Below are 55,257 nucleotides of genomic sequence, written 5' to 3'. Positions count from 1 at the left end.
GAAAGCGTAGACGAGCGGATGACCGGCCTACAGACCAACCTAATTATTAGGTAGCTACCAATATTAATGGAATTCCATCTTTTCTGCACGGCTTTGCTGAAAGCCAAGCCGGACCTCAACCGCGGAAACAAAAAAAGGGCGACCGAAGTCGCCCAAATTGCCTTGCGTGCCCTGTGAGCTGGAAGGATCAGCTCTGCTTGCGCTTGTGCGCATCCTTCCAGATGAAGTAACCAACGCCCCCACAAAAGGCGATCATCAGAAGTACGGTGCCGACTCCGGCGAGAACCACTGTATCGACGAACATGGCTGCCTCCTGTTGTGCCTGTCTGTCTGGGATGGCTTCACGTTAGCAGCGCCGGGGGCGGGAAAATTGACCTGGATCAATCGCGGCGGAGCAGCCGGGATCGATGCGCCGGGAATACTGACGCAGGTCAAGAAAACGGGAGGGTACGACGGCAGCGGACGCGGCCAAGCGGCCGCCAGGGGCGGAACTCAGGAGGGAGAATCAGCGCTTCTTCGGTTTGTTCTTCGACTTCTTCTTGGCCTTGCCCAGCGGCAGCACCTGCTCGAACGCCTGGCGCATCTCGTTGAGGCGCTTGTCGTTGAGGTCGTGGATACGCTTGTCGCGCTCGGCGGCGAAATCGACCAGCTTGTCGTCATTGCTCATAGCGGAAACCGGATCAGGCGAAAGGTCAGGTTCAGGCGCGGCGCACAGGCTTGGCGCGTCTTCGCCACTTGATGTTGCCAATGATGCTGGGTCGGCCCGCGCATGACCAGTAGCGAGGCGTGCTGCAGCGTCAGCGAATGCTCGATGCGCGTGCTGCCAACGCGGCGCAGGTCGAAGCGCCGGCTGCCGCCCAGGTTCAGCGAGGCGATCAGCGGGTTGCGCCCCAGCTCGGGTTCGGCATCGCTGTGCCAGCCCATGGAGTCCTGGCCGTCGCGGTAATAGTTGAGCAATACGGCATTGAGCGGTTGACCGACCTCTTTCGCGACCCGTTGACGAATCTCGTCGAGCAGCGGCGTCCAAGGCAACGGCTCATGCAGCTTGCCGGAGTAGCGATAGCGCGCCTCCGGCTCGCCATACCAAGCAGTCAGACGCGGCGTGCGGTGATAACGGCCATGGATGAACAGCTCCGGCTGCTGCCAGGGCGTCTGCTCGACCAGGGCTTGCAGCCAGCTGTCGGCAAGTGCGGCGTCGACCCAGCCGGGTAGATAGTCCAGCTCGGCATCGGCAAGTGCGGGCAAGGGGTCGGCGAACAGCATCGTGAGGTCTATGAAGAAGAGGATGAAATCAGTGTCTCAGACTTCCACATCCACCCAAAGTCCCTTTCGTGGCAGATCGCCCAGCGCCTGTTCCACCTCTTCCGGCTCGGCTTCGGCCAGCTGCTCGGGGGTGTAGCCACGGCGCTGCCGCCGACGCTGTTCATCGCGCAGCAGCTCTTCGGTTTCCTGCGGATGGCGCTTGTCCAGGCTCAGCGCACTTTCCTTGGCGCTGCCCTCGGCCGGGGTCACCGGAGGAATCTCGGGCTTGGGCTTGATCACGTCCTGCGAGGCAGTGACCGGCACCAGGCTGTGGGGGATAGGCGGTAGCACGTTTCAGCACCTCCTTTGGTCGGGTTGTCGGCCCCGTCATCCGCGACTTTAACAGCCTGTTAGCCGGTGCTCGCTACACTTTCGACTAAGCCGAACGGCAATAGTGCCACGACCGCTTTGGCCGCGGCGCCGCATCCGTTACCATAGCCGGCTTTTTCACGCGGGAGACAGGCATGGCGCAGTATCAACCGGGGCAACGCTGGATCAGTGACAGCGAAGCGGAATTGGGTCTGGGAACCATCCTCGCCGAGGACGGCCGCCTGCTCACCGTGCTCTACCCGGCCACCGGCGAAACCCGCCAGTACGCCACGCGCAATGCCCCGCTGACCCGTGTGCGCTTCGCCCCGGGTGACGAAATCACCCACTTCGAGGGCTGGAAGCTCACCGTGCAGGAGGTCGAAGACGTCGACGGCCTGCTGGTCTACCACGGCCTCGATGCCCAGCATAAACCGGTGACCATGCCGGAAACCCAGCTGTCGAACTTCATCCAATTCCGCCTGGCCAGCGACCGCCTGTTCGCCGGCCAGATCGACCCGCTGGCCTGGTTCGCCCTGCGTTATCACAGCCTCGAGCATAACAGCCGCCTGCTGCAGTCGTCCCTCTGGGGCCTGGGTGGTGCGCGCGCCCAGCCGATCGCCCACCAGCTGCACATCGCCCGCGAAGTGGCCGACCGCATCGCACCGCGCGTGCTGCTGGCCGACGAAGTAGGTCTGGGCAAGACCATCGAAGCCGGCCTGGTGATCCATCGCCAGCTGCTCTCCGGCCGCGCCAGCCGCGTGCTGATCCTGGTGCCGGAAAACCTGCAGCACCAGTGGCTGGTGGAAATGCGCCGGCGTTTCAACCTCGACGTCGCCCTGTTCGACGCCGAGCGTTTCATGGAAAGCGACGCCAGCAACCCCTTTGAGGATTGCCAGCTGGCGCTGGTCGCCCTGGAGTGGCTGAAGGACGACGAAAAGGCGCAGGACGCGCTGTTCGCAGCCGGCTGGGACCTGCTGGTGGTCGACGAAGCCCACCACCTGGTCTGGCACCCGGAGCAGGCCAGCCCCGAATACTCGCTGGTCGAACAACTGGCCGAGGTCATCCCCGGCGTGCTGCTGCTCACCGCCACCCCGGAACAGCTCGGCCAGGACAGCCACTTCGCCCGTCTGCGCCTGCTCGATCCCAATCGCTTCCATGATCTGCAAGCCTTCCGCGCCGAAAGCAGCCAGTACCGCCCGGTGGCCGAAGCGGTGCAGGAACTGCTCGACCAGGGCAAGCTCAGCGCCCAGGCACGCGATGCCATTGGCGGCTTCCTTGGCGATGAAGGCCGTGAGCTGCTCGACGCCGTCGACAGCGGCGATGACGACGCCCGCGCCCGCCTGGTGCGCGAACTGCTGGATCGTCACGGCACCGGCCGCCTGCTGTTCCGCAACACCCGCGCCGCCGTGCAGGGCTTCCCCGAGCGCGAGCTGCACCCCTACCCGCTGCCGAGCCCGGACGAATACCTCGAGCTGCCGGTCGGCGAGCACGCCGAGCTGTACCCGGAAGTCAGCTACCAGGCACAGGAAGAGATCGACGACGAGCAACGCTGGTGGCGCATCGACCCGCGCGTCGAGTGGCTGATCGACACCCTGAAGATGCTCAAGAAATTCAAGGTGCTGGTGATCTGCGCCCATGCCGAGACCGCGCTGGATCTGGAAGACGCCCTGCGCGTGCGTTCCGGCATCCCCGCCACGGTGTTCCATGAAGGCATGAGCATCCTCGAGCGCGACCGCGCGGCGGCCTATTTCGCCGATGAGGAATTCGGCGCCCAGGTGCTGATCTGCTCGGAAATCGGCTCCGAAGGCCGCAACTTCCAGTTCGCCCATCACCTGGTGCTGTTCGACCTGCCGGCCCACCCGGACCTGCTCGAGCAGCGTATCGGCCGTCTCGACCGCATCGGCCAGAAGCACCGCATCCAGCTGCACGTGCCGTACTTGGAGAACAGCCCGCAAGAGCGCCTGTTCCAGTGGTACCACCAGGCGCTGAACGCCTTCCTCGCCACCTGCCCCACCGGCAACGCCCTGCAGCACCAGTTCGGCCCGCGCCTGCTGCCGCTGCTGGAAAGCGGCGACGACGGCCAGTGGCAGCAACTGGTGGACGAAGCCACCGCCGAGCGCATTCGCCTGGAAGGCGAACTGCACAGCGGCCGCGACCGCCTGCTGGAGCTGAATTCCGGCGGCGCCGGCGAAGGTGAAGCGCTGGTCGAGGCGATCCTCGAGCAGGACGACCAGTTCACCCTGCCGATCTACATGGAAGAGCTGTTCAACGCCTTCGGCATCGACAGCGAAGACCACTCCGACAACGCCCTGATCCTGCGCCCCAGCGAGAAGATGCTCGATGCCAGCTTCCCTCTGGGCGACGACGAAGCGGTGACCGTCACCTACGACCGCGAGCAGGCTCTGGCCCGCGAGGACATGCAGTTCGTCACCTGGGAACACCCCATGGTGCAGGGCGGCATGGACCTGGTGCTGTCCGGCTCGATGGGCAACACCGCGGTGGCGCTGATCAAGAACAAGGCGCTCAAACCCGGTACCGTGCTGCTGGAGCTGCTTTACGTCAGCGAAGTGGTCGGCCCGCGCAAGCTGCAGCTGGGACGCTTTCTGCCTCCAGCCGCGCTGCGCTGCCTGCTCGACGCCAATGGCAACGACCTGGCGCCGAAGGTCGGTTTCGAGACCCTCAACGACCAGCTCGAAAGCGTGCCACGGGCCAGCGCCAACAAGTTCGTCCAGGCCCAGCGCGATGTGCTGGCCAAGCAGATCAATGACGCCGAAGCCAAGGTCATGCCGCGCCATGTCGAGCGCGTGGCCGAGGCCAAGCGTCGCCTGATCGCCGAACTGGACGAAGAACTGGCCCGTCTGATCGCCCTGCGCGCGGTCAACCCGAGCGTACGCGACAGCGAGATCGAGGCCCTGCGCGAGCAGCGCGAACAAAGCCTGGCGATGTTCGACAAGGCCGCCCTGCGCCTGGAAGCGATTCGCGTATTGGTCGCGGGCTAACCGTACGTAGGGTGCGCCGTGCGCACCGAAGAATTTCGGTGCACACGACCGCAGCGCCTATCACTCGTATGTGGTGCGCACAGCGCACCCTACGGGTCACCTAACTCCTCCAGCCTGCTCTGCAGAAACTGCCGATCCGGCCCCTGTTGCGCCAGCGCCAGGGCCTGGCGGTAGGCAGCGATCGCCTGCTCGCGGCGGCCCAACCGGCGCAGCAGATCGGCCCGCGCCGCATGGGCCAGGTGGTAACCCTGCAGTTCGCCCGCGGCCAGTAGACGGTCGATCTCCAACAGCCCCGCCTGCTCACCGTCACGCATGGCCAGTGCCACGGCGCGGTTGAGCTCGATCACCGGCGAGGGGTTCAGGCGCAGCAACTCGTCATACAGGCCGACGATCTGCGCCCAATCGGTTTCTTCCAGACTGGCCGCCTCGGCATGCACCGCGGCAATCGCCGCCTGCAGGCTGTAGGGGCCGAAACGCCGCGAGTGCAGCGCCTGCAACACAAGCGCCTCGCCTTCGGCGATCAATTCGCGATTCCACAAACTGCGATCCTGGGCTTCCAGCAGAATCACCTCACCATCGACGCCGCTGCGCGCAGCGCGTCGCGACTCGTGCAGCAGCATCAACGCCAGCAGCCCCTGCACTTCCGGCTCGGGCAGCAACTCCAGCAGCAAGCGGCCCAGGCGTATGGCCTCGTCGGACAGCTGGCTGCGGGTCAGCGAATCACCCGAGCTGGCGAAGTAGCCTTCGTTGAACACCAGATAAACCACCCGCAGCACCGCCTCCAGCCGCTCGGGTAGCTCGCTACGCCCCGGTACCTCGTAAGGGATGCGCGCGTCGCGAATCTTCGCCTTGGCCCGCACGATGCGCTGGGCCAGGGTCGCAGGGCTGGAGAGGAAAGCGCGGGCGATCTCCTCGGTGGTCAGGTCGCACACCTCGCGCAGGGTCAAAGCCACCTGGGCATCACTGGCCAGCGCCGGGTGACAGCAGGTGAAGAGCAGGCGCAGGCGGTCGTCCTCGAGCAGTTCGCCCCCTTCGGCGTCACCCTCGTCGGGCAACTCGGCCTGTTCATCCAGCGGCTGGAAGCGGCGCTGCCGACGCAGGTTGTCGATGGCCTTGAAGCGCCCGGCAGAGACCAGCCAGGCGCGCGGGTTGTCCGGCACACCGCCTTGCGGCCATTGCTCGACCGCACTGCGAAACGCCTCGTGCAGCGCCTCCTCGGCCAGGTCGAAATCGCCCAGCAGACGGATCAGGGTGGCGAGCACGCGGCGCGACTCCTCGCGGTAAAGGCGCTCGATCAGTTCGGTGACAGGTGGCGATATCGACATGCGCTTCTCCTGAACGAACGCATACGGTGCCCAATACCGCCGGCGGCGTCGAGTGGCGGCACGATCCGCCCCTCGATTTGGCGCCCGTCGCATTGGCAGCCGTTCGGTCGCTGGGCATAGTCGCGCCATTCCAAGAACGAAGGGAGTCTTGCTATGCGTTGGTTGCTGCTCGGCCTGGCGGGGGCTGCGGTATTTCTCTACGGTCGGATTACCGGCGATGCCCAGCTCAGCCTGTTGACCAAGGGCATCCCGGTGATCGCCCTGCTGCTCTGGCTGCGCCAGGCGCCGGCCGGCACCTACCGCCGCTGGATCGCCGTTGGTCTTGTATTCTCCCTGGCCGGCGACATCCTGCTGGACTGGCCCGGCGATCTGTTCGTGTGCGGCCTCGGCGCCTTTCTGCTCGGCCATCTGGCCTACCTGCGCGCCTACGTCTCCGACAGCCGGCAACCGGCCCTGCCCGCTCTGCTGCTGGCGCTGATCGCCGGTGGCGCGATGTTCGCCGTGCTGGCCAGCAGCGGCCTGGGCGAGCTGCTGATCCCGGTGGCCTGCTATGCCACGGCGATCAGCCTGATGCTGTGGCGCGCGCTGGCCCGCATCGGCCACCCGGGTCTGCAGCCGCGCTCCACCTGGCTGGCCGCCGGCGGTGCGGCGCTCTTCGTGCTGTCCGACAGCCTGATCGGCATCGACCGCTTCGTCGCCAGCTTCGACGCCGCGCCTTACGCCATCATCCTCACCTACTGGCTCGGCCAGTGGGGCATCACCGCTTCGGCCTTCCAACGCACCAAGGCCTAGCAGGCCGTTAATGCCCTGCAGCGAGCAGTCGGGAAAGCCCTGACTGTTCGCCCGCACTTGGCTAAAATGCCGGCCTTTTCCGCTACCCGTTGCGACTGCCGTGAGCCAAGAACCCGATCGCCTATTTGCCCAGCCACTGGCCGAGGTGCCCGACTTCGTCTTCAACGAGGATGTGGTGCGGGTGTTTCCCGACATGATCAAGCGTTCGGTGCCCGGCTATCCGACCATTGTCGAGAACATCGGCGTGCTCGCCGGCCAGTTCGCCCAGCCGCACACCACCCTGTATGACCTCGGCGCCTCGCTCGGTGCGGTGACCCAGGCGCTGCGCCGCCATGTGCGCATCGATGGCTGCAAGGTCATCGCCGTGGACAACTCCCCGGCCATGGTCGCGCGTTTTAGCGAATACCTGCATGCCCAGGACGCCATGTTCCAGGAGCTGCTGCCGGTGGAGGTGATCGAGGCCGATATTCTCGCCCTCGACCTGCAGCCCACCTCATTGGTCACGCTCAACTTCACCCTGCAGTTCATCCCGCCGGAGCGGCGCCTGGAGCTGCTCACGCGCATTCGCCAGGCACTGTTGCCCGGTGGCGCGCTGATCCTTTCGGAGAAGCTGCGCTTCGAGGACGCCGCCGAGCATGAGCTGCTCACCGAGCTGCATGTCGCCTTCAAACGCGCCAATGGCTACAGCGAACTGGAAATCGCGCAGAAGCGCAGCGCCATCGAGAAGGTCATGCTGCCCGACAGCCTCGAGCAGCATCGCGAACGCCTGCTGGCTGCCGGCTTCAGCAAGGTAGTGCCCTGGTTCCAGTGCCTGAACTTCGCCTCGCTGGTGGCCCTGCCATGATGCGCGATCTGGATCTCGACGCCCTGCAGGCACAACTGGCCGGCAGCCCGCTGCAGGAATGGACAGCCGACCTGCCGGGCCAACTCGATGCCAAGCTGGCCATCGGTCACGGCGACCTGGCGCGCTGGTATGGCGCGGTGCAGGCCCTGCCGGACCTGGCGGTGAGCGAGGTGGAACTGGTTCAACGCTTCGCCTTTGGCGGCGCCTGCGACGAGGCCAGCCGCGCGCAATTGAAGGCTGCTCTGCAGGGCTTGATTCCCTGGCGCAAGGGGCCGTTCGAACTGTTCGGCGTGCACATCGACACCGAATGGCGCTCGGACTGGAAATGGCAGCGCGTCGCCCCGCACCTGGACCTGGCCGGCAAGCGCATCCTCGATGTCGGTTGCGGCAACGGTTACTACATGTGGCGCATGCTCGGTGCGGGTGCGGGCAGCGTGGTCGGCATCGACCCCAACTGGCTGTTCCTCTGCCAGTTCCTGGCGATGAAGCGCTACCTGCCGGAGCAACCGGTGTGGCACCTGCCGCTGGCCTTCGAGGAACTGCCGGCCAAGCTGCAGGGCTTCGACACGGTGTTCTCTCTGGGCGTGCTCTACCACCGTCGCTCGCCCATCGACCACTTGCTCGATCTGAAGGACGCGCTGGTCAAGGGCGGTGAACTGATACTCGAAACCCTGGTGGTCGAAGGCGATGCCGAACAGGTGCTGGTGCCTGAAGACCGCTACGCGCAGATGCGCAACGTCTGGTTCCTGCCCTCGGTGCCGGCGCTGGAACGCTGGCTGCGCCGCGCCGGTTTCGAGGACGTGCGTTGCGTGGATGTCAGCACCACCTCGGTGGACGAACAACGCGCCACCGAGTGGATGCGCTTCCAGTCGCTGCCGGAGTTTCTCGACCCGGCCGATCACAGCCGCACCGTCGAAGGCCTGCCGGCACCGACCCGCGCCGTGCTGATTGCACGCAAGCCGTAGCGCACTACCTGCACCAATGAATGGGCGTTACCGCCCGCGCAACCAGTAAGCCCGCCGCTGTGCAATGAGCCGCAGCGGCTCACCAGCACCCTGCTCCACCACACCGCGGGCGCTGCCCAGGCGAATCCGTCCCTCGATGTCCTGCGCCAGCAGGCGGCGCATGCGCCGACGCCAGAACCAGGCGCCGATCCAGTCGACTATGGCGTTCTGCAGATCCAGCGGCCACATGGCCGGCATATAGAACTCGGGCATGGGCGGATGCGACTCGTTGCAATTGCTCGAACCTTTCATGACCTTTCCTCCGTTTCGCAGCCGGCTTTTTGCCGGGCTTGCGATCAGGATGAAACGCACCTATCGTTCAAACAAACGACAAATACCAAAGTCAAGGTTAAGTAATTTTTAACAATCATGAACGCCACCACTCCGACTGCTCTGCCGCTTCTGGAAAGCGATGTGCTGCGCACCTTCGTCGCCATCGCCGACAGCGGCAGCTTTACACGCACCGCCGCACAGGTATTTCGCAGCACGGCGGCGGTGAGCCTGCAGATCAAGCGCCTGGAGGAAACTCTCGGCCAGCGCCTGTTTATCCGTGAGGCACGACAGGTTCGCCTGACCGCTGAAGGCGAGGTGCTGCTGGGCTATGCCAGGCGCCTGCTCAAGCTCAACGAGGAGGCGGTGGCACGCTTTCTCACCCCGACGCTGACTGGCCGCGTGCGCTTCGGCACGCCGAACGATATCGGCGACCGCGTGCTACCGGGCGTGCTGACCCTGTTCGCCCGCAGCCATCCGGCGGTGGAGGTCGAGGTGAACGTGGGGCGCAGCGTGGATCTGGTGGCCAAGCTGGATGCCGGCGAGCTGGATCTGACCCTGATCAACGCCGGCAATGACGGCCTGGATGATGCCCGCGGCGAAGTGATCTATTCCGAGGAGCTGGTCTGGGCCGGGCGTGATGGAGGCCTGGCCATACAGCGCTCGCCCCTGCCGCTGGCACTGGCCAACCCCGGCTGCGCCTGGCGCAGGACTGCGCTCGATGCACTGGATCGCCAGGGGGTGGCCTACCGCATTGCCTACTCCTGCGAGCAGTGCGCTGGCCAGGAAGCGGCAATGACCGCCGACCTGGCCATCGCCCCCTTCCCGCGCAGCCTGGTCAAGCCGCCACTGCGCCGACTCGGCGCAGAACAGGGGCTGCCGCCGCTGGGCGAATATCACATCAAGCTGATACGCGGTCATCAGCGTAACGAGGCTGTCGAGGCCCTCGCTACGCAGATGATCCAAGCCTTTGCGCAAGGCTAGGTAGGGTGCGCCATGCGCACCGGGAATACCGCGGAGCCTGGCCGGTGCGCACGGCGCACCCTACAAGAAGCCATCCGACCGGTCGTTGATCGGCGGCATAAGGTTAGCCGCGGTAGGCTGCCGCGACGATCAACGCCTTCATCTCGGCCACTGCCTGCTTGAAGCCGACGAACAGCGCATGGGCGACGATGGCATGGCCGATGTTCAGCTCGTTGATGCCGGGAATCGCCGCCACGGCTTCGGCGTTGTGGTAATGCAGGCCGTGGCCGGCATTGACGATCAGCCCGTGGTTCAGGCCGCAGATGACGCCATCGCGAATACGCGACAGTTCCTGCGCGGCCTCTTCCGCCGTATGGGCATCGGCATAACGGCCGGTGTGCAGCTCGATGGCCGGCGCGCCGACGCGCATGGCGGCCTCGATCTGCCGCTCCTCGGCGTCGATGAACAGCGACACCTCGCAACCGGCCAGCGTCAGACGCTCCACCGCCGCGGCAATGCGGGCTTCCTGACCGGCGACGTCCAGGCCACCTTCGGTAGTCAGCTCCTGACGGGTCTCCGGTACCAGGCAGACATGGGCCGGGCGAATCTGCTCGGCGAAACCGAGCATGAAGTCGGTAACGCCCATCTCGAAGTTCATCCGCGTCTGCAACACATCGGCCAGCACGCGCACGTCGCGATCCTGGATGTGTCGGCGATCTTCGCGCAGGTGCACGGTGATGCCATCGGCACCTGCTTCTTCGGCGTCCAGCGCGGCCTTGACCGGGTCCGGGTAGCGCGTGCCACGAGCCTGGCGCAGGGTGGCGACGTGGTCGATGTTCACGCCGAGCAGAATACGATTGGCCTCAGTCACGCTTGGACTCCTTGAGCGTCATGAATAGTTCGCGGCTGACCAGTGGCCTGCCGCCGAGATGGGGTGCCAGCGCCTGGCGCATCAGGCGCTTGGCGGCAGCCAGCGCGCCCGGCGTCTGCCAGTCGGCTTCGGCCATGGCCAGCAGCTCGCGGCCCTGAAACACGCCAGGCTGCAGTTGTATCACCGGCACCAGGCCGATGTCCTGCTGCCAGCGGTACAGCGCCGCAGGGTCGATGGGCTGGTCATGCTGATCGCGATCCAGGGCGAAACCATAGCCCAGCTCGTCCAGCAGGCGCCATTCGAATGCACGCAGCAGCGGTTCCAGCGCACGACCGGCAGCCAGAGCCTGCAGCGTCAGACCGTAGTGTTCGAGCATCACAGGGTGCGGATCTTCGGCCGGCAGCAGGCGGATCAGCAGTTCGTTGAGATAGAGCCCGGAAAACAGCGCCTCGCCGCTCAGCAACAGCGGAATGCCGGCGCTTTCCAGACGCCCCACCGTCTTCAGCTCGCCCCGCCCGCGCAGCTCCAGCTCCAGTGGGGCGAATGGCCGGGCAATGCTGCCGACCTTGCCGCGCGCGGCGCGCAGTACCGCACGCACGCGGCCCTGGGCGGTGAAGAAATCCACCAGGGCGCTGCTTTCCTTGTACGGGCGGCTGTGCAGAACGTAGGCGGCAGAAGTCATGTCAGTAACCGCCAGAATGCGCCACGCGCAACACCGAGGATGCGCACGGCGCCGCGATCAATCCAGGTAACCCAGCGAACGCAGGGCGCGTTCGTCGTCGGACCAGCCGCCCTTGACCTTGACCCAGAGGTTGAGCATCACCTTGGAGTCGAACATGGTCTCCATGTCCTTGCGCGCGTCCTGGCCGATGCGTTTGATACGCTCGCCCTTGTCGCCGATGATGATCTTCTTCTGCCCGTCACGCTCCACCAGGATCAGACCGTGGATATGCAGGATCGGGCCGTCCTGCTTGAACTCCTCGATCTCCACGGTGATCTGGTAGGGCAGCTCGGCGCCGAGCTGGCGCATGATCTTCTCGCGGATCAGCTCGGCAGCCAGGAAACGGCTGGAGCGGTCGGTGATCTGGTCTTCGGGATAGAAATGCTCGGATTCCGGTAGGCGCTCGCCCACCAGTTTCTCCAGCGTATCGAGGTTCTGCCCCTGCAACGCGGAGATCGGCACGATTTCGGCCTGCGGCAGTTGCTCGGCCAGCCAGTTCAGGTGCGGCAGCAATTCGCTCTTGTCTTCCAGGCGGTCGGCCTTGTTCACCGCCAGCAGGATCGGGCATTTGACGTGCTGCACCTTCTCCAGCACCAGCTGATCCTCGTCGGTCCAACGTGTGCGGTCGACCACGAACACCACCACGTCGACGTCCTTCAGTGCGCTGGAGGCGCTGCGGTTCATGTAGCGGTTGAGCGCCTTGTCGTTGTGCTTGTGCAGACCGGGGGTGTCGACGTAGACGGCCTGGATCTCGCCCTCGGTCTTGATGCCGAGCATGTTGTGCCGGGTGGTCTGCGGCTTGCGCGAGGTGATCGCCAGCTTCTGCCCGAGAATATGGTTGAGCAGCGTCGATTTGCCCACGTTGGGGCGGCCGACGATGGCGACATAGCCGCAGCGGCTCACAGGTGCATCAGTCATTGCCGTTCTCCACCCCGAGGGCGATCAGCGCCGCAGCCGCGGCGACCTGCTCGGCGATACGCCGGCTGCCGCCCTGGCCCAGGGTCTTTTCATTGAGCAGGGCCACCTGGCACTCGACCATGAAGGTACGGCAGTGCGGCTCGCCCTGAATGTCCACCACCTCGTAACGGGGCAGTTCGCAGGCGCGCGACTGCAGGAACTCCTGCAGGCGCGTCTTCGGATCCTTGTTGGTGTCGATCAGTGTCAGGCCATCGAGCTCGCCACTGAGCCAGTCCAGCACGCGCTCTCGCGCTGCGTCCATGCCGGCATCCAGATAGATGGCGCCGATCAGCGCCTCGAGCGCATCGGCGAGAATCGATTCGCGGCGAAAACCGCCACTCTTCAGCTCGCCGGAGCCCAGGCGCAGGTATTCGCCCAGCTCGAAACCGCGCGCCAGCACGGCCAGGGTCTCGCCCTTGACCAGGCGGGCACGCAGGCGCGACAGCTGACCTTCGCGGGCCTGCGGAAAGCGCTCGAACAGCGCCTCGCCGGCAACGAAGTTGAGGATGGCATCACCGAGAAATTCCAGACGCTCGTTATTGCGACCGGCGAAACTGCGATGGGTCAGGGCCAGGATCATCAGATCCTGGTCCTTGAAGCTATAGCCGAGCTTACGCTCGAGGCGGGACAGATTGGGACTCACGGCATCCGTACACGAAATTCTTTGTCGAAATTCACCACCAGATCGAGGTTCTCGATCAGCGGCTCGCGTTTTTCATATTTGAGGTGGACGAGGAACTCGTTGTTTTCCACCTTCACCTGCATGGCCTCGCGCATGTTCAGGTCACGAATGTTGTTGACCTGCATGCCTTTGCTGACGTGGTTGTAGAACTCACCCACGGTACGCACGTTCGATGCCTTGTCGGTTTCCACCGAGGTAATGATCTTTTCCAGCGACATGTAGTCGAGATAGTGCGGCATCACCTTGAATGCCGTGCTGGCGAAGAACGCCACCACGGCCAGAACCACCAGCCAGCCCAGAATGGAAAGCCCTTGCTGCGAGCGCGCGAAATTCATGTATATCCCCAATAGACGGTCTTGTTGGAAAGCCTGACGGCCAGACTATTTATAGCCTGCGGCGCTGCCGAAAGCAGCGCGCCAGTGCTCAATGAATCAGGCCGACACGCGAGAAGTTGGGCAGATTGCTGGTCTTGGGTTCCGGCCAGCTCATCCAGATGGCGAACGCCTTGCCGACGATATGGTCGTCCGGAACCATGCCCCACAGCTCCTGAGGGATATGACGGTCGCGCCAGTAGCGGCTGTCGTTGGAGTTGTCGCGGTTGTCACCCATCATGAAGTAGTGCCCTTGCGGGACCACCCACTCACCACCGGGCTCACGACGCATACGGGTCATTTCCTTGCGGATGGTGTGCTCGACCTGGCCAAGACGCTCCTGATAGAGCATCGCACTGCCCAGGCTGCCGGTTTCTTCGCCGACCAGCTTTTCGGCTACCGGCTCGCCATTGATCAGCAGGCGCTTGCCCTGGGTGTACTGGATGCGATCACCCGGCAGGCCCACCACCCGCTTGATGTAGTTGATGGTGGGATCGCTGGGGTAGCGGAACACCATCACATCGCCGCGCTGCGGGTTGTCCACCTCGATCACTTTGGTGTCCAGTACCGGCAGGCGAATGCCATAGGCGAACTTGTTGACCAAAATGAAATCGCCCACTTCCAGGGTCGGTTTCATCGAGCCCGACGGGATCTGGAACGGCTCGACCAGAAACGAGCGCAGCACCAGAACGATGGCCAGCACCGGGAAGAATGACTTGCCGTACTCGACCAGCAAGGGCTCCTTGCTCAGGCGCTCCAGCACCCTGTCATCGGGATCGTCGACCCGCCCCTGATACGCCGCGATGGCCGCACGACGGCGCGGAGCCAGCAGAATCAGATCCACCAGAGCCAGAAAGCCGCAAACGGCGACTGCGATAACCAACAGGAGCGGGAAATTGATCGACATAGAGCCTTAGCTATCCAACCTGAGCACAGCGAGGAAGGCTTCCTGTGGGATTTCCACGTTACCGACCTGCTTCATGCGTTTCTTACCGGCCTTCTGCTTCTCCAGCAGCTTCTTCTTACGGCTCACGTCGCCACCGTAGCACTTGGCCAGTACGTTCTTTCTGAGCGCCTTGACAGTGGTCCGCGCGATGATCTGGCCGCCAATGGCTGCCTGGATCGCCACGTCGAACATCTGCCGAGGGATCAGTTCCTTCATCTTCTCGGTCAACGCACGGCCCTTATAGGCCGCGTTGTCGCGATGCACGATCAATGCCAGGGCATCGACCTTGTCACCGTTGATCAGCACGTCCAGCTTGACCAGGTTGGCAGACTGGTAGCGGTCGAAATGATAGTCCAGCGACGCATAACCACGGCTGGTCGACTTCAGACGGTCGAAGAAGTCCAGCACCACCTCGTTCATCGGCAGGTCGTAGCGAACCTGTACCTGAGACCCGAGGAACTGCATGTCGCGCTGCACGCCGCGCTTCTCGATGCACAGGGTGATGACGTTACCCAGGTGCTCCTGCGGCACAAGAATGGTCGCGGTAACGATCGGCTCACGGAAATCGGCGACGGACGAAACGTCCGGCAGCTTGGACGGGTTATCGACGGTGATGGTTTCACCTGTCTTGAGCTCGAGCTCGTAGATCACGCTCGGCGCGGTGGTGATCAGGTCCAGATCGTACTCGCGTTCCAGGCGCTCCTGGATGATCTCCATGTGCAGCATGCCGAGGAAACCGCAACGGAAACCGAAGCCCAGGGCATCGGAGCTTTCCGGTATGTACTGCAGCGACGAGTCGTTGAGGGTCAGCTTCTGCAGCGCATCGCGGAAGTCCTCGAAATCGTCTGAGCTGACCGGGAACAGACCGGCGTAGACCTGCGGCTGGATCTTCTTGAAGCCCGGCAGCACTTCGACCTCGGGGGTCGAGGACAGAGTCAGGGTGTCGCCCACCGGCGCACCGTGAATGTCCTTGATGCTGGCGATGATGAAGCCCACTTCACCGGCCTTGAGGTCAGCGGTGGCGGTATGTTTCGGGGTGAAGACACCGACGCTGTCGACCAAATGCACCTTGCCGGTGGACTTGACCAGGATCTTGTCGCCTTTCTTGACGCGACCCTGGCGCACGCGCACCAGCGAGACCACGCCCAGGTAGTTGTCGAACCAGGAGTCGATGATCAGCGCCTGCAACGGCGCTTCGATATCACCGGTCGGTGCGGGAATGGTCTGCACCAGGCGCTCGAGCACCTCGTCCACGCCCATGCCGCTCTTGGCGCTGCAGGCCACGGCGTCGGTGGCGTCGATGCCGATGATCTTCTCGATCTCGTCCTTGACGCGGTCCGGATCGGCCTGCGGCAGGTCCATCTTGTTCAGCACCGGCATGACCTCGAGGCCCTGCTCGATGGCGGTGTAGCAGTTGGCGACCGACTGCGCCTCGACGCCCTGACCGGCATCGACCACCAGCAGCGCGCCCTCGCAGGCCGCCAGCGAACGCGAGACTTCGTAGGTGAAGTCGACGTGGCCGGGTGTATCGATGAAGTTCAGCTGATAGGTCTTGCCGTCCTTCGCCTTGTAGTGAAGGGTGACGCTGTGGGCCTTGATGGTGATGCCGCGCTCACGCTCCAGGTCCATGGAGTCCAGGACCTGAGCCTCCATTTCGCGCGCGGCAAGGCCGCCGCACATCTGGATGAAACGGTCAGCCAGGGTGGACTTGCCGTGGTCAATGTGGGCAATGATGGAAAAATTGCGGATATGACTCAGGTCACTCACAGATCAACACTCGAAGAGGCCACGGGCCATATGCCCGCCGAAAATAGCCGCGGAGTGTACCCGATCAAGCGCCTCCACGTCACGTCTGGCGCACCGGCCGCACACATGACAAGGGCGCCCGAAAGCGCCCTTGTCTGACCTGCGCCGCGATTTACTCGGCCAGTTTGAAGGTAATGAAGCTGGCGCGCCCCTGACGCAGCACGCGCATCGACACCGAACGGTTCTTCGGCAGCTCCTGCGCCACCTTGGCGAAGGTGGCCGTCGAATCGATGGCCTGGTTGTTCAGGTGGGTGATCACATCGCCCGGTCGCAGACCGATCATGGCCGCCGGACCGCTGAGCACTTCCTTGACCACCACGCCACCGCGCAGGTCCAGGCCCTTCTTCTGCTCGGCGGTCAGCTCGACCACCGTCACACCCAGGCGGTTGCTGCTGCGCTCGCCCCCCTTGGTCGAACCGGCAGCAGCCAGTTCCTGACCTTCTTCCGGCAAGGTGCCGATGGTCACCTTGAGCTTCTTGCGCGAACCGTCACGCACCACGTCCATCTCGGCCTTCTCGCCCGGCTTGAGGCCACCGACCAGATGCGGCAGATCCGCCGACATGACGATCGGCTTACCGTTGAGGCTGAGAATCACGTCACCGACCTGCAGACCGCCCTTGTCCGCCGGACCATCTTCCAGCACCTGCGCCACCAGGGCACCAGCCGGGCGATCCAGGCCGAAGGACTCGGCCAGATCCTTGTTCACTTCCTGGATCACCACGCCGAGCCAGCCGCGAGTGACCTTGCCGTCGGCCTTGAGCTGTTCGGAAACCTGCAGGGCCACTTCCATCGGGATGGCGAAGGACAAGCCCATGAAGCCGCCCGAGCGGGTGAAGATCTGCGAGTTGATGCCGACCACCTCGCCCTTGAGGTTGAACAGCGGCCCGCCGGAGTTGCCGGGGTTGATCGCCACATCGGTCTGGATGAAGGGCACGTAGCTGTCACTCGGCAGGTTGCGCCCCTTGGCGCTGACGATACCGGCGGTCACCGAATGATCGAAACCGAAAGGCGAGCCGATGGCCAGTACCCATTCGCCGACCTTGAGTTCGTCGGACTTGCCCAGGCGCACGGTGGGCAGCCCCTTGCCCTCGACCTTGAGCAGTGCCACGTCGCTGCGCGGATCGGCGCCGATCAGCTTGGCCTCCAGCTCGCTGCGGTCAGACAGGCGCACGATGATCTCATCGGCATCGGCCACCACATGATTGTTGGTCAGCACGTAACCATCGGCGGAGATGATGAAGCCGGAACCCAGCGACTGCGCCTCACGCTGACGACCGCCCGGATTGCGAGGCATCTGCGGAATGCTGCGCTCGAAGAACTCGCGGAACATCGGCGGCAGGCCTTCCAGATCGGGCAGCCCGGGCTGAGCAGCCACGGAGCGCTCCGGCATTTTCTGACGAGTACTGATGTTGACCACCGCAGGCGAGGCCTCCTCAACCAGAGCGGTAAAGTCCGGCAGGCTGGCCTGGGCCAGCAGACTCTGCCCCCAGAGCAGCGCTGCCATCAGCAGCGGCGTTACGGATTTGAGATTTCTCATCGAACTACGACTCCCCATATAAAACGCGCACACACTCAACCCGCCGCTGGCACGGATACCAGCAGCGTACGTAGGACAACCGGTTGCAACGCGGGGTTCTCGGCAACGCGCGAAGCGCGCCAGCGAACCAGTAGCCAACTGAAGAACAGGCCGAGCAGACCGGCCAGGATGACCAGCGGCTCACTCAGCCCAAGGCCATCCGCCGCCAGTGCAGCAGCCAGCAGCCCCAACAGAGGCAGCAGATAAACCAGGAGGGAACTACGCACCAGAAGATCTTCGCGCACACCGATCACCACGGTGTCGCCAACCGACAGCGGACTGTCGCTGAGGGCGCGCACATAGCCGCGCTGACGCCCGACACCCAGGCGATCCATCAGCCCCTGACCGCAAGCGGCATTGGCCGAACAACTCGAGCAGGTGCTCTTGCGTAGCGTCTCCACCCAGACGGCGCCGGGCTCGAGCGCCACCACACGCCCCTGTTCTTCGATCATTGGCTGGCCTGTTCAGGCACCCCGGCACGCATGGACAAGGCGATACGCTCGGCGGTACCCAGCGGAATCTCTCCGACCACGGTGACCATGACGTCGCCAGCTTCGGTAGCCATGCGCCGCGACACCGCCACGGTAGGCCCTAGCTGGCTGCGCGCATCTTCCACCACGTTGCCCTGCAAGGGCTCGAGGAAAACCGAGAAACGCGCCAGCCCATCGCCGTACATCAGGTAGGCAACCTTCGCATCCGAGGCCGGCAAGCGTCGTAGCTGAGCGGTGTTGAGGGTGAAACCGGGTGGCAGCCAGTCGGAGCGCCAACTGCCTTCGGCCATCGTATCGACGGTGCGAAAATGCACCGGACGGCAACGCGAACCGGGCTGCATCGCAGCCGCGTCGGGGATGGCGGTATTGAATTGGGTGAACTGAAAGCGTTCAAGAAGCTGACCGCGCTCGTTGAGCAACAGCGACTTCAGCGGCAGGCCGGTTGCCCGGTCCAGGTGCAGCTCGAAGCCATAGCGGTGCTGATCCTTCGGCGCCAGCACCAGCACTACTGCGCTGCGGCCAGCGACACGCGACTGGCCGGCCACGCGAATGTCGTACCAGTTGCTCAGCTGTTCGGCATCGAGATGCCGAGCGGGCCAGGCCTGCTCCTCACTGACCTGGTCGGCCAGGGCACCGCTGACGCACTGGGCCTGACCATCGACCTTGAGCACTTCCTGGGCAGGCCCATCGAGTTGCAACAGGCGCTCGCGAACCTCACCCCCCTCCTCCACCCGATGCCAGATGCCATGGGTGGAAAAACTGCCGTTACGCTCGTAGATGAAGGTGCCTTGAAAGCTTTGCTGGCGCTCGGCCTCGGCAAGGCGCCTCAGCCAATCCTGCACTTCAGTGGCCTGCACCGGGAGTGCGAGCAGACCACTGAGCAAACAGAGGGGTATCGCGCGCATGTGGCTCCTTAGCGATTTTCCAGACTCGCGGCTCGCGCATAGGGCAGCGCAGTCTCGCCGGTACCCATCACCGCCTGCTGAGCATGCTGGCGCAGATAGGTAGGCAGACGCTGCTCATGCCAACTGGCAGTGCCCGGCTTGGCTGCTTCGCCAGCTTCTTCACCGCTGTTGTAGCCGGCGAGCAATGCGGGGCCCTGCACTTGCGGGGCCGAGATTACCGGAGAAGCGCCTTGCTGGGCCAGTTGAGCACCACTCAAATCGTCCTGATTGTAGAAGCGCACGCCTGCCAGCACGGCGACGGTGACCGAAGCGGCCACTGCCACGCGCCCGACGCTGCGCCACATGGATGCCTTGCGAGCCGGGATGGCCTCGTCGGCCAGCGCCGCGGAAACCGCTGCTGCGATGTCCAGACGGGGTTCCAGCAACTCGCGGTGCATGGCTGCACGGGCGATCTGGTAACGCGACCAGGTCCCACGCAGCTCGCCATCCTCACTGGCTGCTACAAGCACACGCCGCAGTTCCAGTTCGTCCGCTTCGTTATCCATCACCGCGGACAGCGATTCCTGCAGGGTTTCACGACTCATGGTGTTCCTCTCTTGGCTGTCGCCGCTGCCTTAGGCTTCCTGCAACAGGGGTTGCAGGGACTTATCAATTGCCTCGCGTGCACGGAAAATCCGCGAACGCACCGTACCTACCGGACACTGCATGACGCTGGCGATGTCCTCATAACTAAGACCTTCGAACTCGCGCAAAGTCAGTGCCGTACGCAAATCATCCGGTAGCTGGGCGATGGTTCGATGCACGGTGGCCTCGATCTCGTCGCGCAGCAATGCCCGTTCCGGTGACTCGATGTCCTTGAGGGCGTGGTCGCCATCGTAGAACTCCGCGTCATCGCTACTGACATCACTATCTGGCGGTCGACGTCCGCGAGACACCAGATAATTCTTCGCCGTGTTGATGGCGATGCGGTACAGCCAGGTATAGAACGCGCTGTCACCGCGAAAGTTTCCAAGCGCCCGATAGGCCTTTACAAAAGCCTCCTGAGCGACATCCTGAGCCTCGTGGGTATCGTGCACGAATCGCACGATCAACCCGAGGATCTTGTGCTGATACTTCAGCACCAACAGATCGAAGGCACGCTTGTCACCACGCTGCACTCGCTCGACCAGTTGCTGATCATCTTCCTGGGTTAGCATGCATTCTCCTCATGATGCCTGGAGGAGGTTTGCGTCCCTGAGCGAATCAGCTTGCCAAGATAGACTCGGGCCTTTCGCAAAAGTTCTCCCCTCCAAGCAAGCTTCCTGCAGAGTTCTTTTTCTCTACAAGGAATGGCGCCAATGGGACCCTTCCCAATTCGCGCGAATAAATCTTATTGCCCCTGTTTGCCCGATAATTCGACGGCTATGTCGAGGTTGATTACGGGCACGCACAAGCGTTCTCCCTTATATGGGCGACCCCTCTTTGAACCTTAACGACTAAGAAAGTTCCCGAGCACCGCGGTCGGTCATAAGCCGGCTATTGTGCCGCCGGACCTCTCTATATACTAGGGCCCGCTTCCCCGCGGAATTCGCTCATGAGTCATCATTTCCAGCACGACGTTCTGGTCATCGGCAGCGGCGCTGCCGGCCTGACCCTCGCTCTTACCCTGCCTCCCAGCCTGCGTGTCGCGGTGCTGAGCAAGGGCAGTCTGGCCAACGGTTCGACCTATTGGGCCCAGGGCGGTGTAGCGGCAGTACTCGACGACACCGATACGGTGGAATCCCACGTCGCCGACACCCTCAACGCGGGTGCCGGTCTGTGCCGTGCCGATGCCGTGCGCTTTACCGTGGAGCATAGCCGCGAAGCCATCCAGTGGCTGATCGATCAGGGCGTACCCTTCACCCGCGAGGCGGAAACCGCCCGCGAGGACGGCGGCTTCGAATTTCATCTGACCCGCGAAGGGGGCCACAGCCATCGGCGCATCATTCATGCGGCCGATGCCACCGGCGCGGCGATCTTCAATACCCTGCTGGAACAGGCACGGCAGCGCCCCAACATCGAGCTGCTGGAGCAGCGTGTGGCGGTCGACCTGATCACCGAGCGCAAGCTCGGCCTGGATGGCGAGCGCTGCCTGGGCGCCTATGTGCTGGATCGCGAGAAGGGCGAAGTGGACACCTTCGCCGCGCGTTTCGTGATACTCGCCACCGGCGGCGCAGCCAAGGTCTACCTCTATACCAGCAACCCCGATGGCGCCTGCGGCGACGGCATCGCCATGGCCTGGCGCGCCGGTTGCCGGGTAGGCAACCTGGAATTCAACCAGTTCCACCCCACCTGCTTGTATCACCCGCAAGCCAAGAGCTTTCTGGTCACCGAAGCCGTACGTGGCGAAGGCGGCCTGCTCAAGCTGCCCAACGGCGAGCGCTTCATGCCGCGCTTCGACGAACGCGCCGAGCTGGCGCCGCGCGATATCGTCGCGCGCGCCATCGACCATGAGATGAAGCGCCTGGGGATAGACTGCGTGTACCTGGACATCAGCCACAAGCCGGCCGAGTTCATCACCAGCCACTTCCCCACCGTCTATGAGCGCTGCCTGAGTTTCGGCATCGACATCACCAAGCAGCCCATCCCGGTGGTGCCGGCCGCGCATTACACCTGCGGCGGGGTGGTCGTCGACCAGTACGGCCGTACCGACGTGCCGGGTCTGTATGCCATCGGCGAAACCAGCTTCACCGGTCTGCACGGCGCCAACCGCATGGCCAGCAACTCGTTGCTGGAGTGCTTCGTGTACGCCCGCTCGGCCTGTGCCGACATCATCGCCCAGCTCGATGCAGTGGACATGCCGACCAACCTGCCCTGCTGGGACGCCAGCCAGGTGACCGACTCCGACGAAGACGTGATCATCGCGCACAACTGGGACGAGCTGCGCCGTTTCATGTGGGACTACGTGGGCATCGTGCGCACCAACAAGCGCCTGCAGCGCGCCCAGCATCGCGTACGCCTGCTGCTGGACGAGATCGATGAGTTCTACAGCAACTACAAGGTCAGTCGCGACCTGATCGAGCTGCGCAACCTGGCGCTGGTCGCCGAGCTAATGATCCGCTCGGCCATGCAGCGCCATGAAAGCCGCGGCCTGCACTACACCCTCGATTACCCCGAGCAGTTGGCCGAAGCCCAAGACACTATTCTGGTGCCGACACCCCAGGCTCAGCCCAGCGTCGCCTGCTGAACTTCAGACGCAAGCGCAGGCGCCGATGCTGCTCCGGCGCCAGCGCGTCGCGCGCGATGCATAGCCCGCGACTGAAGCGCTGACCCGGCAGGCGATAACGCAGCACCACCGCCAGCGGCAACGCCAGGCTGTCGGGGCGCAGCTGCACCGCCTGCCAACCCTTGGCCGCACTCCACAGGTGCCAACCGCAGGCATCGCGGCGCAAACCGCGAATGGCTTCAGGCGAGCTGAGCAGGAAATGCCGCGGCAGCACCCAGCCGGCATGCGCCAGGCACAACGGCAGTGAAAGCACCTGCAGCCAGACGGGAATCTCTGCCAGCCAAGGCGCCAGCAGAGCCAGAAACAGAACGCACAGATAGAGCCTCAGCAGCCCGCGGGAGGGCTGCCAGCGGCACTCGAACACGTCACTTGGGTTGGACACGATCCAGGATCATGCGCACCATGCGCTTGAGATCGGCATCTTCCGGCTCGCCGCGTTGCATGAACCAGCCGAACATGTCCTGATCCTCGCACTCCAGCAGCTTGCGGTAGCGCGCCTGATCCTCGGCGTCCAGGCTGGGATAGACCTCCTTGACGAAGGGCACCAGCAGTACGTCCAGCTCCAGCATGCCGCGACGGCTATGCCAGAAGAGACGATTCAGTTCACTTTGCTCAACCATGCAACGGACTCCTCGAACGAGGGCGGCAGTATAACGGCGATTTGCCTCACTGTTCACCGCAACCCTGTGCAATTGCGCTGACAAGGCCCTACCACGCCCTCTATGATGACGCCCCTGACTTTCATCCAGCGACTCGATTCCCACCATGGCCGATAGCGCGTATTTCACTCTCCTCGACCACGAAGGCCTGCTGGCCGTGCGCGGCCCCGATGCCGGCAAGTTTCTCCAGGGCCAGTTGACCTGCAACCTCAGCTACCTTTCCGCCAGCCAGACCAGTCTGGGCGCTCGCTGCACGCCCAAGGGCCGGATGCTATCGAGCTTTCGCATCGTGCCGGTGGAAGACGGCTACCTGCTGGCCATGGCCCGCGAGCTGATCGAACCGCAGATGACCGACCTGCAGAAATACGCAGTGTTCTCCAAGTCCAAGCTCGGCGACGAAAGCGCGGCCTGGGTACGCTTCGGCCTGAGCGGTGGCGACGCCGTGCTGAGCGAACTTGGCCTGGTTCCGGGCGATCACGCCGATGCCCTGGCCAGTGCCGAGGGTCTGCTGGCCGTGCGCCTTGGCGACGGCCGCGTCGAACTCTGGGCAGCGGTGGACAAGGCCGAGCATCTGCACGCCGTGCTGAGCCGACATCTGCCCCAGGCGCCGCTGAACCTCTGGCTGCTGGCCCAGGTGCGCGCCGGGGTCGGTCAGGTCTTCGGCGCCACCCGCGAGCTGTTCATCCCGCAGATGATCAACCTGCAGGCCCTGGGTGGCGTGAGCTTCAAGAAAGGCTGCTATACCGGCCAGGAAATCGTCGCGCGCATGCAATACCTGGGCAAACTCAAGCGCCGCCTGTATCGCCTGCGTCTGGGCGGCACCGAGGTACCGTCTGCCGGCACCGAACTGTTTTCCCCGGTACACGCCTCCAGCGTCGGTGAGGTGGTACTGGCGGCACAGGCCGAAGATGGCGTGGAACTGCTCGCCGTTCTGCAGGAGGACGCCGTCACCGACGGGCGCATCCAGCTCGGCAGCAGTGAAGGTCCGACACTTGCCCTGCTCGACCTGCCTTATCAGCTGGATGCCGACAAGGAAATCCAGCGCTGACTAAACTTCCCTGGCGCCGTACCGGTTTGCCTAAGAGAGCCCCTAAATGAGCAAGCTTGCCGAAAAAGTCCAACAGGAACTGATCCACGCCATCGAGAACGATGAACTGGTGCTGCCCACCCTGCCCGAAGTGGCATTGCGGGTGCGCGAAGCGGCGGAAGACCCGGATGTGGGCATACCGCAGATCAGCAAGGTAATCGGTAACGACGCCGCCCTCACCGCGCGCATCATCAAGGTGGTCAACAGCCCGCTGCTGCGCAGCAACAAGGAAATCACCGACCTGCAGATGGCGGTCAGCCGCCTGGGCATCAATTACACCTGCAACCTGGCCACCGGCCTGGCGATGGAGCAGATGTTCCAGGCCACCAGCGACGTCGTCGACCGCAAGATGCGCGAAGTGTGGAACAAGAGCACCGAGATCGCCGGCATCTGCCATGTACTGTGCCGCCACTACACGCGTCTGATGCCCGACCAGGCCACCCTCGCCGGCCTGGTGCACCAGATCGGCGTACTGCCGATTCTCACCTATGCCGAAGAGCACAACGAGCTGCTGGCCGACTCCATCAGCCTCAACCACGTGATCGAGCAGATCCATCCGATCATCGGCGACAAGATCCTGCGTACCTGGGAGTTCCCCGAGCCCATCGCCATCGTGCCCAGCCAGTATCTGGACTTCACCCGCGACTCGGCCAAGGCCGACTACGTGGACATCGTCCAGGTCGCTACCCTGCAGAGCTATCTCGGCAGCGAGCACCCCTACACCCAGCTCGACTGGAGCAAGGTGCCGGCGTTCACCAAGCTCGGCCTGGACCCACAGGTCGACATGCAGGCCGACGAGGACATGTCCGCCGCCATGGAAGCGGCCATGAGCATGCTGCAGTAAAAGCGACTCGCCACGGATGGCAAACCGCCTCTACACTCAGGTCAATCGCCTGAGGAAGTAGAGCCATGCGCTTCGCACTTCTCCTATTCGTCCTGTTATGCGGCAGCGCCCAGGCTGCCGACAGCGTGCGGCTGACCAACGGCGAATGGCCACCCTACCTGGGCGAGCACCTGCCCCACCACGGCGTCGCCTCGCGCATCGTCGCCGAAGCCTTCGCCCTGCAGGGCGTCAAGGTGCAGTGGGAGTTCCACCCCTGGGCACGCTCGCTGAAGATGGCGGAAAGGGGTGAGCGCGACGGCAGTGCGGTATGGCTGCACAACAGCGAGCGCGAGCGGCTCTTCCATATCAGCGATCCGGTGGTGGAGAGCGGCTACTATCTGTTTCATCGCAAGACGCGCGACTTCGACTGGACCAGCATCGAGGACCTGCGCGATCTGCGCATCGCCGCCACCCGCGGCTACGACTACGGCGAGGCTTTCCAGCACGCCGAGGCAGCCGGCGAACTGCAGGTGGTGCGTCTGACCAACGATGAACAGGGTTTTCGCCAACTGCTGGCCGGGCGGGTCGACCTGTTCCCGATGGACAAGGTGGTTGGCTTCGACATGCTCCACCGCCACTTCAGCCCCGCCGAGCGAGCGCGCCTGAGCGTCCACCCGCACCCCTTGCGTAGCGACAACCTGCATCTGCTGCTGTCGCGTGAAGTCCCCGGCAACGCCGAACTCATCGAACGCTTCAACCGCGGCCTGGCGCAGCTACGCGAAAGCGGCAAGGTGGCGCAATACCTGCTGGAGATTCAGCAGCCGCTAACCCTCAGTCACTGAAACCGGAAACTCCACCCGTACGCGCAAACCGTGCGGTACGGCCTGATGCAGGCTGACCCGGGCCTGGTGCGCACGGCAGATCTCGCCGACGATGGCCAGCCCCAGCCCGGCGCCGTTGCCCTGCGTGCCGCGGCGGTAGAAGCGCTCGAACACCTTGTCGTGCTCGGCCTCGGGAATGCCAGGACCGTCGTCCTCCACCTCGAGGATCGCCGGCGCCAGTACCCGCAGGATCAGATTGCCACCGGACGGCGTATGCGCCAGGGCGTTGTCGAGCAGGTTGCTCAGCAGCTCGTTGAGCAGGGTCGGCTCGCCGTCGATCCACACCGGCTGTTCGGCCTCCAGCGCCAGCGCCACACCTCGTGAATGCGCCAGCGGCGCCATGGCCAGCCCCAGTTCGCGCGCCAGCTGGCTGAGATCGATCCGCTGCGCGCCCCCCTCGGTAATGGCCCGCGCGCCACTTTCGATGCGTGCCAGCGACAGCAGCTGGTTGGCCAGGGTGGTCAGCCGATCGCCCTGCTGCGCCACCTGCTCCAGCGTGCTGCGCCATTCCTGCGGCTGCTCGGCGCGCAGGCCCAGGGCGATACGTGCCTTGAGCGCCGCCAGTGGCGTGCGCAGCTCATGGGCGGCATCGGCGATGAACTGCGACTGACGCTCGAACAACCCGCGCAGCCGCTCGTTGAACTGGTTGAGCGCCTCCACCAACGGCAACACCTCGCGAGGCAGGCCGGTGTCCGGTAGCGGTTGCAGATCGTCGCTGGCACGCTCGGCCACCTCACGCCGCAGCGCCTCCAGTGGCCGCAGGGCCAGGCTCACTGCCAGCCACACCAGCAGCAGCGCGCTGACCGACAGCAGCCCCATGCGCCACAGGGTCCCCACCAGCAGCTCGCGGGCCATGCGCTCGCGCGCGCCCTGCGTCTCGGCCACGCGGATCTCCGCCATGCCGTTGAGCTGCGGCTCGCTCACCGGTTGCAACAGGCTCACCACCCGCACGCCCTGACCGCGGTACTCGGCATCGTAGAAATGCGCCAGCGCGGGGTAGTCATCGGTACGGGGCGTGCCGGCAGGTGCCGGGGGCAGGTCCTCGTAGCCCGAGACCTGCTGCCCGTCGAGGTCGAGCACCTGGTAGTAGATGCGCCCGGCACTGTCGTAGGCGAAGGTATCCAGCGCCACGTATGGAATATTGGCCCTGAGCCGGCCATCGTCGGCATACAGGCCGTCGGCCACCGCCCGCGCCGAGGCCAGCAGGGTACGGTCATAGGCGGTGTCCGCCGCGCGCCGCGCGCTCCAATAGGCGCTCAGGCTGCTCAGCAGCAGAATCAGCGACAGCAACAGCGCCAGGCGCCGCAGCAGGCGGCCGCGCAGGCTGACGCTGCGGCTCATGCCTCGATCGCCTCCAGCAGATAGCCCAGGCCGCGGAAGGTGACGATGCGCACGCCGCTGCCTTCGAGTTTCTTGCGCAGACGATGGATGTAGATCTCGATGGCATCGGGGCTGGCGTCCTCATCCAGGCCGAACACCTGGGCCGCCAACTGCTCCTTGCTCATCACCCGTCCGGGCCGCGCGATCATCGCCTCCAGCACCGCCTGCTCGCGGGCGGTCAGGCTCAGGGCTTCGCCCTTCATGCTGAAGCGACGCGCGCCGAGGTCGTAGACCAGATCGCCGCAGCGCTGCAGCTGCTCGCCGCCGAGTACGCTGCGACGCAGCAGCGCCTTGACCCGCGCCTCCAGTTCGGAGAGTTCAAAGGGCTTGGCCAGGTAGTCATCGGCGCCGAGGTTGAGGCCATGCACGCGGTCCTTGACCTCGCCACGGGCGGTCAGCATCAGCACCGGCAGGCGCTGACCGCGGTCGCGCAGGCGCGCCAGCACGGCGAAGCCGTCCAGCCTGGGCAGCCCGATATCGAGAATCGCCAGGGCGTAGTCCTCGCTGGACAGCGCCAGGTCGGCGGCCACTCCGTCATGCAGCACGTCCACCGTCCAGCCGGCGCCTTTCAGCGCCTGGGCCACGCTTTCCGCCAATTGCGGGTGGTCTTCGACCAGCAGAATCCGCACTGCCACCTCCAGCTGCAGCATCGTTCGAGGCGCGCAGTGTAGCGCCGCCATGGCCGCTGTGAATTGCCCAATTGCCATGATGGCAAGCGAATCCGACACCAAGGCATCCCCAGAACGCAGCGTTGGCGGCGCCAAAAAAACTTGCCGGCATGAAAGCCTGGCGAAAGCTTGCCCTCATAGCATCGTCTCATGGTGGCTCGATCCACCTGCCCAAGTGACCCTGCAGTGGTGCTAGGTCGCTACAAGAACAAGAACGGAGACCACATGATGCTCGCAGCCTCACGCCAGGCTTTGCCGCCTGTACGCCTGCTCTGCCTGGCTATCGCCGCTACCGGCGCAGCCCCTCTCGCCAACGCCGCCTTCATCGAAGACAGCACGGCCAGCCTCACCGCCACCAACATCTACCTGAACCGCGACTTTCGTGAAGGCACCGGCCAGAACAAGCGCGAAGAATGGGGCCAGGGCTTTCGCCTCGACCTGCAATCGGGCTACACCGAAGGCACCGTCGGTTTCGGCCTCGACGCCATGGGCCTGCTCGGTATCAAGCTCGACTCGGGCCGCGGCCGCACCGGTACCGATCTGCTGCCGGTACACGACGATGGCCGCTCCGCCGACGAATTCAGCCGCCTGGGCCTGACCGCCAAGGTCAAGGTCTCCGCCACCGAGCTGCGCTACGGCTCGCACGTGCCCGAGCTGCCGGTGGTCAAGGCCAGCGACAGCCGCCTGCTGCCGCAGGTGTTCGAGGGCGGCCTGCTGACTTCCTCGGAGCTCGACGGCCTGACCTTCACCGGCGGCCGCCTGGACAAGGTCATCGACCGCGCCTCCACCGATGACGAAGACCTGGTGCTCAACGCCAAGAACCGCCGCTTCACCAGCGGCGTCAGCGCCGACCACCTGGACCTGGCCGGCCTCGACTACCAGTTCGCCCCCGGTTTCACCGGCCGCTACTACTTCGCCGATCTGGACGACATTTATCGCCAGCACTTCTTCGGCCTGCTCAGCAGCCACAAGCTCGGTGCCGGCACCCTGAGCAGCGACCTGCGTTACATCGTCAGCCGCGACAGTGGTGCGGCCAACGCTGGCAAGGTCGACAACCGCGCCGTCAATGCCATGCTCAGCTACGGCATCGGCGCGCACAAGTTCGGCCTGGGCTTCCAAGACATGAGCGGCGATACCGGCTTTGCCTACATCGACGGCAGCGATCCGTTCCTGATCAACTTCGTGCAGATCAACGACTTCGCCAATGCCGACGAGCGCTCCTGGCAGGCGCGTTACGACTTCAATTTCGCCAGCCTCGGCGTCCCCGGCCTGACCTTCATGACCCGCTACATCCGCGGCGACGATGCCCGCATCGCCGGCAGCGACGAGCGTGGCGGCGAATGGGAACGCGATATCGAACTCAAGTACGTGGTGCAGACCGGCCCGCTCAAGGACCTCTACGTGCGCCTGCGCAACGCCAGCTTCCGCTCCGACTTCGCCCGCGATGCGGACGAGAACCGTGTCATCGTCGGCTACAGCCTGCCGATCTGGTAAACAACAACAAGACCCGCGAGGATAATCCAACATGAAATCTGCCCTGACCCGTGCCGCCCTGGCGGTTTCCTGCCTGGCCTTCGCCGGCCAGCTGCTGGCCGCCGAACCCAAGCGCCCCGAATGCATCGCCCCGGCCAAGCCCGGCGGTGGTTTCGACCTGACCTGCAAGCTGGCCCAGAGCGGTTTGAAGGACACCGGTCTGCTCAAAGCGCCGATGCGCGTCACCTACATGCCTGGCGGCGTTGGCGCCGTGGCCTACAACGCGGTGGTCGCGCAGCGCGCCAAGGACCCGGGCACCATCACCGCCTTCTCCTCCGGCTCCCTGCTCAACCTGGCCCAGGGCAAGTTCGGCCGCTACGACGAGAGCGCCGTGCGCTGGCTGGCGGCCATCGGCACCGACTACGGCGCCATTTCCGTGCGTGACGATGCGCCCTGGCAGAACCTTGGCGAACTGGTCGAGGCCCTGAAGAAGGATCCGAGCAGCGTGGTATTCGGCGCCGGTGCCACCATCGGCGGTCAGGACTGGATGCAGACGGCACTGATCGCCCGCGCCGCCGGTATCGACCCGCAGAACCTGCGCTACGTCGCCTTCGAAGGCGGTGGCGAGACCCTCACCGCCATGCTCGGCGGCCACGTCCAGGTCACCTCCAGCGGCCTCGGCGAAGTCACCCCGCAGCTGGCGGCCGGCAAGATCCGCATCCTCGCCGTGCTGGCCGACGAGCGCCTGCCGGGCAAACTGGCCGACATCCCCACCGCCAAGGAGCAGGGCTTCGATATCAGCTGGCCGGTGATCCGCGGCTTCTACATGGGCCCGCAGGTCAGCGACGAGGATTACAACTGGTGGAAAGGCCAGTTCGACCAGATGCTCGCTCGTGACGATTTCGCCACCCTGCGTGAGCAGCGCGACCTGTTCCCCCTGTCGCTGACCGGCGACGAGCTCAACGCCTTCGTGCTCAAGCAGGTGCAGGAATACAAGGCGCTGGCCGGCGAGTTCGGCCTGGTTCAGTAGCACGTCTTGCGCAATCCGCGTTCGGCCGCCGGCGCTCGGCGGTCGACGCCCCTGAGGTAAATCACCATGTACGTTCGCCTGTTCTCCGCGATCTGGTTGCTGCTGTGCGTCTGGCTCGCCGTCCTTGCCTGGGGCTTCCAGGCGCCCTTCGCCTATGACCCGGTCGGCCCGCGCGCCTATCCCCTGCTGCTGCTGGCCCTGATGGGTGCCGGCAGCCTGTGGCTGATGATCAAACCCGGCTTGCTCGAGCAACGCCTGGACGTCCCCATGGCACTGCGCAGCGCCCTCTGCGTGGTGGTGCTGCTGGCCTATGCGCTGACCTTCGAGCTGCTCGGCTTCGTCGTCAGCACCACCCTGGCCACCTTTGCCCTCGGCCTGCTGTTCACCGGCCGCCCGCTGCCGTGCGCCATCAGCGCCGTGGCGATGGGCGTGCTGCTCTACAGCCTGTTCGACCTGTTGCTGGACGTGCCCCTGCCGCTCGGCCTGTTAGACGCTTTCGTGGAGAGCTGAAATGGAAACCCTCAACTTCCTCATGCAGGGCTTCGACGTCGCCACCCGGCCGACCAACCTGCTGGTGGCGCTGTTCGGCGCCTTCGTCGGCACCGTGGTCGGCCTGCTGCCGGGCCTTGGCCCGATCAACGGCGTGGCGCTGCTGCTGCCTTTGGCCTTCGCCCTCGGTCTGCCGCCGGAAACCGCACTGATTCTGCTTGCCGCCGTGTACCTGGGCTGCGAGTACGGCGGGCGCATCTCCGCCATTCTGCTCAACGTACCCGGTGACGCCGCGGCAGTGATGACCACTCTCGACGGCTACCCGCTGGCGCGTCAGGGCAAGGCCGGTATCGCCCTGTCGCTGTCGGCGGTCAGTTCGTTCATCGGCAGCATCATCGCCACCTGCGGCGTGGTGCTGTTCGCTCCGCTGCTGGCGAAATGGGCGGTGGCCTTCGGCCCGGCCGAGTACTTCGTGCTGATGATCTTCGCCATCGCCTGTCTCGGCGGCATGGTCGGCGACAAGCCGGTCAAGACCCTGATGGCGGCGCTGATCGGCCTGGCCCTGGCCACGGTCGGGGTGGACTCGACCACTGGCGTGTACCGCTTCACCTTCGACAGCGTCAGCCTGTCCGACGGCATCCAGTTCGTCATCGTGGTGATCGGCTTCTTCAGCGTCAGCGAGATCCTCCTGATGCTGGAGAAGACCCACAGCGGCCAGCAGGCGGTCAAGGCCAGCGGGCGCCTGCTGTTCAACTTCAAGGAGTTCTGCCTGAGCTTCTGGACCATGATCCGCAGCGCCGTGGCCGGCTTCGTCATCGGCACCCTGCCCGGTGCCGGTGCGACCATCGCCAGCGCCATGACCTACATGAGCGAGAAGCGCCTGGCCGGGCCCAAGGGCCGTTTCGGCGAGGGCGACCTGCGCGGCCTGGCCGCTCCGGAAGCCGCCAACAACGCCTCGGCCTGCGGCTCGCTGATCCCCATGCTGACCCTCGGCGTACCCGGCTCGGGCACCACGGCGGTGATGATCGGCGCACTGACCCTGTACAACATCACCCCCGGCCCACTGCTGTTCGAGCAGCAGCCGGACGTGGTGTGGGGCCTGATCGCCTCGCTGTTCATCGGCAACGTCATCCTGCTGGTGATGAACATCCCGCTGGTCGGCCTGTTCTCGCGCATGCTCGCCGTACCCAACTGGGTGCTGGTGCCGGCGATCACCGTGATCAGCATGGTCGGCGTCTACGCGGTGCACAGCACGGTGTTCGACCTGGTGCTGATGATCGGCCTCGGCGTGTTCGGCTACATCCTGCGCAAGCTGGACTTCCCGCTGTCGGCGCTGATCCTCGGCTTCGTCCTCGGCGAGCTGATGGAAGACAACCTGCGCCGCGCTCTGTCGATCTCCGCCGGCGATCTGGGCATCCTCTGGGGCAGCCCGATCACCCTGACCCTGTGGGCGCTGGTGGTGCTGATGCTGGCCCTGCCGGGCATCCGCTGGATGCGCCGGCGCAAGCAGCTCAAGGCGCAGGCCGATGCCGCTACCGCGTGATCTGTGGGTAACGCCGCTGACCGGTGCGGTCGGCGGCTACCTGGCCAGCCTCGCCGGCTGGCCTTTGCCGTGGATGGTCGGATCCCTGCTGGCGGTGATCGCCCTGCGTTGCCTCAGCAACCGCGCCTTCAGCGAACTGCCCAGCGGGCGCAAGGCCGGCCAGTGGCTGGTGGCCAGCGGCATCGGCCTGCACTTCACCAGCGAGGTGCTGGAGCAGGTCGTCAGCCACCTGCCGGTGGTGGTCATGGGCGCCTTCGGCACCCTGCTGCTGAGCCTGATCGGCATCGCCATCCTGCGCCGTGCCGGTGTCGACCGCGCCACCGCGTTCTTCGCCAGCATGCCTGGCGGCGCCAGCGAGATGGTCAACCTGGCGCTGCGTCACGACGCGCAAGCGGCCCGCGTGGCTGCCGCCCACAGCCTGCGCCTGCTGCTGGTGGTGCTGCTGATTCCGGCGCTGTTCACCTGGGGCCTGCCCGATGTCAGCGCCCCGCCACCCCTGCCGGTCGACTGGGCCTGGCTGCTCGCCCTGCTGGCCGCCGGCGGACTGTTGGCCATGCTCTGGGCACGCCTGAAACAACCCAACCCCTGGATGCTCGGCCCGCTGACCGCCTGCGCCCTGGCCAGCGCCACCTTCGACCTGCATATCGGGCTGCCACCGGGCCTGGGGCAACTGGGCCAATGGCTGATCGGCTGCGCCCTGGGCTGCCATTTCGACCGCGCCTTCTTTCGCAGCGCCCCGGGCTTTCTCGCCCGCGTGCTGCTGTTCACCCTGCTGGCGATGCTCGCCGCAGCCCTGCTCGGCGAAGCGCTAGGCTGGCTGGCCGGTGAGGATCACCTGTCACTGATGCTGGGCATGATGCCCGGCGGCATCACCGAGCTGTGCCTGACCGCCGAGGCGCTGCAGCTGTCGGTGGCGCTGGTCACCGCACTGCAGGTGCTGCGGCTGTTTCTGGTGATGTTTCTCGCCGAGCCGTTGTTCAGGCTCTGGAGCAAACGCCACACTTAGCCCGCCTCGTGCGGGCTTTTTTTATGACGCCTGATGCGCGCGGCGCACCCTACGACTACGCCGATCCGTAGGGTGCGCCATGCGCACCAGCGCTACCACTGCAACTGCAATTGGCTCTCGAACTCGCGCAACTGGCCGCTGAGCGGATCGACGAAACGCAGGCCGCGTGCCAGCAGTTTGAGCGGCTTGGCGTAATCGTCCGGCTGGTTGCGACTCTCGTGCAGCTCGGGATAGAAATCGTCGCCGACGATGGGCGCGCCGAGGCCGGCCAGATGCACGCGCAGCTGATGCTTCCTGCCGGTCACCGGCGAAAGCCCATAGCGCCACAGCTCGCCACGACGCTCCAGCACCTCGATGCGCGTCTCGCTGTTGGCCTCGCCCGCCACTTCCTGCATGCGAAAGAACGGCTCGCCTTCCACCATGCGCGAGCGATGCACATGGGGAAACTGCAGTTGCGGCAGCGCCGGGGCTATGGCCTCGTAGCGCTTTTCCACCGCACGCTGACGAAACAGCGCCTGGTACTGGCCGCGGCTACGCGGGTCGACGGAGAACAGCACCAGCCCGGCGGTGAGGCGGTCGATACGATGGATTGGCACCAGGTCGGGGTTGCCGGTGCGCTTGATCAGGCGCGCCAGCAGGGTCTGCTCGACGTACTCGCCGGCCGGCATCACCGGCAGGAAATGCGGCTTGTCCGCCACCAGCAGGTGCTCGTCCTGCCACAGCACGTGCGCTTCGAAGGGAATCGGCGTCTCGTTCGGCACCTCGCGGAAGTAGCGCACCTTGAGCCCGACCCGGTAGGGATGCTGCGGGCCGATGGGCGCGCCCTCGGCATCCAGCACGCGGCCACGCTCCATGCGTTGCAGCCAGGTGGAACGGTCGATGGCCGGGAAGTGTTCGCACAGGCAATCGAGCACGGTCGCCCACTCGCCCTGGGGCAGGTGCAGGGTGCTGGGGCGCATGGCGGGACTGGGCATGGCGGAAAACTCGGGGGCAGCGGCTGATCCGGCGCATTAGGCCGCAGCCCGTGCGTGCCGTCAAAGCCGGGGCACCCCACGACGGTACCGCGAACGGTGAAAGCCTACGCGGCATGCCCGCCCTGCGCCGGCAGCAAGGAGGGCGGCGCTCGGCGACTTCCACGCTAACGGCTTGAGCCGGCGCACACCTGTGGCTATGGTGGCGGCTCCCGTTCGGAGGCTTTCATGTCCATCACCCGTACTCTGCTCACCAGCTTCGCCCTGCTACCGCTTCTGACTGCCTGCCAGGTCTATACCGGCAAGCCCGAAGGCCCACCTCCCGCTACGCGCCTGCAGGGCCAGCTGCAGGCCCAGGGCGGCCAGTTGTTCTTTACCCCCTGCCAGGAGCAGCGGCGCTTCGTCGTGGTCGACGGCAACACCGGGGTGACCCGCGAAGCCGGCCAACTGCTGGCCGACGGTCAGGACAGCCTGTTCGCCGATCTGGCCGGCCAGCTGGGTGGCAGCCAGGGCAATGGCAGCGATGGCCGCTTCGAACTCAGCCAGCTGTACCGTATCCAGGGTGAAGGCCACGGCTGCGACGACCTCAATTTCAAGCGCCTGACCCTGCGCGCCGCAGGCAACGAGCCGTTCTGGCAGGTGGAAGTCGGCAACAAGGGCCTGGTCCTCAACCGGCCCGGTCAGGAGCCGCTGGCCCTGCCCTACCTGGAAGAGCAACTGCCGGAGGGCCGCCTGAGTTTCAGCAGCGAAGCCAACGGCCGCCGTCTCGATCTCTGGGTGGCACCGCAGCGCTGCGTCGACGGTATGAGCGGCGCCGTCAACCACCTCAGCGCCGAGCTGCGCCTGGACGGCCAGGTGCTGCGCGGCTGCGCCCATTTCGGTGGTGCGCGCAACTGACCGCCCGCGCTGGCGCCGGATGCTCTGGCGCCAGCCTCTTCCAGGCTGTCGCCAGCGACGTCAAAACCCTATCGCGGAAGTCTTTTGCCACAGTCCTGCGCGGCAGCCCCCTCTCCCTGCTCCTAAGCTCAAGGCAGCACAGTTGAAAGGAGAGAACCATGCTACGAGTAGCCCTCAACGGATACGGGCGCATCGGTCGCGCGCTGCTGCGCGCTCTGGTGCAGCGTGATCTGCAGCAGCGCATCCGCCTGATCGCCATCAACGATCTCGGCGACCACGCCACCCTCACCCACCTGACCCGCTTCGACTCCACCTTCGGTCGTTTCCCGGGCGAGGTGGGACTGCAGGGCGAACAACTGCATGTGGCCGGCCAGGCGGTCCACCTGCTCAGCGAGCGCGATGCCTTCAACCTGCCGTGGAACCGCCTCGGGGTCGATCTGGTGCTGGAATGTTCCGGCAAGTTCAAGAAGCGCGAGCAGGTCGAACAGCACCTGACGGCCGGCGCGCAGCGGGTATTGCTCTCGCACCCGCTGGAGAGCGCCGACCTGACCGTGGTCTATGGCGTCAACCATGATCTGCTGGCCAACCAGCAGATCGTCTCCAATGCCTCCTGCACCACCAACTGCCTGGCCCCGCTGGCCAAGGTGCTGCACGAGGCGGTGGGCATTCGCCAGGGCCTGGTCAATACCGTGCACGCCTACACCAACGACCAGAATCTGCTGGACAAGGCCCACAGCGATCTCTACCGCGCCCGCGCCGCCGCATTGTCGATGATCCCCACCAGCACCGGCGCGGCGAAGACCATCGGCCTGGTGCTGCCGGAATTGGCCGGGCGCCTCGACGGCCTGTCGGTGCGGGTGCCGACGCCCAATGTGTCGCTGCTCGACCTGACCTTCACCGCCGAACGCCCGACCAGCCGCGAGGCGATAAACGCGGCATTGCAGGCCGGCGCCCGCCGCATGACCCCGGGCGTGATGGAATGCAACGAGCTGCCGTTGGTCTCCAGCGACTTCAACGCCTATCCGGTGTCCTGCGTGGTCGATCTCAACCACACCCGGGTGCAGGACGATCTGGTCAAGGTGCTGGCCTGGTATGACAACGAATGGGCCTTCGCCAACCGCATGCTCGACGTGCTGCTGGCCTGGCCGCTGCCGCAGGCGGCCTGAGCGACGACCTGCAGGCGGCGATCCTGTACAATCGCCGCCCTTCTTCACCTTGCCGGATCACCACCGGCCCTGCGGGATATTCGCCATGATTCGCCTGACCGAACTGAAACTGCCCCTCGACCATGCCGAAGGGGCTCTGCGCCCGGCCATCGTCCAGCGCCTGGGTATCGACGATGCCGACCTGCTGGCCTTCAGCGTGTTCAAGCGCAGCTACGATGCGCGCAAGAAGTTCGGCGACATGCCGTTCATCTACACCATCGATTGCGAAGTGAAGGACGAAGCCGCCCTGCTCGCCCGCCTGAGCGACGACAAGCACGTCGGCCCGGCGCCGGATATCACCTACAAGCCGGTGGGCAAGGCCGAGGCGCCGCTGGATGAACGCCCCATCGTGGTCGGTTTCGGCCCCTGCGGCATCTTCGCCGCGCTGATCCTGGCCCAGGCCGGCCTGCGTCCCATCGTGCTGGAGCGCGGCAAGGAGGTGCGCCAGCGCACCAAGGACACCTGGGGGCTGTGGCGCAAGAACGTGCTCGACCCGACCTCCAACGTGCAGTTCGGCGAAGGCGGCGCCGGCACCTTCTCCGACGGCAAGCTGTACAGCCAGATCAAGGACCCCAACCACTATGGGCGCAAGGTGCTGGAAGAGTTCGTCAAGGCCGGCGCGCCGGACGAGATTCTCTACGTCAGCAAGCCGCATATCGGCACCTTCCGCCTGACCGGTGTGGTCGCCACCATGCGCGAGGAAATCAAGGCCCTTGGTGGCGAAGTACGCTTCCAGCAGCGCGTCAGCGACCTGCTGATGGAAGACGGCCAGCTTACCGGCGTGGTGCTGGAAAGCGGCGAGCAGCTCATCAGCCGCCACGTGATCCTCGCCCTCGGCCACAGCTCGCGCGACACCTTCCGCATGCTCCATGCCCGCGGCGTGTACCTGGAGGCCAAGCCCTTCTCGGTGGGCTTCCGCATCGAGCACCCGCAGTCGCTGATCGACCGCGCACGCCTCGGCAAGTACGCCGGCCATCCGAAACTCGGCGCCGCCGACTACAAGCTGGTGCACCACGCCAGCAACGGCCGTTCGGTGTACAGCTTCTGCATGTGCCCGGGCGGCACCGTGGTGGCCGCCACCTCCGAACCGGAGCGTGTGGTGACCAACGGCATGAGCCAGTATTCGCGCAACGAGCGCAACGCCAACGCCGGCATCGTCGTCGGCATCACCCCCGAGCAGGACTACCCGGGCGGCCCGCTGGCCGGCGTGGAGCTGCAGGAGCGCCTGGAATCGCACGCCTACGTACTCGGCGGACGCAACTACGAGGCGCCCGGGCAACTGGTGGGCGATTTCATCGCAGGCAAACCGTCCACCGCTCTGGGCGAGGTGCAGCCCTCCTACAAGCCGGGGGTGAAACTGGGCGATCTGGCGCCGTCGCTGCCGGACTTCGCCATCGAAGCCATCCGCGAAGCGCTGCCGGCCTTCGGCAAGCAGATCAAGGGTTTCGACCTGGCCGATGCGGTGCTCACCGGCATCGAGACGCGCACCTCCTCGCCGGTACGCATCACCCGCGGCGACGACCTGCAGAGCCTGAACCTCAAGGGCCTCTACCCGGCCGGCGAAGGCGCGGGCTATGCCGGCGGCATCCTCTCGGCCGGGGTCGACGGCATTCGCGTGGCCGAGGCGGTGGCCAAGGATATGCTCGGGTTGTCCCGGTAGCTGGCCTGTGCAGGTAGCGCAACCCTCTCCCCGTACCGCGCCCCCCTGTAGGGTGGGTTAGCGGCGCCAAGCCTGCGAACGTGCGGCCACCGCCATCCTAGTGCGCCGCGTAACCCACCAGGCGATGGCCCTGCGTTGCGCCAATGGTGGGTTACGGCGCAACTCAGCTTGCGGCCTCATCAGCCTTTCCGACAGGCGCCTAACCCACCCTACAGTGATGCGCCAGCTCACGGCTCTCGTGATACTCGCAGCCGAGATAAGGCTATTCGGCCGTTTTTCGAAGTGAAACACGGTGCTAAGCAGAACAGCGATGCCTGGGCCACCGAAGCATCACAGATCCTCGTGACGCAGACAGCACAGCGTCGAACGCCCCGAGCCGTTGGGCCGCCGCGCCGGATCGGCGTAGGTCAGCAGCTCGGTGAAACCGGCCTTGCGCATCATTCCGGCCGAGGCGGCATTCTCCTCGTGGCGATCGATATAGATGTCGTGCACGCCCAGGCGCCAGAGGTCCTGCACCGCCTCGCCCAGCAGGCGGGCGCCGAGTCCGCGGCCGACGCAGTCGCGATGCACCACCGCCTCGCAGATATAGCCATGTACGTCGCCGGCACACGCCAGCGGTTGATGGGTGGCGAAATCCTTGGTCAGGCGATAGCTGACGAACCCCTGCAAGCGCCCCTGCTCCTCGGCCAGCACCGCCAGCGTCGCACCCTCGGCGATGGCTGCAAGATGGCTGCGCACCTCCGCCTCCGGCAGATGATTCCAGGGGTTGGGCCCATGCTCGAGGAGCAGCGCACAGAGCGCCTCGATATCCCCGCTGGCGGCCTGGCGCATGAGCAACTGACTCATCTTTGCGACTCGCCTTTCAATCCAGCACACCGGCCGGCAGTGGTGCGCGGCTGCGCCATTGGCTGAGCAATACCCCGACGAACACCAGCCCCGCCGCCAACATCTGCTCAGCGCTCAAGCGCTCGCCCAGCAGCACGGCGGCGAACATCAGTGTGAACAGCGGGATCAGGTTGGTGAAGGCCGTGGCCTGGCTGGCCGGCAGACGACTGACGCCGAAATTGAACAGTCCATAGGCGCCCACCGTCACCACCACGCCGAGGTAGGCCACTGCCGCCAGCCCCTGGGGGCTGAAGCTGCTCGGCCAGTCGGCCTGCCACGCCGCCAGCGGCACGAAGAACAGCGAGCCGACCAACGCCTGCAGCGCGGTCAGAATGAAGGGCGAATAGCGCCCGGTCAGGTGCTTGAGCAGCAGCGTATAGGCGGTGGCGCAGAGAATCGCCAGCAGCTCGAAGAAGTTGCCCAGCAAGGGATTGGGCGCATGCTCGTCGGCGCTGCCGGCCAGGCTCAGCCAGAGCGCGCCGCCGAGTGCCAGGGCAAAGCCGGCCAGGGTGGTGCGAGTGAGACGCTCACGGAGGAACAGATAGGCGCCAAGGGCCACCAGCAGCGGCAGCAGCGCAGTGATCATGCCGGCCTGCGAGGCGCTGGTGTGTTGCAGCGCCAGGGCCTCGAAGATGAAGTACAGACAGGGTTCGCAGGCGGTCAGCGCCAGCAGGTATTTCCAGTCACCCCGGCGGTAGTCGACACGCCCGCGCCAGCGCCAGGCGGCGAGAAACACCAGCGCGCCGAGCAGCATGCGCCCGGCGATCACCCACAATGCCGGCAATTCGGCGAACGCCAGCTTGAGCGCGATGAAGGAGCTGCCCCACAGCGCCATCGCCAGTACCAGCGCGGCCATCGCCAGCGCACTGCCCCTACCCTGCATCGCACTCTCCCTGTCGAAAGCTGCAGTGTAGGGGCTGCGATTGCTCAGCGACAGTGACAGTCAGGCGCGAGAAGCGCCTGGCAGTGGGCGACCGTCAGTGATCGTCGTCCCAGGGCTGGCCCCGCGTGCGCTCGGTCAGCTCGACCTTCTGCTGCATGGCCGCCTTGGACAGGATATGCGCGCTGACCGGCGCGGTGAGGAACAGGAACAGCGTGATCAGCACCTCGTGCAGGCTGAGGCTGCCGGTGTGATGAGCGAAGAAGAGCATCGAGGCGATCAGCGTGCCGCCGACGCCCAGGGTCGTGGCCTTGGTCGGCCCGTGCAGGCGGGTGAAGAAATCCGGCAGGCGATACAGACCGATGGCACCGACCAGGGCGAACAGGCTGCCGAGGATCAGGCAGGCGCAAATCAACAGTTCCAGCCAGAACGGCATGGGCATTCTCCCTTAATCGATGATGTCGCCGTGCAGCAGGTGCTTGCCCACTGCGACCGTGCCGACGAAGCCCATCACCGCGATCAGCAGCGCGGCCTCGAAGAACAGATCCGATGCCAGCCAGATGCCGAACAGCACGATCAGCGCCAGCGCGTTGATGTACAGGGTATCCAGCGCCAGCACGCGATCCACCACGTTGGGCCCCTCGACCATGCGCGCGACGTTGAGCAGCATGGCCAGCGTGAGGATGCCCATGCACAGAAAGACTACGTTCTCGAGCATTCGAATATCTCCAGCAAGGGCGCTTCGTAACGGCTCTTCACCGTCGCGACCAGCTCGTCGCGATCCGGCACATCGAGCCCGTGCAGCAGCAGCGTCCTGTGATCGGAACTGATGTTCGCCGACACCGTCCCCGGGGTCAGCGAGATGATGCAGGCCAGTGCGGACAACACGAACTCGTTGTCGATCTCCACCGGCACCTCGACGAACGCCGGCTGCAGACGGGATTTCGGCCCCAGCACCAGGCGCACCACCTGCAGGTTGGCCACCACGATGTCGTAGAACACCTTGCCGATGAACAGCACCAGCCCCAGCGGTTTGCGGACCCGCGGCACGTGCAGCAGGAAGTCGCTGCACAGGTTGACGATGGCCCAACCAAGGAACAGCCCGAGCAGCACATGGCCGAGGTTCAGGGTGTTGACCAGCAGCAGCCAGAGCACCGCCAGCACCAGCATCATCCGGGGATGGGGGAAGAAACGCTTCATGCCGCACCTCCGGCGATGATCGACAGGTAGGGCTGCAGATCGAGCAACTGCACCGCTGCCGCTTCCAGATAGGCCAGGATCGGTGCGGCGCCGATCAGCAGCAGCGGGCTGGCCAGCAGCAACCCCAGGGCCGCCAACAGACTGATGCGATCGGCCGGCGCAGCCGTCGACGGCGACGTTTGCTGGCCAAGCCAGAACAGCGTGGTACCGGCGCGACTGAGGGCGATCAGGGTCAGCAAGCCGCCAATCAGTACCACGGGCCACAGGCTCCAGGCCTGCCAGCCCGGCTCGGCCGCGCGCAGCAGCAGCATCTTGCCGATGAAGCCGGAAAACGGCGGCAGACCGGCGACGGAAATCGCACCGAAGAAGAACAGGCAACCCAGCAACAGCGGCTGCCGCAGCACGCGCTCCTGCTGCAGATCGCCACCGGCCGAATCACGCTGGGCGACCACCAGGCCGGCGAGCAGGAACAGCGCGGCACTGATCAATGTGCTGTGCACCAGGTAATAGAGCGCGGCGCTCAGCGCCGCGGCGGTGCCGATGGCAAAGCCGGCCATCAGCATGCCCACCGACACCACCACCAGATAGGCCAGCAGCACCTGCAACTGGCGTGCGCCCAGGGCGCCGATCACGCCCAGGGCGATGGTCGGCAGGGCCAGCCACCAGAGCAGTTCGTGCCCCAGATTGGCCAGCGGCCCGGCCTGCTCGCCGAAGATCAGGGTGAACACCCGCACGATGGCGTAGAAGCCGACCTTGGTCATGATGGCGAACAGCGCAGCCACCGAGGCCGGCGCCGCGGCATAGGCGCGCGGCAGCCAGAAGTACAGCGGCAGCACCGCCCCCTTGAGGCCGAAGACGATCAGCAGCAGATAGGCGGCGGCCTTGAGCAGCGGCGCATCGGCGACATCGGCGCTGGCCACGCGGGCGGCCAGGTCGGGCATGTTCAGCGTGCCGGTCAGGCCATACAGCAGGCTGACGCCGATCAGGAAGAACGACGACCCCAGCAGGTTGAGCACCACGTAGTGCACCCCGGCCTTGACCTGACTGGCGCGATTGCCGTGCAACAGCAGCGCGTAGGACGAGATCAGCAGGATCTCGAAGAACACGAAGAGGTTGAACAGATCGGCGGTGAGGAACGCACCGTTGATGCCCAGCAACTGGAACTGGAACAGGGCATGGAAGTTCGGCCCCTGCTCATCCTCGCCGCGGCAGGCGTACAGCAGGGCGAAGGTGGCGAGCAGCGCGGTCAGCAGCAGCATCACCGCATTGAAACGGTCCAGCAGCAGCATGATGCCGAACGGCGCAGCCCAGTTGCCCAGGGCATAGACCTGCAACTGCCCTGCCCCGGCCAGCAGCAGCAGATGGATGCACACCGGCAGCAGTGCCAGGCAGCCCAGCAGGGAAATACCCCGCTTGATCTCACGCGACCAGCCGTGACCGACCAACAGCAGCGCGCCGAAGAACATCGGCAGCAGAACGGGCAGGATGATGGCGTGACTCATGCGCGCGGCTCCTCGCCATCGACGTGATCGGTTTTCAACTCACCCAGGCCGCGCAGGGCCAATACCACGACGAAAGCGGTCATGGCGAAGCCGATGACGATGGCGGTCAGCACCAGCGCCTGCGGCAGCGGGTCGCCGTATTCGGCGCTCTTGCCGATCACCGCCGGCACGCCGGTGCCCAGCCGCCCCGTGGCGAAGATGAACAGGTTGACCGCATAGGAAATCAGGGTCAGGCCCATCACCACCGGGAAGATGCGCGCCCGCAGCAGCAGGTAGACGCCGCTGGCCGCCAGTACCCCAAGGGTGATCGCGAACATAGCCTCCATATCAGATGACCTCCTTGCACGACTCGTCCTGACTGACATGGCCGATGTTGGAAAGGATCAGCAGGGTGGCGCCGACGACGGCCAGATACACCCCGAGATCGAAGAGAATGGCGGTGGCCAGTTCGATTTCGCCGATCAGCAGAATATGGAAATGGCCGAACGCCGAGGTCAGGAACGGCGAGCCGAAGGCCCAGCTGCCCAGACCGGTGAGACCGGCGATCAGCACGCCCCAGCCGGCGGTGGCGTGATAGCTGAACTTCAGGCGCTCCTGGGTCCAGGTCACGCCATGCGAGATGTACTGCAGAATCAACGCCACCGAGGTGATCAGACCGGCGATGAAGCCGCCGCCCGGCAGGTTGTGGCCACGCAGGAAGATGAACACCGAAATCAGCAGCGCCATCGGCAGCATGGCGCGGGCCAGGTTGTCGAGAATCATCGGGTGGGCATCGCTGGACCAGGGGCGACCGTTCTTGTCGTGGGTCGGGTGCGGCAGGCGCAGGCTGTGCAGCAAGGCATAGATACCGATGGCGGCAATCGCCAGCACGGTGATCTCGCCCAGGGTATCGAAGCCGCGGAAGTCCACCAGGATCACGTTGACCACGTTGGTTCCCCCGCCTCCGGAAACGCTGTTCTCGAGGAAGAACGAGGAGATGCTCTGATACGGCCGGGTCAGCACGGCGTAGGTCAGCATCGCCACCATGGTGCCGCTGCCCAGCGCCAGGACCAGGTCGCGCAGCCCGCGCAGGCTGCTTGATTCGGCCGGCGTGCGGTCGCTCATGAAGTACAGGATGAGCATCAGCAGGATGATGGTCACCACCTCCACCGACAGCTGGGTCAGCGCCAGATCCGGGGCGGAGAAGCGGGCGAAGGCCAGCGCCACCATCAGACCGGCACCGCTGAGAATGATCAGCGCCACCAGTCGGCGACGGTGGAAGATCACCGTCAGCACCGCGGTCACCATCAGGATCAGCATGCCGATCACGGTCAGGGGATCGAGCGGAGTCATCGCCACGCTACCGCTGAGGCTGTCGAGCGGCGACAGCGCCACCACCACCAGAGTCAGGGCACTGCCGATCATCCAGGCCAGGTAACGCTGCAGCGACCCGCACTCCAGAAACGTGGTGATGCGCACCGACATGCGGGTCAGGTAGCGCACCACCTGATCGAACACGTCCTTGGCATCCAGGTTTGGCAGCCCCTCGTACCAACGGAACAGCGGCTTGCGGCAGGCGTAGACGAGGATGCCGCCGAACAGCGCGATGAAGCTCATCAGCAGCGGCAGATTGAAGCCGTGCCAGATCGCCAGGCTGTACTCCGGCAGGTCGCCACCCAGGGTGGAAGTAGCCGCCGCGGCCAGCAGCGGCGCCACGGTGTAGGCCGGCACCACGCCGACCAGCAGGCAGAGAAACACCAATACTTCCACCGGCACCTTCATGTAGCGCGGCGGCTCGTGCGGTGGGTACTTGGGCAGATCGAGCGGCTCGCCGTTGAAGAACACGTCGTGGATGAAACGCAGCGAATAGGCCACCGAGAACACGCCGGCCAGGGTCGCGGCAGCCGGAATCACCCAGTTGAAGCCGCCCAGCAGGTGCTGGTGCAGGGTTTCGGTGAAGAACATCTCCTTGCTCAGGAAGCCGTTGAGCAGCGGCACCCCGGCCATGGCCGAAGCGGCCACCATGGCCAGCACGGCGGTGTGCGGCATGTACTTCCACAAGCCGTTGATGCGGCGCATGTCGCGGCTGCCGGTTTCGTGGTCGATGATGCCCGCCGCCATGAACAGCGACGCCTTGAAGGTCGCGTGGTTGATGATGTGGAACACCGCGGCGACCGCAGCCAGGCGGGTGTCCAGACCGAACAGCAGGGTAATCAGGCCCAGGTGGCTGATGGTCGAGTAGGCCAGCAGCCCCTTGAGGTCATGCTGGAACAGCGCCATGCCCGCGCCCACCAGCAGCGTGGCCAGGCCGGTCAGGCTGACCATGTAGAACCACCACTCGGAACCGGCCAGTGCCGGGTACAGACGCGCCAGCAGGAACACGCCGGCCTTGACCATGGTCGCCGAGTGCAGATAGGCCGAAACCGGCGTCGGTGCAGCCATGGCGTGCGGCAGCCAGAAATGGAACGGGAACTGCGCCGACTTGGTGAACACGCCCAGCAGCACCAGGGCCAGAGCCAGCGGATACAGCTCGTGGGCGCGAATCGCGTAGCCGGCGGCCAGCACCTGGGACAGTTCGAAACTGCCGGCGATATGGCCGAGCAGCAGGATCCCGGCAAGCAGCGCCAGCCCTCCGCCACCGGTGATCGCCAGGGCCATGCGCGCGCCCTTGCGGGCATCGGAACGCGACCCCCAGAAACCGATGAGCAGGAACGACGACAGGCTGGTCAGCTCCCAGAACATCAGCATCAACAGCAGGTTTTCCGACAGCACCACGCCGAGCATGGCGCCCATGAACAGCAGCAGGAAGGCGAAGAAACGACCCATCGGCTCGGTCTTGGCCAGGTAGTAGCGGGCGTAGAGGATCACCAGCAGGCCGATGCCGAGGATCAGCAGGGCGAACAGAAAGCCCAGGCCATCGAGGCGCAGGCTGAGATTCAGGCCCAGGTGGGGTAGCCACTCCAGCTTGACCCGCAGCACCTCGCCGGCAAACACCGCCGGCTGATAGTTGAACAGCAGGACCAGCGCCACCACGGGCGCCACGGCAGCGGCCACGGCGCAGGCGGAGCGCCCCAGCCGGTCGGCCAGTACCGGCAGAAACAATCCAAGAAATGGCAAGGCGACAATCAGCGCAAGCGCCATCGGCAAAACCCCTTATGCTGGCACGCCGGAAACGCGGTCCCGACGACGAGAATTGGAGTCGCAACTCCCTGACGGTAATCCCCAATGCACCACAACGAAGCAGCTAAGTCGTTGTCGGCACAAGAATAACCGCCGATTATCCATAACTATCAATGCAACGTCATGTATTGAAGTATTACTAAACACACTTGGTTACACCACGCGGCCCCAGGCGTGCCCAACGGGCATCGAGAGTAGCAGCCGCAGGCTGCGGCAACAGGCATGTACCAAGCTTTTTTACCAATGGCGCCGAGCATCCCTTCCGGCACAGGCCGAGGTTTTACTGGCAGGCATAAAAAAGCCGGAGCAGCCCTGCAGCTACTCCGGCTCTGGGCCGCGCTCAGTGGGTGACGCGGCTGGTGCCGTTGACGGTCATGATGCGCACGCGCTCACCGACGCGGAACACCTGGTTGGGCTCGACCTCCTGCACGTAGGCGCGCAGCGTGCCATCGTCCTCGCGCACGGTGATCTCCACACCCTGGGTGCGGGTCAGGCCTTCCTCGGCTGCGGCACCGAGCAGGCCGCCGGCCACCGCGCCGACCACCGCCATCACCGCGCTGCCGCGGCCACCGCCGATGCCACTGCCGCCGATGCCACCGACAACCGCACCGGCACCTGCGCCGATGGGGGTCTTGGTACCCTCGATCTTCACCGGTCGCAGCGACTCGATGGTGCCCATGCGTACCGTCTGCACGGCCCGCGCCTCGCTGCGGCTATAGGTGTCTCCGGTCAGGCTGGACTGACAGCCGCCGAGGGCCAGTAGCGCGGCCAGCGAGGTAATGAGCAGAGTGGGTTTACGCATAGCAATTCCTCCAGAGATGTCTCGATCCATTAGACGCCGCGTCCGCGCGACTGTCACGAGCCTGCACCAACAATAGTAGATTCAGACAGAGACAGTTCAGTTAGGTTCTGCCCGCAGCCCGCGCTCAACGAGCGCCGGCCTGGGCCAGGTGCCACAGTCTGGCGATATCCACCGCGCGGGCCTCGAGTTCGCCGGCCGCAGCGGCCATGGCCTGCTCCAGCGAAAGCGGGCCCGGCGCCAGGCTGAAGGCTGCCTCGATACCTGCATCGTAGAGCGCCTGATAGTCCTCACCCAGGCTGCCGGCCAGGGCGATCACCGGCACGCCGGCATCCTGCGCGACGCGCGCGACACCGACCGGCGTCTTGCCGTGCAGGGTCTGCGCATCCATCCGTCCCTCGCCGGTGATCACCAGATCGGCGCCCTGCACCGCCTCTGCCAGGCCGGACAGCTCGGCCACCAGTTCGATACCCGGGCGAAAGGTGGCCTTGAGGAAGGCGCGTGCGGCAAACCCCAACCCTCCGGCCGCGCCGACACCGGGGAACTCGGCATGATCCTCGCCCAGCGTCGCGGCGGCGATGCGTGCGAAACGGCCGAGGGCCGTATCCAGCTCGGCAACCTGCTCGGGTGTGGCGCCCTTCTGCGGCCCGAACACCGCAGAGGCTCCGCGCGCACCGCACAGCGGGTTGTCGACGTCTGCCGCGACCTCGATCTGCACCTGCAGCAGCCGCGCATCCAGGCCGCTCAGATCCAGCTGATCGAGCGCCGCCAGTGCCGCTCCACCTGCCGCCAGTTCGCGACCCTGGTCATCGAGAAAGCGCATGCCCAGGGCCTGCAGCAAGCCGGCTCCGGCATCGTTGGTGGCGCTGCCGCCGAGGCCGAGGATGATGCGCGAGGCGCCAGCCTGCAGCGCCTCGGCGATCAGCTCGCCAGTACCGAAACTGCTGGCTACAAGGGCATCGCGCTGCTCGCGCGGCACCCAGTGCAGACCGCTGGCGGCGGCCATCTCTATCACCGCGGTGCCCTCCCCCAGCCAGCCCCAGTGGGCGCGCACAGGCTCGCCCATGGGACCGCGCACCCAGCACTCGCGGCGCTCGCCACCGACCGCGGCGAGCAGCGCATCCACCGTGCCTTCACCGCCGTCGGCCATGGGTCGCAGCAGGCATTCGGCCGCGGGGAACACCCGCTGCCAGCCGCGCGCGATGGCTGCAGCCGCCTCGGGCGCACTGAGGCTCTCCTTGAAGGAGTCGGGAGCGATGACGATTTTCATGATGAAACACCTCGAAAGGAGCGGACAACCCGAGGTCGCCCGCCGATAAAGCGGATTACAGCAGAACCAGGCTGAGCAGCCAGACGGCCAGCATGCCGGCCACGCCCTGAACCAGGGTGGCCATGGTCTGGGCGCGATAGGCGGTGGCCACTTTCATGCGGCTGAACTGGGTCACCACCCAGAAGAAGCTGTCGTTGGCGTGGGATACGGTCATGGCACCGGCACCGATGGCCATCACCGTCAGTACGCGGCCCATCTCGCTGTCCAGACCCAGGTTGCCCAGCAGCGGCGCCACCATGGCCGAGGTAGTGACCAGGGCCACGGTGGACGAACCTTGCGCGCTCTTCAGGGCGGCGGCCACCAGGAAGGGCATGAACAGGCCGATGCCCAGAGCCGAGAGGGTGTCGCCCAGATAGCCGGTCAGCGCGGTGGCCTTGAGAATCGCGCCGAAAGCGCCACCGGCACCGGTGATCAGCAGAATCGGCGCGGCTTCCTTGAGGCCGTGCGCCACGTGATCGTGCAGTTGCTGCCGCTTGCCCTCGCCCTTGAGCAGCGAGCAGGCCAGCACCAGGCCGACCAGCAAGGCGGCGACCGGCTGGCCGAGGAAGCTCAGCAGCTCGAACAGCACGCCCTCGCCGAGCGGCTTGCTGGGAAAGGCCGCGACCGAGCCGAGGCAGATCAGCACGATGGGCACGAAGATCGGCGAGAACGCCTTCCAGGCACTGGGCAGTTTGCCGTAGCGGGCACGCAGCGCAGCGAAATCGACATTGTCGGCGAGCAGCTCGCTGGGCGCTTCTTCCAGCAGCTCGTGGTCGTCCTGCTTGAGGAAACGATTGGCCCACAGCATGCCCGCCACCGCGGTGACCGCAGCCACCAGCAGGCCGACCAGAATCACCAGGCCCAGCGAGGTTTCCAGGCCCAGGTTACCGGCGGCGGCGATCGGTCCCGGCGTCGGCGGCACGAAGGTGTGGGTGGCGTACAGGCCGGTAGCCAGGGCCACGCTCATGGCCACCACGGAAACCTTCATGCGCGCGGCCAGGGCATTTTTCAGCGAGTTGAGAATGACGTAGCCGGAGTCGCAGAACACCGGAATCGACACCAGATAGCCGATGATCGACAGGGTCAGGGTGGGAAAGCGCTGGCCCAGCAGACGGATCACCGTCTCGGCCATGGTGATGGCCGCACCGCTGCGCTCGAGCATCACCCCGATGATGGTACCGAGCACGATGACGATGCCGATGTAACCGAGGATGCCGCCAAACCCGGCGGTGATGGTCTTGATGATTTCGCCACTGGGCAGCTGGTAGGCGAAACCGGCGATCAGCGCCGCGGCCAGCAGGGCGAGAAAGGGATGCAGCTTCAATCGGGTGGTGGACAGCACGATGAACGCGATCAGTGCCAGCAGAATCAGGACCAGGCCCATGACCAGTCTCCTCATTGTTGTTATGGCGGGCGTCAGGCCCGGATGGGAATGCCGACAGGCGCCTCAATTGTCGCCCAGCCCACCCTCGCCCCGCCCTGTGCGCAGGCACCACCAACGCGCATTCATATGCAGCTTCGGCTGTGCACATGCACAACCTTTGACCACAAGATCGATCCACTGACTGCGCTCGCGGATCAATCGGCCTCGCCCGACTCCAGCAGGCCCAACCCGAGCGACAGTTGCAGGCGCTGATCCAGGCGATCGAGGTCCAGTCCGCTGAGCTCGCCGATACGCTCCAGACGATAACGCAGGGTGTTGCGGTGGATGCCCAGCGCCTGCGCGCACAGCTGCACCTGGCCGTCATGCGCGCACCAGGCCTCCAGCGTGGCGCGCAGGGTGCCGTGCGGGTCCTGCGCCAACACCCGGCGCAGCGGCGCCAGCCAGCCCTGCAGCAACCAGCTGTGGCGCTGAGCATGGAGCAAGGTCGGCAGACGCAGCTCTTCCAAGGGCAACAGGCGACGCTCCGGAAAACGCGCCAGGCCATAGGCCTGCAGGTCGCGCAGCACCAGGCTGGCCTGACGCAGCTCGGCCAGGTCGTGCAGCGGGTCGCTGAGCGCCAGCGAGCGTATGCCCCACTCACGCTCATCGGCCTGCGCCAACCAGGCATGGTCATCGCGACCGGCGCTGTACGGCCTGCACCACAAGAGCTCGTGGCGCCCGAGCGGCGCCAGCAGATGCTCGCTCTTGCTACCCAGCGCGGCGAGCAGACGTGCCTGGCGCGGCAGCGGATCGCCCTCCTCCACCAGACGCAGCAGGCATATCTGCCGCGGCCAGGTGAGCTGCAGCCCCAGGCGTTCGGCCTCGACTTCCAGGCTGCTGAGCCGCTGCTGCGGATCCAGCAGCTGGCGCAGCCAGGCCTCCTGCTGATGCCGCTGCCAGTGCCGCTCGGCCTGCAGCACGCGGTGCTCGACCAGCATTTCGGCAGCCATGCGTACCAGCTCGGCGTAAGGCCTGACGATGTCCGGATCGCCGGTGATCCCCAGCACGCCGATCAGTTGCTCGGCATGCAGCAGCGGCAGATTGACCCCGGGCTTCACGCCACGCAGGCAGGCTGCGGCCTGGGCGTCGATCTCCACCACGCGGCGGTTGGCCAGCACCAGTTGCGCCCCCTCGTGACGGGTATGCAGACGGCTGGGATCACCGCTGCCGATGATCATTCCCTGGGCGTCCATGACGTTGATGTTGTGCGGCAGGATGGCCATGGCACGATCGACGATGTGCTGGGCCAGGGTGGAGTCGAGTTCGAGCATGCAGGCGGCCTCGCGGGTGAGGCCGCCATTGTAGGCTGATCGCTGGCGCGCTACGCCAGCGAAGGCAGGCGTTTCAGGGCGCCAGGCGCTGACGGATCCAGGCCTCGCCCTGCAGGCGGTAATCGAGGCGGTCATGCAAGCGGCTCGGCCGCCCCTGCCAGAACTCGATGCGCTCGGGCAGCAGGCGATAGCCACCCCAGTGGGGTGGGCAGTGCGGGGCCTGATTGAGAAAGCGCTTCTCGGTTTCCGCCAGCAGATTCTCGAGCTCGGCGCGATCCCGGATCACCCGGCTCTGCGGCGAGGCCCAGGCGCCGATGCGGCTGCCCAGCGGGCGCACCTGGAAGTAGCCATCGGACTCGGCCGGCGTGACACGCTCGACCCGCCCTTCGATACGCACCTGACGCTCCAGGCTCGGCCAGAAGAAGGTCATCGCGGCATAGGGGCGCGCCGCCAGCTGGCGACCCTTGGCGCTTTCATAGTTGCTGAAGAAGGTGAAGCCACGCTCGTCGAGTCCCTTGAGCAGCAACACCCGACAGTGCGGGCGCCCGTCCTCGTCGACCGTGGCCAGGGTCATGGCATTGGGCTCGACCGGCAACTGCTCGGTCTTCACCGCATCATCGAACCACTGCCGAAACAGGGTAAAGGGATCCAGCGGGGCCTGGGCTTCGCTCAGGCCGTCGCGGGTGTAGTCGCGGCGCATGTCGGCCAACGTCTGGGTCATGGCAGTTCCTCACAGAGGGGAAATGCCGCCAAGCTTACTCCGACTTGCTCAATTTTCCTTGATCTGCGGCAGCTACCTTGGGACCGTCGATGGCATCGGCCTTGGCCGGCTGGCTGTATTTGGCGATCAGGCCCTGCATGGTGTCGCGCGAGGTCAGCAGAATCTCGACGCGGCGGTTGAGTGCGCGGCCGGCAGCGCTGTCGTTGGCGGCGCGCGGCATGTCCGAACCGAGGCCCATGACCTGCAGGCGGTTCTGCTTGAGGCCGCTGAGGCGGAAGATGGAGGTGACGGCGCGGGCGCGCTGGTCGCTCAGTTCACGGTTGCGGGTGGCATCGCCACTGCTGTCGGCATGGCCGAGCACCACGACGGCCATGTCTTCGTCGCTTTCCAGCAGCTTGGCGACGCGAGTGATGGGGCCGAGGCTGACCGGCAGCAGCATGTGCGGGCGGTCCGGGTTGAACGAGCCCTGCACCGGTGCGGTGACCACCAGCAGGTTCTCGCGGCGCTCGAATTCGAAGTGACTGCCCTTGACCGCTTCACGCAGCTTCGGCTCGTACTCGTCGAGCCAGGCGCGGGTCACCTGGGGCGGCGGCATCACGGCCGCCTTGGCGACTTCCTTCTTTTCCGAGCCGGCGCAGCCCGCAATCAGCAGGCAGCAGGTGAAAGCGAAAATGGTGTTGGCACGCATGAAGCCCCCGAGGTCACACAAGTCTAATGGTCGGATCGTTATGGATGGTATCGATCAGCTGGCGCAAGTTTAGCCGCTTCAATCAGATACAGTCCGCAATCTCTTGCGCAAGTTTCTGCGCTCGGGGGTCCATCAAGACGAACGGTCCTAGATTGTTGGTCACGAAGCCGAACGCCAGGTCCCGATCAGGGTCGGCGAACCCGCTGGAGCCCCCCGCTCCCGGATGACCGAACGCCCGGGGCCCCATGCCGTAGGTGGCATTGGCCACATCGGCCTGATCGAGCATGCAGCCCAGGCCGAAGCGGGTGCGCGTCAGCAGGGTCTTGTCTTCACCGAGACTGTGCTGGCGGGTCATCTCGCCGAGCAGCTCGCTCTCCAGCAGGCTGCCGTCGAGCAGCCCGGCGTAGAACCCCGCCAGGCTGCGCGCATTGCCATGGCCGTTGGCGGCCGGCTGCTGCATGCGCCGCCACTCGGGCTTGTTTGTGCTGGTCATGATCGACGGCGGATTGGTGAACGAGCGGGTGCTCATGGCCGCAGGTTCGCTCATCATCACCCGCAGCAGGCGCTGCGCCGCGGCGTCGCCGAGGTTGCCCTTGCCGCGCGCGATATGGGCGACGCGGTCGAATTCGCTGTCGGCCAGGCCGACATGAAAATCCAGCCCCAATGGCCGGGCGATGCGCGCGGCGATGCTCTCGCCGGGGCCACGCCCTTCCACCCGACGGATCAGCTCGCCGACCAGCCAGCCGTAGGTGATGGGCGCATAACCATGCCCCTCGCCGAGCGGCCACCAGGGCTCTTCGGCGGCCAGCGCGCTGGTCATGGTCTGCCAGTCGTACAGCGCTTCGGCCGGCAGCATCTGGTGCAGCGCCGGCAGCCCGGCCTGATGGCAGAGCAGATGACGCACGCTGATGCGCTCCTTACCGGCAGCGGCGAACTCGGGCCAGTAGCGGGCCACCGGAGCGTCCAGGTCCAGCTTGCCTTCGCCCACCAGCTGCAGGACCACCACGGCGGCGAACGGCTTGGTGCAGGAGAACAGATTGGCGATGGTGTCGCTGTGCCAGGCCTGCCGGCCATCCTTGTCCATCACCCCGGCCCACAGATCGATCACCGTCTCTCCGCCGACCTTGACGCAGAGGGCCGCACCGCGCTCCTGCGGGTCCTCGAACAGGGCGGCGAACGCCTCTTTCACCGCCTCGAAGCGCAAGTCGAAATAGCCCTGAATCTGCACACTGTTCTCCTGTTCGGGTGGCGCGCCAAGCGTGGCGGCAACGAAGGCCGCCTATCATGCAATGTTCTGAAACTTCATAAAATAGCGATCTTCGATTGGTTTTTCCTATGCTGGAAAAAAGCGCGGCCTGATATGACCGGCCCGCCATGCGCCCTTTACCAGGCAGGCTGGAGCCAACCTGAAGTGCGTTCGCGGTCTATCGGCAGCCTTGGCCCCGACGCTTGGCACAGGAGAAATGCGTGCTCTACCTACTGTCCCTGATCGCCCTGGCTGCTGTCTCGGCGCCGGCGCTGACGCGCCTGCTGGGCGCCCGCACCGGCTGGCTGCTGATGCTGGCACCACTGGTGGCGTTCATCTGGTTCGTCCAGCAGATTCCGCTGGTGGCCGGTGGCGAGACCGTGCTGCAGAGCCTGAGCTGGATTCCGCTGGGCATCAACCTGAGCCTGCGCCTGGATGGGCTTTCCCTGTTGTTCGCCCTGCTGATCAGCGGCATCGGCAGCCTGATCGTGCTGTATGCCGGCAGTTACCTGTCCAGCCATGTCCATCTAGGGCGCTTTCATGCCTACCTGCTGGTGTTCATGCTGGCCATGCTCGGCCTGGTGCTGGCCGACGACTTGGTGGCGATGTTCGTGTTCTGGGAGCTGACCAGCATCGCCTCGTTCCTGCTGATCAGCTTTCAGCACGACAAAGCCGTATCGCGCCGCGCTGCGCTGCAGGCCTTGCTGATCACCGGCGGTGGCGGCCTGGCACTGCTGGCCGGGCTGATCCTGCTCGGCGGCGCCACCGGCAACTGGCAGTTCTCCAGCCTCAGCGCCGAGCAGATCGAAGGCCACGCGCTGCTGCCGGCCATCATGCTGCTGGTGCTGCTGGGCTGCTTCACCAAGTCGGCGCAGGTGCCCTTCCACCTGTGGCTGCCCAATGCCATGAACGCACCGACCCCGGTGTCGGCCTATCTGCACTCGGCAACCATGGTCAAGGCCGGCATCTACCTGCTCGCCCGACTCAATCCTGTGCTCGGCGGTTCCATCGGCTGGGGCACCCTGCTGATCACCTTCGGCGCCGCCACCGCGGTACTGGGCGCCTTCCTCGCCTTCCGCCAGACCGACCTCAAGCGCCTGCTGGCCTACACCACGGTGACCGTGCTGGGCCAGCTGACCATGCTGATCGGCACCAACACCAGCTATGGCCTGCAGGCCTTCGTCCTCTATCTGGTGGCGCATTCCCTTTATAAAGGTGCGCTGTTCATGGCCGTCGGCGCCATCGACCACGCCACCGGCACCCGCGAGCTGGCGCGCCTGGGCGGTTTGATCCGTTTCATGCCGCTGACCGGCGCCGCCGTGGCCCTGGCGGCGTTCTCCAACGCCGGCCTGCCGCCGTTCTTCGGCTTCATCGCCAAGGAGTTCAAGTACAGCGGCCTGATCGAGATGGGTCATATCGGCTGGGCGGTGACCCTGGTGATGATCCTCACCAATGCCCTGCTGTTCGCCGCCGCCGGCCTGGTATTCCTGCAAACCTTCCTCGGCAGGCGTGGCGACTACCCGCGCACGCCGCACGAGGTTGGCCTGCCGATGTGGCTGGGCCCCATGCTGCTGGCCATCGGCGGCTTCTTCCTCGGCGCCTGGAACGCCTGGCCGGAGACCTGGCTGGTCAATACGGCCGTGCAGGCGGTGGCGCGCGGCCCGGTGGACGTCAATCTGTACCTCTGGGGCGGCATTACCCCGGCGCTGGTGGCGAGCCTGGTGACGGTCTCGCTGGGGGTGTTTTTCTACCTGCTGCGCGATCGCGTCAGGCAGGTGCTGGATCGCGCCAACGCTGCCTGGAACGTCAGTGGCGACCTGCTCTGGGATCGCCTGCTCAAGCGCGTGTTCTTTTTCGCCGGGCTGCTGGCGGCACGCTTTCAGCACGGTTCGCTGCGCCAGCATCTGGTGCTGCTGGCCCTGGCGGTCGGCGGGCTGCTGGCCGTCGGCCTGCTGCCGGCGCTGCCGCAACTGCTGCAGGGCAGCTACAGCCCCATCTCCCTGCTGGGCGCGGCCGGTTGCCTG

General features: G+C 65.4%; 56 protein-coding genes. 18 read left to right on the top strand and 38 right to left on the bottom strand.

Annotation, left to right across the window (positions count from 1 at the left end; translation table 11 throughout):
* Positions 1-187: 187 nt before the first annotated feature.
* The 4 genes from ccoM to N7333_RS12245 form a co-directional block, all read right to left on the bottom strand.
* Complete coding sequence (ccoM, locus tag N7333_RS12260; protein ID WP_012018052.1) at positions 188-304, bottom strand: cytochrome c oxidase subunit CcoM; 117 nt, start codon at positions 302-304, stop codon at positions 188-190.
* A gap of 201 nt (positions 305-505) precedes the next feature.
* Positions 506-667: a hypothetical protein gene (locus tag N7333_RS12255; protein ID WP_177490988.1), complete on the bottom strand. Its 162-nt coding sequence runs from the start codon at positions 665-667 to the stop codon at positions 506-508.
* Positions 664-1,263 (bottom strand): alpha-ketoglutarate-dependent dioxygenase AlkB, encoded by a 600-nt coding sequence (locus N7333_RS12250; RefSeq protein ID WP_096826043.1) that lies wholly within the window; start codon positions 1,261-1,263, stop codon positions 664-666. The genes N7333_RS12255 and N7333_RS12250 overlap by 4 nt, the downstream gene beginning before the upstream one ends.
* Positions 1,264-1,299: 36 nt before the next feature.
* A complete protein-coding gene (locus N7333_RS12245; protein ID WP_100547471.1) occupies positions 1,300-1,593 on the bottom strand; it encodes an aspartate-semialdehyde dehydrogenase in 294 nt (97 codons plus the stop codon).
* A gap of 173 nt (positions 1,594-1,766) precedes the next feature.
* On the opposite strand from N7333_RS12245, the gene rapA reads away from it, so the two are divergent.
* Complete coding sequence (gene rapA / locus N7333_RS12240) at positions 1,767-4,610, top strand: RNA polymerase-associated protein RapA (RefSeq protein ID WP_129481521.1); 2,844 nt, start codon at positions 1,767-1,769, stop codon at positions 4,608-4,610.
* Between the two features lie 89 nt (positions 4,611-4,699).
* Here the strand turns inward: rapA and N7333_RS12235 are convergent, their stop codons facing one another.
* A complete protein-coding gene (locus N7333_RS12235) occupies positions 4,700-5,935 on the bottom strand; it encodes an RNA polymerase sigma factor (protein WP_129481522.1) in 1,236 nt (411 codons plus the stop codon).
* Positions 5,936-6,088: 153 nt separating this feature from the next.
* Between N7333_RS12235 and N7333_RS12230 the strand changes: the two genes are divergently transcribed.
* The 3 genes from N7333_RS12230 to cmoB all read left to right on the top strand — a co-directional run bounded on the left by N7333_RS12230 (position 6,089) and on the right by cmoB (position 8,536).
* A complete protein-coding gene (locus N7333_RS12230; RefSeq protein WP_279858878.1) occupies positions 6,089-6,727 on the top strand; it encodes a lysoplasmalogenase in 639 nt (212 codons plus the stop codon).
* 100 nt (positions 6,728-6,827) lie between these two features.
* A complete protein-coding gene (cmoA, locus tag N7333_RS12225; protein ID WP_279858877.1) occupies positions 6,828-7,571 on the top strand; it encodes a carboxy-S-adenosyl-L-methionine synthase CmoA in 744 nt (247 codons plus the stop codon).
* Positions 7,568-8,536 (top strand): tRNA 5-methoxyuridine(34)/uridine 5-oxyacetic acid(34) synthase CmoB, encoded by a 969-nt coding sequence (gene cmoB, locus N7333_RS12220; protein WP_279858876.1) that lies wholly within the window; start codon positions 7,568-7,570, stop codon positions 8,534-8,536. The genes cmoA and cmoB overlap by 4 nt, the downstream gene beginning before the upstream one ends.
* Before the next feature lie 27 nt (positions 8,537-8,563).
* Here the strand turns inward: cmoB and N7333_RS12215 are convergent, their stop codons facing one another.
* Positions 8,564-8,827, bottom strand: a complete 264-nt coding sequence (locus N7333_RS12215; RefSeq protein WP_129481525.1) for a hypothetical protein — start codon at positions 8,825-8,827, stop codon at positions 8,564-8,566.
* 117 nt (positions 8,828-8,944) lie between these two features.
* On the opposite strand from N7333_RS12215, the gene N7333_RS12210 reads away from it, so the two are divergent.
* Positions 8,945-9,829 carry a LysR substrate-binding domain-containing protein gene (locus N7333_RS12210; RefSeq protein WP_129481526.1) on the top strand — a complete coding sequence of 295 codons (885 nt, stop codon included), beginning with the start codon at positions 8,945-8,947 and terminating at the stop codon, positions 9,827-9,829.
* A 103-nt stretch (positions 9,830-9,932) separates the two neighbouring features.
* Here N7333_RS12210 and pdxJ read toward each other — a convergent pair whose 3' ends face one another.
* The 12 genes from pdxJ to rpoE form a co-directional block, all read right to left on the bottom strand.
* Complete coding sequence (pdxJ, locus tag N7333_RS12205; RefSeq protein ID WP_003245452.1) at positions 9,933-10,679, bottom strand: pyridoxine 5'-phosphate synthase; 747 nt, start codon at positions 10,677-10,679, stop codon at positions 9,933-9,935.
* A complete protein-coding gene (recO, locus tag N7333_RS12200; RefSeq protein ID WP_129481527.1) occupies positions 10,672-11,361 on the bottom strand; it encodes a DNA repair protein RecO in 690 nt (229 codons plus the stop codon). Before recO ends, pdxJ begins: the two co-directional genes overlap by 8 nt.
* 57 nt (positions 11,362-11,418) lie before the next feature.
* Positions 11,419-12,318 carry a GTPase Era gene (gene era / locus N7333_RS12195; protein ID WP_003245455.1) on the bottom strand — a complete coding sequence of 300 codons (900 nt, stop codon included), beginning with the start codon at positions 12,316-12,318 and terminating at the stop codon, positions 11,419-11,421.
* Positions 12,311-13,000, bottom strand: a complete 690-nt coding sequence (gene rnc, locus N7333_RS12190) for a ribonuclease III (protein WP_003245458.1) — start codon at positions 12,998-13,000, stop codon at positions 12,311-12,313. Before rnc ends, era begins: the two co-directional genes overlap by 8 nt.
* The gene (locus tag N7333_RS12185; protein WP_012018040.1) at positions 12,997-13,374 is read right to left on the bottom strand and encodes a DUF4845 domain-containing protein; all 378 of its coding nucleotides are present in this window, start codon (positions 13,372-13,374) and stop codon (positions 12,997-12,999) included. The genes rnc and N7333_RS12185 overlap by 4 nt, the downstream gene beginning before the upstream one ends.
* A gap of 88 nt (positions 13,375-13,462) precedes the next feature.
* Positions 13,463-14,317: a signal peptidase I gene (lepB, locus tag N7333_RS12180; protein WP_003245461.1), complete on the bottom strand. Its 855-nt coding sequence runs from the start codon at positions 14,315-14,317 to the stop codon at positions 13,463-13,465.
* A 6-nt stretch (positions 14,318-14,323) separates the two neighbouring features.
* A complete protein-coding gene (lepA, locus tag N7333_RS12175) occupies positions 14,324-16,123 on the bottom strand; it encodes a translation elongation factor 4 (RefSeq protein WP_129481528.1) in 1,800 nt (599 codons plus the stop codon).
* A 151-nt stretch (positions 16,124-16,274) separates the two neighbouring features.
* The gene (locus tag N7333_RS12170) at positions 16,275-17,699 is read right to left on the bottom strand and encodes a DegQ family serine endoprotease (RefSeq protein ID WP_003245464.1); all 1,425 of its coding nucleotides are present in this window, start codon (positions 17,697-17,699) and stop codon (positions 16,275-16,277) included.
* Positions 17,700-17,734: 35 nt separating this feature from the next.
* Positions 17,735-18,190, bottom strand: a complete 456-nt coding sequence (locus N7333_RS12165) for a SoxR reducing system RseC family protein (protein WP_003245466.1) — start codon at positions 18,188-18,190, stop codon at positions 17,735-17,737.
* Positions 18,187-19,134 (bottom strand): MucB/RseB C-terminal domain-containing protein, encoded by a 948-nt coding sequence (locus tag N7333_RS12160; RefSeq protein ID WP_012018036.1) that lies wholly within the window; start codon positions 19,132-19,134, stop codon positions 18,187-18,189. Before N7333_RS12160 ends, N7333_RS12165 begins: the two co-directional genes overlap by 4 nt.
* A gap of 8 nt (positions 19,135-19,142) precedes the next feature.
* Positions 19,143-19,718, bottom strand: coding sequence for an RseA family anti-sigma factor (locus tag N7333_RS12155; protein WP_012018035.1), 576 nt, complete (start codon positions 19,716-19,718; stop codon positions 19,143-19,145).
* 30 nt (positions 19,719-19,748) lie between these two features.
* On the bottom strand, positions 19,749-20,330 hold the full coding sequence (gene rpoE / locus N7333_RS12150; RefSeq protein ID WP_003245473.1) for an RNA polymerase sigma factor RpoE: 582 nt from the start codon (positions 20,328-20,330) through the stop codon (positions 19,749-19,751).
* A gap of 377 nt (positions 20,331-20,707) precedes the next feature.
* On the opposite strand from rpoE, the gene nadB reads away from it, so the two are divergent.
* Positions 20,708-22,339, top strand: coding sequence for an L-aspartate oxidase (gene nadB, locus N7333_RS12145; RefSeq protein WP_003245475.1), 1,632 nt, complete (start codon positions 20,708-20,710; stop codon positions 22,337-22,339).
* Here the strand turns inward: nadB and N7333_RS12140 are convergent.
* Positions 22,293-22,760: a protein YgfX gene (locus N7333_RS12140; protein WP_129481529.1), complete on the bottom strand. Its 468-nt coding sequence runs from the start codon at positions 22,758-22,760 to the stop codon at positions 22,293-22,295. The two genes, nadB and N7333_RS12140, sit on opposite strands and share 47 nt — an antisense overlap.
* Positions 22,744-22,998: a succinate dehydrogenase assembly factor 2 gene (locus N7333_RS12135; protein WP_003245478.1), complete on the bottom strand. Its 255-nt coding sequence runs from the start codon at positions 22,996-22,998 to the stop codon at positions 22,744-22,746. The genes N7333_RS12140 and N7333_RS12135 overlap by 17 nt, the downstream gene beginning before the upstream one ends.
* A gap of 145 nt (positions 22,999-23,143) precedes the next feature.
* Here N7333_RS12135 and N7333_RS12130 point away from each other — a divergent pair, with 145 nt between their 5' ends.
* The 3 genes from N7333_RS12130 (at position 23,144) to N7333_RS12120 (ending at position 25,789) form a co-directional block, all read left to right on the top strand.
* On the top strand, positions 23,144-24,085 hold the full coding sequence (locus N7333_RS12130; protein WP_129481530.1) for a folate-binding protein YgfZ: 942 nt from the start codon (positions 23,144-23,146) through the stop codon (positions 24,083-24,085).
* A gap of 46 nt (positions 24,086-24,131) precedes the next feature.
* The gene (locus N7333_RS12125) at positions 24,132-24,968 is read left to right on the top strand and encodes an HDOD domain-containing protein (protein ID WP_129481531.1); all 837 of its coding nucleotides are present in this window, start codon (positions 24,132-24,134) and stop codon (positions 24,966-24,968) included.
* A gap of 65 nt (positions 24,969-25,033) precedes the next feature.
* Entirely contained in the window at positions 25,034-25,789 is a 756-nt protein-coding gene (locus N7333_RS12120) for a transporter substrate-binding domain-containing protein (RefSeq protein WP_129481532.1), read from the top strand.
* Here N7333_RS12120 and N7333_RS12115 read toward each other — a convergent pair.
* Positions 25,772-27,169, bottom strand: a complete 1,398-nt coding sequence (locus N7333_RS12115) for a sensor histidine kinase (protein ID WP_129481533.1) — start codon at positions 27,167-27,169, stop codon at positions 25,772-25,774. The two genes, N7333_RS12120 and N7333_RS12115, sit on opposite strands and share 18 nt — an antisense overlap.
* Positions 27,166-27,837: a response regulator gene (locus tag N7333_RS12110; RefSeq protein ID WP_003245486.1), complete on the bottom strand. Its 672-nt coding sequence runs from the start codon at positions 27,835-27,837 to the stop codon at positions 27,166-27,168. Before N7333_RS12110 ends, N7333_RS12115 begins: the two co-directional genes overlap by 4 nt.
* 267 nt (positions 27,838-28,104) lie before the next feature.
* Between N7333_RS12110 and N7333_RS12105 the strand changes: the two genes are divergently transcribed.
* The 5 genes from N7333_RS12105 to N7333_RS12085 all read left to right on the top strand — a co-directional run bounded on the left by N7333_RS12105 (position 28,105) and on the right by N7333_RS12085 (position 33,417).
* The gene (locus tag N7333_RS12105; RefSeq protein ID WP_279858882.1) at positions 28,105-29,370 is read left to right on the top strand and encodes an OprD family porin; all 1,266 of its coding nucleotides are present in this window, start codon (positions 28,105-28,107) and stop codon (positions 29,368-29,370) included.
* Positions 29,371-29,401: 31 nt separating this feature from the next.
* Complete coding sequence (locus N7333_RS12100) at positions 29,402-30,379, top strand: tripartite tricarboxylate transporter substrate binding protein (protein ID WP_003245489.1); 978 nt, start codon at positions 29,402-29,404, stop codon at positions 30,377-30,379.
* A gap of 66 nt (positions 30,380-30,445) precedes the next feature.
* Positions 30,446-30,889 carry a tripartite tricarboxylate transporter TctB family protein gene (locus tag N7333_RS12095; protein WP_003245491.1) on the top strand — a complete coding sequence of 148 codons (444 nt, stop codon included), beginning with the start codon at positions 30,446-30,448 and terminating at the stop codon, positions 30,887-30,889.
* 1 nt (position 30,890) lies between these two features.
* Entirely contained in the window at positions 30,891-32,411 is a 1,521-nt protein-coding gene (locus tag N7333_RS12090; RefSeq protein ID WP_012018027.1) for a tripartite tricarboxylate transporter permease, read from the top strand.
* Positions 32,395-33,417, top strand: a complete 1,023-nt coding sequence (locus tag N7333_RS12085; protein WP_012018026.1) for an AbrB family transcriptional regulator — start codon at positions 32,395-32,397, stop codon at positions 33,415-33,417. The genes N7333_RS12090 and N7333_RS12085 overlap by 17 nt, the downstream gene beginning before the upstream one ends.
* A 92-nt stretch (positions 33,418-33,509) precedes the next feature.
* Here N7333_RS12085 and N7333_RS12080 read toward each other — a convergent pair whose 3' ends face one another.
* Positions 33,510-34,391 (bottom strand): RluA family pseudouridine synthase, encoded by an 882-nt coding sequence (locus tag N7333_RS12080; protein ID WP_279858872.1) that lies wholly within the window; start codon positions 34,389-34,391, stop codon positions 33,510-33,512.
* A gap of 225 nt (positions 34,392-34,616) precedes the next feature.
* Here N7333_RS12080 and N7333_RS12075 point away from each other — a divergent pair, with 225 nt between their 5' ends.
* The 3 genes from N7333_RS12075 (at position 34,617) to N7333_RS12065 (ending at position 38,150) form a co-directional block, all read left to right on the top strand.
* Entirely contained in the window at positions 34,617-35,285 is a 669-nt protein-coding gene (locus N7333_RS12075; RefSeq protein ID WP_096826024.1) for a hypothetical protein, read from the top strand.
* A gap of 158 nt (positions 35,286-35,443) precedes the next feature.
* Positions 35,444-36,451 carry a type I glyceraldehyde-3-phosphate dehydrogenase gene (gene gap / locus N7333_RS12070; protein WP_279858871.1) on the top strand — a complete coding sequence of 336 codons (1,008 nt, stop codon included), beginning with the start codon at positions 35,444-35,446 and terminating at the stop codon, positions 36,449-36,451.
* 85 nt (positions 36,452-36,536) lie between these two features.
* Complete coding sequence (locus N7333_RS12065; RefSeq protein WP_279858870.1) at positions 36,537-38,150, top strand: NAD(P)/FAD-dependent oxidoreductase; 1,614 nt, start codon at positions 36,537-36,539, stop codon at positions 38,148-38,150.
* A gap of 330 nt (positions 38,151-38,480) precedes the next feature.
* Here the strand turns inward: N7333_RS12065 and N7333_RS12060 are convergent, their stop codons facing one another.
* The 15 genes from N7333_RS12060 to N7333_RS11990 all read right to left on the bottom strand — a co-directional run bounded on the left by N7333_RS12060 (position 38,481) and on the right by N7333_RS11990 (position 53,215).
* Positions 38,481-38,996, bottom strand: a complete 516-nt coding sequence (locus N7333_RS12060; protein WP_129481540.1) for a GNAT family N-acetyltransferase — start codon at positions 38,994-38,996, stop codon at positions 38,481-38,483.
* 16 nt (positions 38,997-39,012) lie between these two features.
* Positions 39,013-39,918, bottom strand: a complete 906-nt coding sequence (locus tag N7333_RS12055) for a DMT family transporter (RefSeq protein ID WP_129481541.1) — start codon at positions 39,916-39,918, stop codon at positions 39,013-39,015.
* Positions 39,919-40,012: 94 nt separating this feature from the next.
* Positions 40,013-40,351: a Na+/H+ antiporter subunit G gene (locus N7333_RS12050; RefSeq protein WP_003245508.1), complete on the bottom strand. Its 339-nt coding sequence runs from the start codon at positions 40,349-40,351 to the stop codon at positions 40,013-40,015.
* 12 nt (positions 40,352-40,363) lie between these two features.
* Positions 40,364-40,633, bottom strand: coding sequence for a K+/H+ antiporter subunit F (locus N7333_RS12045; RefSeq protein ID WP_003245509.1), 270 nt, complete (start codon positions 40,631-40,633; stop codon positions 40,364-40,366).
* Entirely contained in the window at positions 40,618-41,115 is a 498-nt protein-coding gene (locus N7333_RS12040; protein WP_003245511.1) for a Na+/H+ antiporter subunit E, read from the bottom strand. Before N7333_RS12040 ends, N7333_RS12045 begins: the two co-directional genes overlap by 16 nt.
* Positions 41,112-42,617 carry a monovalent cation/H+ antiporter subunit D gene (locus tag N7333_RS12035; RefSeq protein WP_129481542.1) on the bottom strand — a complete coding sequence of 502 codons (1,506 nt, stop codon included), beginning with the start codon at positions 42,615-42,617 and terminating at the stop codon, positions 41,112-41,114. The genes N7333_RS12040 and N7333_RS12035 overlap by 4 nt, the downstream gene beginning before the upstream one ends.
* Positions 42,614-42,943, bottom strand: a complete 330-nt coding sequence (locus tag N7333_RS12030) for a Na+/H+ antiporter subunit C (protein ID WP_003245515.1) — start codon at positions 42,941-42,943, stop codon at positions 42,614-42,616. Before N7333_RS12030 ends, N7333_RS12035 begins: the two co-directional genes overlap by 4 nt.
* 1 nt (position 42,944) lies before the next feature.
* Positions 42,945-45,737, bottom strand: a complete 2,793-nt coding sequence (locus N7333_RS12025) for a monovalent cation/H+ antiporter subunit A (RefSeq protein WP_129481543.1) — start codon at positions 45,735-45,737, stop codon at positions 42,945-42,947.
* Between the two features lie 379 nt (positions 45,738-46,116).
* Entirely contained in the window at positions 46,117-46,578 is a 462-nt protein-coding gene (locus N7333_RS12020) for a hypothetical protein (RefSeq protein WP_003245518.1), read from the bottom strand.
* 124 nt (positions 46,579-46,702) lie between these two features.
* Positions 46,703-47,845 carry a glycerate kinase gene (locus N7333_RS12015; protein ID WP_129481544.1) on the bottom strand — a complete coding sequence of 381 codons (1,143 nt, stop codon included), beginning with the start codon at positions 47,843-47,845 and terminating at the stop codon, positions 46,703-46,705.
* A 55-nt stretch (positions 47,846-47,900) separates the two neighbouring features.
* Positions 47,901-49,268, bottom strand: a complete 1,368-nt coding sequence (locus N7333_RS12010) for a GntP family permease (protein ID WP_129481545.1) — start codon at positions 49,266-49,268, stop codon at positions 47,901-47,903.
* A gap of 194 nt (positions 49,269-49,462) precedes the next feature.
* Positions 49,463-50,578: a sugar diacid recognition domain-containing protein gene (locus N7333_RS12005; protein ID WP_012018015.1), complete on the bottom strand. Its 1,116-nt coding sequence runs from the start codon at positions 50,576-50,578 to the stop codon at positions 49,463-49,465.
* A gap of 73 nt (positions 50,579-50,651) precedes the next feature.
* Complete coding sequence (gene pdxH / locus N7333_RS12000; RefSeq protein ID WP_012018014.1) at positions 50,652-51,299, bottom strand: pyridoxamine 5'-phosphate oxidase; 648 nt, start codon at positions 51,297-51,299, stop codon at positions 50,652-50,654.
* Positions 51,300-51,333: 34 nt separating this feature from the next.
* Positions 51,334-51,987 carry an OmpA family protein gene (locus N7333_RS11995; protein ID WP_003245530.1) on the bottom strand — a complete coding sequence of 218 codons (654 nt, stop codon included), beginning with the start codon at positions 51,985-51,987 and terminating at the stop codon, positions 51,334-51,336.
* Between the two features lie 82 nt (positions 51,988-52,069).
* On the bottom strand, positions 52,070-53,215 hold the full coding sequence (locus N7333_RS11990) for an EstA family serine hydrolase (RefSeq protein WP_003245532.1): 1,146 nt from the start codon (positions 53,213-53,215) through the stop codon (positions 52,070-52,072).
* Positions 53,216-53,454: 239 nt separating this feature from the next.
* Between N7333_RS11990 and N7333_RS11985 the strand changes: the two genes are divergently transcribed.
* Positions 53,455-55,257 (top strand): proton-conducting transporter membrane subunit (locus tag N7333_RS11985; protein ID WP_279858869.1); only part of this gene is annotated, 1,803 nt, incomplete at its 3' end.

It is taken from the genome of Pseudomonas sp. GD04158 (assembly GCF_029834875.1).
GTDB classification, from domain to species: domain Bacteria; phylum Pseudomonadota; class Gammaproteobacteria; order Pseudomonadales; family Pseudomonadaceae; genus Aquipseudomonas; species Aquipseudomonas hydrolytica.
The sequence above is the reverse complement of the archived record's forward strand: the minus strand, read 5'-3'. Positions and strand labels throughout refer to the sequence as shown.

Excerpts from the sequence above, each read along its gene's own strand:
- ccoM (WP_012018052.1), bottom strand. The coding sequence starts at position 304 with ATGTTCGTCGATACAGTGGTTCTCGCCGGAGTCGGCACCGTACTTCTG.
- N7333_RS12255 (WP_177490988.1), bottom strand. The coding sequence starts at position 667 with ATGAGCAATGACGACAAGCTGGTCGATTTCGCCGCCGAGCGCGACAAG.
- N7333_RS12250 (WP_096826043.1), bottom strand. The coding sequence starts at position 1,263 with ATGCTGTTCGCCGACCCCTTGCCCGCACTTGCCGATGCCGAGCTGGAC.
- rapA (WP_129481521.1), top strand. The coding sequence starts at position 1,767 with ATGGCGCAGTATCAACCGGGGCAACGCTGGATCAGTGACAGCGAAGCG.
- N7333_RS12235 (WP_129481522.1), bottom strand. The coding sequence starts at position 5,935 with ATGTCGATATCGCCACCTGTCACCGAACTGATCGAGCGCCTTTACCGC.
- N7333_RS12230 (WP_279858878.1), top strand. The coding sequence starts at position 6,089 with ATGCGTTGGTTGCTGCTCGGCCTGGCGGGGGCTGCGGTATTTCTCTAC.
- cmoB (WP_279858876.1), top strand. The coding sequence starts at position 7,568 with ATGATGCGCGATCTGGATCTCGACGCCCTGCAGGCACAACTGGCCGGC.
- N7333_RS12215 (WP_129481525.1), bottom strand. The coding sequence starts at position 8,827 with ATGAAAGGTTCGAGCAATTGCAACGAGTCGCATCCGCCCATGCCCGAG.
- N7333_RS12210 (WP_129481526.1), top strand. The coding sequence starts at position 8,945 with ATGAACGCCACCACTCCGACTGCTCTGCCGCTTCTGGAAAGCGATGTG.
- recO (WP_129481527.1), bottom strand. The coding sequence starts at position 11,361 with ATGACTTCTGCCGCCTACGTTCTGCACAGCCGCCCGTACAAGGAAAGC.
- era (WP_003245455.1), bottom strand. The coding sequence starts at position 12,318 with ATGACTGATGCACCTGTGAGCCGCTGCGGCTATGTCGCCATCGTCGGC.
- N7333_RS12185 (WP_012018040.1), bottom strand. The coding sequence starts at position 13,374 with ATGAATTTCGCGCGCTCGCAGCAAGGGCTTTCCATTCTGGGCTGGCTG.
- lepB (WP_003245461.1), bottom strand. The coding sequence starts at position 14,317 with ATGTCGATCAATTTCCCGCTCCTGTTGGTTATCGCAGTCGCCGTTTGC.
- N7333_RS12170 (WP_003245464.1), bottom strand. The coding sequence starts at position 17,699 with ATGAGAAATCTCAAATCCGTAACGCCGCTGCTGATGGCAGCGCTGCTC.
- N7333_RS12165 (WP_003245466.1), bottom strand. The coding sequence starts at position 18,190 with ATGATCGAAGAACAGGGGCGTGTGGTGGCGCTCGAGCCCGGCGCCGTC.
- N7333_RS12160 (WP_012018036.1), bottom strand. The coding sequence starts at position 19,134 with ATGCGCGCGATACCCCTCTGTTTGCTCAGTGGTCTGCTCGCACTCCCG.
- N7333_RS12155 (WP_012018035.1), bottom strand. The coding sequence starts at position 19,718 with ATGAGTCGTGAAACCCTGCAGGAATCGCTGTCCGCGGTGATGGATAAC.
- rpoE (WP_003245473.1), bottom strand. The coding sequence starts at position 20,330 with ATGCTAACCCAGGAAGATGATCAGCAACTGGTCGAGCGAGTGCAGCGT.
- nadB (WP_003245475.1), top strand. The coding sequence starts at position 20,708 with ATGAGTCATCATTTCCAGCACGACGTTCTGGTCATCGGCAGCGGCGCT.
- N7333_RS12135 (WP_003245478.1), bottom strand. The coding sequence starts at position 22,998 with ATGGTTGAGCAAAGTGAACTGAATCGTCTCTTCTGGCATAGCCGTCGC.
- N7333_RS12130 (WP_129481530.1), top strand. The coding sequence starts at position 23,144 with ATGGCCGATAGCGCGTATTTCACTCTCCTCGACCACGAAGGCCTGCTG.
- N7333_RS12125 (WP_129481531.1), top strand. The coding sequence starts at position 24,132 with ATGAGCAAGCTTGCCGAAAAAGTCCAACAGGAACTGATCCACGCCATC.
- N7333_RS12120 (WP_129481532.1), top strand. The coding sequence starts at position 25,034 with ATGCGCTTCGCACTTCTCCTATTCGTCCTGTTATGCGGCAGCGCCCAG.
- N7333_RS12115 (WP_129481533.1), bottom strand. The coding sequence starts at position 27,169 with ATGAGCCGCAGCGTCAGCCTGCGCGGCCGCCTGCTGCGGCGCCTGGCG.
- N7333_RS12105 (WP_279858882.1), top strand. The coding sequence starts at position 28,105 with ATGCTCGCAGCCTCACGCCAGGCTTTGCCGCCTGTACGCCTGCTCTGC.
- N7333_RS12100 (WP_003245489.1), top strand. The coding sequence starts at position 29,402 with ATGAAATCTGCCCTGACCCGTGCCGCCCTGGCGGTTTCCTGCCTGGCC.
- N7333_RS12095 (WP_003245491.1), top strand. The coding sequence starts at position 30,446 with ATGTACGTTCGCCTGTTCTCCGCGATCTGGTTGCTGCTGTGCGTCTGG.
- N7333_RS12090 (WP_012018027.1), top strand. The coding sequence starts at position 30,891 with ATGGAAACCCTCAACTTCCTCATGCAGGGCTTCGACGTCGCCACCCGG.
- N7333_RS12085 (WP_012018026.1), top strand. The coding sequence starts at position 32,395 with ATGCCGCTACCGCGTGATCTGTGGGTAACGCCGCTGACCGGTGCGGTC.
- N7333_RS12080 (WP_279858872.1), bottom strand. The coding sequence starts at position 34,391 with ATGCCCAGTCCCGCCATGCGCCCCAGCACCCTGCACCTGCCCCAGGGC.
- N7333_RS12075 (WP_096826024.1), top strand. The coding sequence starts at position 34,617 with ATGTCCATCACCCGTACTCTGCTCACCAGCTTCGCCCTGCTACCGCTT.
- gap (WP_279858871.1), top strand. The coding sequence starts at position 35,444 with ATGCTACGAGTAGCCCTCAACGGATACGGGCGCATCGGTCGCGCGCTG.
- N7333_RS12065 (WP_279858870.1), top strand. The coding sequence starts at position 36,537 with ATGATTCGCCTGACCGAACTGAAACTGCCCCTCGACCATGCCGAAGGG.
- N7333_RS12060 (WP_129481540.1), bottom strand. The coding sequence starts at position 38,996 with ATGAGTCAGTTGCTCATGCGCCAGGCCGCCAGCGGGGATATCGAGGCG.
- N7333_RS12055 (WP_129481541.1), bottom strand. The coding sequence starts at position 39,918 with ATGCAGGGTAGGGGCAGTGCGCTGGCGATGGCCGCGCTGGTACTGGCG.
- N7333_RS12050 (WP_003245508.1), bottom strand. The coding sequence starts at position 40,351 with ATGCCGTTCTGGCTGGAACTGTTGATTTGCGCCTGCCTGATCCTCGGC.
- N7333_RS12045 (WP_003245509.1), bottom strand. The coding sequence starts at position 40,633 with ATGCTCGAGAACGTAGTCTTTCTGTGCATGGGCATCCTCACGCTGGCC.
- N7333_RS12040 (WP_003245511.1), bottom strand. The coding sequence starts at position 41,115 with ATGAAGCGTTTCTTCCCCCATCCCCGGATGATGCTGGTGCTGGCGGTG.
- N7333_RS12035 (WP_129481542.1), bottom strand. The coding sequence starts at position 42,617 with ATGAGTCACGCCATCATCCTGCCCGTTCTGCTGCCGATGTTCTTCGGC.
- N7333_RS12030 (WP_003245515.1), bottom strand. The coding sequence starts at position 42,943 with ATGGAGGCTATGTTCGCGATCACCCTTGGGGTACTGGCGGCCAGCGGC.
- N7333_RS12025 (WP_129481543.1), bottom strand. The coding sequence starts at position 45,737 with ATGGCGCTTGCGCTGATTGTCGCCTTGCCATTTCTTGGATTGTTTCTG.
- N7333_RS12020 (WP_003245518.1), bottom strand. The coding sequence starts at position 46,578 with ATGCGTAAACCCACTCTGCTCATTACCTCGCTGGCCGCGCTACTGGCC.
- N7333_RS12015 (WP_129481544.1), bottom strand. The coding sequence starts at position 47,845 with ATGAAAATCGTCATCGCTCCCGACTCCTTCAAGGAGAGCCTCAGTGCG.
- N7333_RS12010 (WP_129481545.1), bottom strand. The coding sequence starts at position 49,268 with ATGGGCCTGGTCCTGATTCTGCTGGCACTGATCGCGTTCATCGTGCTG.
- N7333_RS12005 (WP_012018015.1), bottom strand. The coding sequence starts at position 50,578 with ATGCTCGAACTCGACTCCACCCTGGCCCAGCACATCGTCGATCGTGCC.
- pdxH (WP_012018014.1), bottom strand. The coding sequence starts at position 51,299 with ATGACCCAGACGTTGGCCGACATGCGCCGCGACTACACCCGCGACGGC.
- N7333_RS11995 (WP_003245530.1), bottom strand. The coding sequence starts at position 51,987 with ATGCGTGCCAACACCATTTTCGCTTTCACCTGCTGCCTGCTGATTGCG.